Source organism: Marinobacterium halophilum, assembly GCF_003014615.1.
Lineage (GTDB): Bacteria > Pseudomonadota > Gammaproteobacteria > Pseudomonadales > Balneatricaceae > Marinobacterium > Marinobacterium halophilum.
In genome coordinates this window covers 1-42,116 of record NZ_PYGI01000028.1, presented here as the reverse complement: position 1 = coordinate 42,116, position 42,116 = coordinate 1, and the positions used below count along the sequence as shown (strand labels likewise).

Sequence of the window (42,116 nt, the reverse complement as noted above, 5' to 3'; positions counted from 1 at the left end):
GCTGAAATGGGGCGTTTTTCATAGCGGCCACCCTTAAAGCTTATGGCTAATACTTTAAGAATGGCAGATCTTCAACAGTTTACTCAGACATAGCCTTTTTTATGCCTGCATATCCACTAGTTCTTTGGTCGTATGCAATGCATGATACTCTTCGTTACGCGAAAATATCCCAATCAATTCCTTTAAAATCAAACAGTTAAGACAATAACTCCTATATAAGGGAAAGTACTGAAGTAGCATTACCAGTACGTGATCACGCGTTTACAATGAAAGCTGCCTTGTTTCTTGCGCGAGTACCCCTTACATGAACGCGCCTTTGTTCAATGATCCTATCCGTTCAGCCATGTCCTCTGCCCGAGATCCCGAGCGTGCAGCGCGTGAGCTGGCCACAGCACTTGATTGCCCCGATCTCGGTTTTGTCCTGTTTTTCTGCTCGGCCGAATATGACTTGCAGGCCCTGTCACAAAGCCTCACCACTGCTTTCCCCGATGTTCGCCTGGCAGGATGTACTACGGCTGGCGAATTGACGCCGCGTGGGTATGATCAGGGCACGGTGACCGCGATCGGCTTTGACCGCAATCTGTTTTCCATTGATGTGGGGCTGGTTGAAGCGCTGGACCATTTCAGCCTGACCGAAGCCCAGGCACTGGTTGACACATTGGTAGCCGGCTGTCGTGAGCAGCGTGTAGCACCAATCAAGGGTCATACCTTTGCATTGACCCTGCTGGATGGGCTGTCGAGCCAGGAGGAATTGGTGCTGTTAACGCTCGATTCCGCCCTGGGCACTATTCCTCACTTTGGCGGTTCCGCCGGTGATGACATCCACCTGACCGGTACCCATGTGTATTATGACGGTCAGTTCCGTACCCGTGCGGCCGTTGTCATCATGGTGAATACACCGCTCGACTTTGAGGTATTCACAACCCACCACATGCGCAGTCTGGAACAGAAATTGATTGTGACTCAGGCTGACCCGACAAGTCGCACGGTCTATGAGCTCAACGCCGAGCCTGCTGCCATCGAATACGCCCGCTTGCTGGGTCTGGATCCGAGCCAACTGGACTACCGCACCTTTGCCCTGAATCCGCTGGCAGTACGCATCGGTCAGGAATATTACGTGCGTTCCATCCAGAAAGTGAATCCGGATATGAGTCTGACCTTCTACTGTGCCGTCGAGAACGGCATTGTACTGACGGCGATGCAGCCGGGGGCCATGCTCAGTAACCTGGCGCAGCGATTCGAAACGATCGAGAAAACCATGGGTGAGCCGTTAATCACTATTGGTTGTGACTGTTTCCTGCGTCGTCTGGAGGCGGAATACACGGAGCGTACGACGGAAACATCAGATTTCCTGGTGGCGCATAACGTGATCGGTTTCAATACATACGGTGAGCAGTACGACGGCATGCATCTCAATCAGACCTTTACCGGGGTCGTCATCGGCAGGACAGCGCATGAGTTCTGAACTGAGCCGGGAACAGCTTCACGCGCGTATCGCCCAGCTGGAGCAGGAAAACAGCAAGCTGACACGGATGAAAGACGCGCTGATCGAGCGGGTTGAAGCCAGCAGCACCGTGCGTACCGCGCCTTATGCGGCGTTTGAGCACTCGGTCGTGCTCGCTGAGCAGGTACGTGAACGTACCGAAGCCCTGAATGCTGCACTGGCTGAACTCAAGCGCAGCAACTACGCGCTGAAACAAGCCAACCAGGAAGCGGCCACTGCGCATCAGCGTCTGATCGATGCCATTGAGAGCATCTCTGATGCTTTTGTGCTGTTTGATGAGCACCACCGTATTCTGCTGTTCAACAGTCGCTTTCTCGATTACTGGGAGGGAACCGGTACCGAGATTGCACGTGGTACGGCGATTCAGGACGTGCGCAGACTGGCCATCGAACGGGGAGTCATTGTTGAAGAGCATGTCGGCCAAGGTGATGAGGCGACTGTCTACCGTTTGGCCAATGGACGTTGGGTACAGGTTAGCGAGCGTCATACCGGTGAAGGCGGGTTGGTGATTCTGTATACCGACATTACCGATCTGAAAGCGAGTGAAGCGGCACAACGTGAACAGGCGCTGGCGCAGAAAAGCCGTCTGTTGCAAAGTACGGTCGATAACCTGTCGCAGGGTGTTGCGCTGGTCAATGCGGAAGGCTGTCTTGAGGTGTGGAATGATCGCTTCAATGAGCTGGCAGGTGTGCGCACGATTGAAGGGCTTTCGTTCAGTCAGTTGATGCGGCAGTCCGAGGTAGCGCTGTTGACACCGGATTTGCATGATTCGCAGGGACGTGCGCTACATGAACTTGAACAGCGCCTGCAGGATGGTCGTGTACTGGAAATCAGAACCCATCCGATGCCCGCCGGCGGTTTCGTCAACACCTATACCGATATCACCGAACGCTATCAATCCGCCGAAACCCTGCGTGAGAACGAGCATTGGCTACGTCTGATTACCGACCATGTACCGGCATTGATTGCCTATGTCGGTGAAGATGGCTGTTTCCAATTTACCAATCAGGTCTATGACGACTGGTATGGCTGGCCGCGCGGTACGATCATCGGGCAGAGTATCCGACAGATACATGGCGACCCGTTATATGCCCGTCTCGAACCTCATATTTTGCGTGCGATGGGAGGCGAGAATGCCACCTTCGAGATTGATGAGTTCAATGCGGCGGGTGAGAACCGCCATATGCTCAAGTCCTATGTGCCCAATCTTGATCAAGAGGGGCGTGCAGTCGGCTTCTTTGTACTGATTCGCGATATCACCGAACGTAAACGTACGGCTCTAGCGCTGCAACAGGCATACCAGAATCTTGAGCAGCGTGTGCGTGAACGCACCTCCGAATTGACCGAAGTGAACCAGCAGCTGCGTCAGGAAATCGATGAGCGCATGGCGATTGAGGCACGTCTGCTGGACGCCAAACAGGATGCCGAGCAGGCCAACCTCTCCAAAACCAAGTTCCTGGCGGCGGTCAGTCACGACCTGTTACAGCCATTGAATGCCGCACGCCTGTTTACCGGTGCCTTGCTGGAGCAAGCAATGCCGGAGCGGATCAGTTCCTTGATCGGCTCGGTGAGTAACTCGTTGCAGGATGTGGAAACACTGCTGGGAACGCTGGTTGATATCTCCAAGCTGGATGCGGGCGTCATCAAGCCTGATGTCGGAGCGTTCCGGCTGAACGAGCTGTTGAGAACCTTGGCTGCAGAATATACGCAAATGGCCGCTGCCGAGGGGCTGACGTTCCGGTTCAGTGGCAGTGATGCTGTAGTAATGAGCGATGCGACCTTGCTGGCGCGTATTCTGCGTAATTTTCTCACCAATGCTCTGCGTTATACCGATGCTGGCGGTGAAATACTGTTGGGTTGTCGTCGTCGTGCAGGCAAGCTGGTAATTGAAGTCTGGGATACCGGTTCAGGCATTCCGGCCGACAAATTGACTGAGATCTTTCAGGAGTTTCGTCGTATTCCCAATGCGCGTCATCAACATGATAAAGGCTTGGGACTGGGGCTGGCGATCGTCGACAAGATCAGCAGTATGCTGGATCATCCGATAAAGGTGCGTTCACAGGAAGGCGTGGGCTCGGTGTTCTCGGTGATGTTGCCATTAGGACATCTGAATCCACAGTCGTTTATGCCGCAGTTCAAGGACCCCGCCATCGATAGTCAGCTACAGGGCGCGCGTATCTGGATGGTGGATAATGACGCTTCCATCTGCGCGGGCATGGCCACGCTGCTGGGTGGCTGGGGCTGTGAAGTGGTGACCGCGTTGAGTCTGGAGGATCTGCAGGAGCAATTGTCACTGGGATGTGCGCCTCTGGATCTGCTGATTGCCGATTATCACCTGGATGATGGTGTGACGGGTGTGGATCTGGTCCGTGAGATTTTGCAGCAGCGGGCGGATACGCCACCGGTGATGATGATTACGGCAAATTACAGTAATGAACTGAAGCAGGAACTCAAGGAGCAGGGGTATCTGCTGATGAACAAACCGATACGGCCCTTGAAGTTGAAAGCAACGCTGGCGCATCTGTTACAGCGCCGGACCTGACCGGCACTGTACAGATGCGATGCGGGTGTTAGCGGCGCAGGTATTGGGCGAAATCGATATCACTCGCGGACAGAATGGCCTGGACACGGTTATGCACACCCAGCTTGCGCAGGATCGCAGAAACATGTGCCTTTACGGTGGTTTCGGCGATGTGCAGGTTATAAGCGATCTGCTTGTTTGATTCACCTTTAGCCATACGCTCCAGTACCAGCAGCTGGCGTCGGGTCAGCGAGGACAGCAATTCGGGTGCGATCTGTGCGTGATCGTTGTTACGGCGATTGCGTCGACTGCTGTCCTGCCCGGTCTGACGGATAATGTCAGAAGGCAAGTAAACGTTACCGTTGAGAATCTGCTGCAAGGCTTCAGTCATCTGCGCCCGGGGTGACGATTTGGAAATAAAACCTACCGCACCGCAGGTGATTGCCTGCAACACAATCTGTTTGTCATCTTCGGCGGATACGATGACTACAGGAATGGTGGGTGATTCGTTGCGTAATGAAATAAGGCCGTTCAGTCCATTCATGCCAGGCATGTTCAGATCAAGCAAGACCAGGTCAAGGTCATCATGTTCCTGTGCTAGGGTACGTGCGGTTTCAAGGTCCTCGGTTTCAATCGTTTGAGTCTCTGGAAAGCCGGTCTGGATCACATTGGTGATCGCTTCGCGGAACAGCGGATGGTCGTCAGCGATGAGAATCTTGTACACGTGGTAAATCCCCGTTTATCGTTATTATTCAGGCGCTAATAGACAATCCGTGTCAAATTGCGTTGTCTCATTTTTCAGTGTGATCGGCAAGGGAAAAAGGTTGCGGATGTGCTTTCACCAGCTCCAAATCGGCTTCCTGCCAACCGTCGCTACCCTCAGCGTACCAGTAGAGCCGGGTATATCCCCAGCTGTGCGCGCGCTTCACGGCATTCCACGACATCCAGCAGTCAGCCGTGCAGTAGATAATGATGGGCGTTGCAGAATTGCCCTCGGTGATACGTTCCAGCGTGCCCTTGAAATATGAAGTCCAGGCCGGTTCCAGTTCGCCAAGGCCCACATTTGGCAGCCAAACACTGTCGGGCAGATTGCGTCTGGGTTGCGTCTGTAAGAAGACGCCATCCTGCCAGCGAACAGGCTGTACGTCGAGCAGAACCGGTGCAGGGGTCTGTTGCATCAAAACCTGTACGGCAGCTGTGTCGAGGTGCTGTCCACCTTCAGCCTCATCAGGTGTCGGGCTGCGGTAACGTGCAATTCTGAACCCGTCCCATGAAAAATACAGGTCATCATCAGGTGGTCGTTCTGGCGAAGCCGCGTACGTATGTCCGGCAGTAAGTACAATAAGTACCGATACAATCCATCGCCGCAATAATGAATCCATAAATATTATCTCCGATGACGCTATTACACCTTGGTGCGGTTTTGGACTGAATCCTACGTTGGCGGCAAAAAACCGGTACTGAAGTAGTAAGTAAATACCCTTGCCGTGCGGTATGAGCGTCGGCGTTCGTGATCAGGGACATTGCTGGTTCGTATTCGACTGCCTATTATGTGCGACATTAGCGTTTAAATTGAGTATATGGAATGTTTCAGGAACGACGAATCTACCCACGTATCCCCTGTGATGTGGCAGCTGAACTCGAGACGACCGACGGGCGTCTGCTGGATGCTCAGCTGGTTAATATCAGTCGCAGCGGTTTTTATGTCGAGGGTAGTAAAGATCTGTCTGGCTTACAGCCGCCAGACGGTTTGGGTGCTACCGAAATATGGCTGCATTTCGGGCTTGGTACCAAGCCTCTGCATTGTCATTGTCGTATCGTCTACAAGCGCCGTCATTCCCATGACAGTATCGGCTTGGGATTGCATATCATCTCGACTGATGAGCTGGCGCTGGAAACCATCGACCGATTTGTCGGAGCTCACCTCAATTGATCAGGCCTGTTCATCTGATATTGGCGGCCGCCATCCTGTTGGGATTGTGGCTGACAGATCCTTTTTCGACGACGGATGCGCCTGTCGATACCCCGAGGGTCAGCCTTGCCATTGACCGAGAACAGCCCATGCAGCGCACGCTATCTGCCCCTGCGCAGGTTGCGTTCGAAGATTATCAGTTAACGTTGTTGGCCGAGTTTGCTCTGGATGCACGCGTGTTGGGGCGGGAAAATTATCGTTTTGGGCGAGAGGCTGATCTGTCGCCCTGGGATTTTGCCTTGGGCTGGGGTGAAATGTCTCGCCCTGAAGTGGCTGATCAGTTCGATATCCGTCAGTCAGGGCGCTGGTACTACTGGCAAACCAAGCAATTACCCATTCCCAAGCGCCAGGTTGAAATCAGTAGCGCCAATATGCACATGATCCCGGCAAACGATCAGGTGCGCGAGCAACTTGAGCGGGTGACTGAACATGACCAGCTTCGCCTGCGCGGTTTCCTGGTGGAAGCTCGTGGCGAAGATGGCTGGCGCTGGCGTAGCTCATTGAGCCGCGAAGACACCGGTAACGGTGCCTGTGAACTTATTCTGGTGACCGAAGTGCTGTAAGTGCCTGGCTGCGTAGCGGGGCCTTGCGTTGTTCGGCTCGGATATTGATCAGATTACCGGCCAACATCAATCCCGCGCCCAATGCCACCGGCAGATCAATCTGCTCATCGTAAAATAGATATCCCACCAATGCGATCAACGGCAAGCGCATGAAATCCATCGGTACAACAACGGTAGCATCCGCCAGCTTGAATGCCCGCGCCATACAATAATGCGCACTCATGGCGGTCACACCGACTACCAGAATCCAGGGCAGGGTGTGTAGCTCCGGTGTTTTCCAATCGATCAATGATGGAATCATGCCGAACGGTAACTGAATCAAGGTCATGTAGAACAGGATACACAGCGGCGTTTCCGTTGCGGCCAATGATTTTGTCTGTATATAAGACATGGCATATCCGACCGCCCCAAACAATATCGCCAATGTTGCCGGATGCAGAGTTTCCAGACCTGGACGCAGGATCAGCAATAGCCCGGCAATGCCGAAGAACAATGCCGTCAAGCGCGGCAAGGTTAAACGCTCGCCCAGTAGCATCCATGCCAGCAGGGCCGTCCAGACAGGAGTAGTAAACTCGATGGCGATTACTTCAGCCAACGGGATGAAAGCGAGTGCGTAGAACCAGCCATACTGTCCGCCAAAATGAGCGATGTTGCGCATCAGGTGTCCGCCGACACGGTTAGTCCTCAGCTGTCCCCAGCCGCTGTAAGCAACCAGCGTACCGATCAGAAAGACGCCAAGCAGACTGCGAAAGAACAGTATTTGATAGGTGGTAAAGTCAGCTGACAGCTCACGGCCCGATACTGCCATCGCCATGAATGAAAACAGGGCACCGACCATCCAAAAAGCGGCTATCAGTACGGGGTGTCTATCCTTGAACATTGAATACGCTCACAAAAACAATATGGCAATCTGTGGCATGAAATGATGCCATCGAGAAAGGCGTTGTGTGGATATGGGGTTAGGATTAAAGACGGCTGGAAGCGATCAGTTGCTCACGCATGAGCGGGTTATGTAACAGGTCTGCGAGTGTATGTTGGCCCAGGCTCTCAAAAAAAGCCTGCTGGGCTGTCGCCAGTATCGTCTGCAGGCTGCAATGACCGGTCAAGCGGCAGGCATTGCCCTGACAATCGATCCAGGGTGATGAACCCTCGGTTTGCGCGACCAGTGCGCCGATATTGACCTGTTCAGGCGCGAGCGCAAGCCGTATTCCCCCTTTCTTGCCACGGAACGTATCCAGGTGTCCACTTTTACCCAGTGCATGCACCACCTTGCGCAAGTGTTCCAGTGATATGCCATAGAAAGTGGCAATTTCATTAAGGGTGGCAAGGCGTTCGGTGTTGATGGCAACGTATAAAAGTACGCGCAGGGAATAGTCTGTAAAGCGGCTCATCTGCATGATGACATCTCGATTCCATATCAGAGAATGATAATACAAGATAACGGGCAGATAGATAATCCCCGGTGACATGACAACTCTAATGCAAAAAAAATTGGCTAAGCTTGCCTTTTACCCTCGAAAGAGATATCTATAGCAGTACTAATTCAACAATTAAGAAGGCGCCTTTCGTGGCGCCTTCTTGAGTTTCAGGACCACCATGATCCATTGCCCGTTCAGATTGAAACCGTATCAGGCCTGCTGTGTGGCAGGCATGTTCACCCGCCTCTGAATCTGAGCCTGCCGGCATCAGGTCCGGGCAGGTAAACGGGTATTCCCTACAATTAATCCTATTCTTTCCGTTGTCTCCGAGCAGGAGGCAACTTTGTTATGTTAATGGAGTACAAAATGGCTGATATGCCCGGTATCCAGGTATCTGAAAAAGATATCGATCAACTCGAAGCCATGCTTGAGCGCAAGGAATATCGTGACAATCCGTCTCTTGACGGTCTGCGTGCCGAGCTGGAGCGTGCCGAAGTGGTCGCCCTTGAGCAATTGCCGGATGACGTTGTGCGTATGAATTCAACCGTTACCTTCGAAGTGGAAGAGAGCGGTCAGCGGTTTCATCGCACGCTTTACTACCCCCACCAGATGGCGGGTAAGGAAAATGCAATCTCGATTGTAGCGCCGATTGGTTCGGCTTTGCTGGGACTTGAAGTGGGGCAAACCATCGACTGGCGTCTGCCGGACGGCAAACATAGTCACGTGAAAATCATCGAGGTTCAACATGCCTGAGGGCTGCTGAACCCCTGTTACTAAAAAGGCCGGTCATAATGACCGGCCTTTTCGTTGGAGCTGTGAGTCGATGCTCTATTTAGCCCTTGCGGTGGTCAAACACGCGCTTGGCTTTGCCTTCTGAGCGAGGGATAACGCCTGATTCGACAATTGTGATCTTGGTGCTGATGCCGATGTAGGACTTGATATGGTGCTGCAGTTCCTTGATCACGGCCGCTTCGTCGATACCGTTTGCGCCCGGTGCCAATTCAACCTTCACGTCTACCATGTCCAGGTTGCCGTTCTTGGTGACGATGATCTCGTAATGCGGTGCCAGTGCAGCCACTTTGAGAATCTGCTCCTCGATCTGAGTCGGGAACACGTTTACGCCACGGATGATCAGCATATCATCAGAACGACCGGTGATCTTGTCGATACGGCGCATCGGACGTGCAGTACCCGGCAGCAGGCGGGTCAGGTCACGGGTGCGGTAACGCACGATCGGCAGCGCTTCCTTGGTCAGTGAGGTGAAGACCAGTTCACCGTACTCACCGTCCGGCAGGACCTCACCGGTGTTCGGGTCGATGATTTCCGGGTAGAAATGATCTTCCCAGATGGTGGGGCCGTCTTTGGTTTCGATGCATTCCATCGCCACACCCGGACCCATGACTTCGGACAGGCCGTAGATGTCGACGGCATTGATACCGGCGCGCTGTTCGATATTCTTGCGCATTTCGTCGGTCCACGGCTCGGCACCGAAAATACCGGTACGCAATGGCAGTTCGCGCGGGTCGACGCCCTGACGTTCCATTTCATCAAGGATGTTCAGGAAGTAGGACGGCGTCACCATGATGATATCCGGCTGGAAATCCTGGATCAGCTGAACCTGTTTCTCGGTCTGACCACCCGACATGGGGATGACGGTACAACCAAGACGCTCGGCGCCGTAATGTGCGCCCAAACCGCCGGTAAACAGGCCATAGCCGTAGGCAATATGGACCTTGTCACCGCGATGGCCGCCCGCAGCACGGATGGAGCGTGCAACAACATCAGCCCAAGTGTCGATATCGTTCTGCGAGTAACCCACGACAGTCGGCTTGCCGGTTGTGCCGGAAGACGCGTGGATACGTACCACTTCATCCATCGGCACGGCAAACATGCCGTACGGGTAGGTGTCACGCAGATCCTGCTTGGTTGTGAACGGGAAGTGCTTCAAGTCCTCCAGGGACTTCAGCTCAAAGGGGTGAACCCCTTTTGCGTCACACTTCTGCTTGAAATGAGGAACGTTGTTATACGTGTGTGCGAGGCTCCAGCGCAGGCGACGCAGCTGCACTGCGCGCAACTCATCGATGCTGGCGGTTTCGATTTCTTCAAGGGATCCACGCATCATTGGCTGTTTATTGTTCATGCTTATTATTATCCCGTTGTTGTCTGTCGTAATTATGTTGATTGGCGTCCGACTGGGGATCAGACGCGCTCAATGATGGTGGCAATACCCTGACCTACACCGATGCACATCATGCATAGTGCGTAGCGGCCACCGGTGCGGTGCAGTTCGTACATGGCTGTGGTGATCAGGCGAGCGCCGCTCATGCCCAGTGGGTGGCCCAAAGAGATGGCGCCGCCGTTGGGGTTTACGTGGGCAGCGTCATCGGCCAGACCAAGGTCACGGGTCACGGCCAGAGCCTGAGCAGCGAACGCTTCGTTCAGCTCGATCACGTCCATGTCGTCAAGGGTCAGGCCAGCTTTGGCCAGTACCTTGCGAGCAGCCGGTGCCGGACCAAAGCCCATGATACGCGGCTCAACGCCTGCCGTTGCCATGGCGACGATACGTGCCTTGGGTGTCAGACCGTTAGCCTTGGCCGCTTCTGCAGAAGCGATCAGCAGGGCACAAGCGCCGTCGTTGACGCCTGAAGCATTACCTGCAGTCACTGAACCGCCTTCACGGAACGGAGCTTTCAGTTTGGCCAATGTTTCCAGGGTGGTGCTGGCCCGGGCATGTTCATCGGTATCGAAAATGATCGGGTCGGCTTTGCGCTGGGGAATGGTGACCGGAACGATCTCTTCAGCCAGTTTGCCGTTTTGCTGAGCCGCTGCGGTACGCTGCTGGCTGCGAACAGCGAAAGCATCCTGATCTTCACGGCTGATATTGAAATCAGCTGCTACGTTTTCAGCGGTTTCCGGCATGGAATCAACGCCGTACTGTGCTTTCATCAGCGGGTTGATGAAGCGCCAGCCGATAGTGGTATCAAACAGGCCGTTAGCGTTGCGGGTGAAAGCAGATTCAGCCTTGCCCATAACGAAAGGTGCGCGTGACATGGATTCGACGCCACCGGCGATCATCATTTCAGTATCGCCTGATTTGATGGAACGTGCTGCCAAACCGACTGCGTCCATACCCGAACCGCACAGGCGGTTGATGGTGGTACCCGGTACACAAACCGGCAAGCCCGCCAAAAGGGAAGACATGTGCGCGACGTTGCGGTTGTCTTCACCGGCCTGGTTGGCGCAGCCGTAGATGACGTCATCGATCTGAGTCCAGTCAACATCGGGGTTGCGCTCCATCAGCGCTCTCATCGGGATCGCACCGAGGTCATCGGCGCGTACGCTGGCCAGGGTGCCGGCATAGCGGCCGATCGGCGTGCGGATCGCATCACAGATAAAGGCATCTTTCATCGTGTTTCTCCTCGGGCGGTGGTTTCGTCTTCCGGCAGCAGTGTTCCCTTGATTTGATAGGATTTGCCGCGGAAGAAAGCCAGTTCTTCATTGTTCTGGTTGTAGACAGTGATGTCATACACGCCGGTACGTCCCTTGCGCTGACGCTCTTGGGCAACAGCGGTCAGGGTGTCATCCAGAAAGCCGGGAGCAACGAATTCGATGCTGCAGCCGCTGGCGACAGTGACCTTGTTATAGCTGTTACAGGCATGCGCAAACGCGGTATCCGACAGGGCAAAGATGAACCCGCCGTGGCACATGCCGTGGCCATTGAGCATATCCTTGCGGATTTTCATGCTCAGGCGGGCGTAGCCGGGCCGTGTCTCTTCGATCTGTATATTCAGACCTTTCGCCGCATGATCGTTTTCATGCATCGCTGCGCTGGACGCCTCGGCCAGCTGTTCGGGGGTCATTTCACTGACATTCATGACTGGCGGACTCCGGCAACTTTACGCAGCAGCAGCGGCGACGGACGGTAGCGGTCTTCGCCATAGCTGGCACCCAGGTTGCGCAGCACAGCCAGGATGCGGGTCAAACCTACGGCATTGGCCCAGCTCAGCGGTCCACGCGGGTAGTTGACGCCACCTTGCATGGCGATATCGACAGCGTCTTCGTTGCAGACCTGCTGATTAACGGCATCAAAGCCTTCGTTGGCCAGCATTGCCACGGTGCGCATCACCACCATGCCGGGAATGTCATCGATGACACTGACGGCCTTGCCTGCCGCCTGGAACAAGCCGACTGCCTGCTCAATGGATTTGGCGTCTGCCTTGTCGGCCGGAGCCAGAGCAATACGTGTCGAAGTGGCGTAATCGAGAGCCAGATCGAAGTGAATCAGGTTACGGTTACTGACTTCAGTGGCCCGTACAGTGGTGAACTGGCCGTTGGTCAACATCATGGTGGTATCGCCCACCTGAATACGGCCATCGCCATCGGTACGTGTGACTTCGATACCGGCCGTTTCAAACAGGGCTACCAGCGGTTCGGCAACGCCGAGATCACCTTCGACGGTGACATGAGTGGGCTTTTCAGCCGGTGCAGCGGTCTGCGGCAGCGGCATTTCCGCGCCTTCACTGTAATCGTAGAAACCCTTGCCACTCTTGCGACCGAAGTGGCCTGCACTGACCAGTTCCTGCTGAATCAGTGACGGCAGGAAGCGCTGGTCATTGTAATAGGCTGCATACACGGAGCAGGTGACGGCATAGTTGACGTCATGACCAATCAAGTCAGTCAGCTCGAATGGCCCCATACGGAAACCGCCGGCTTCACGGATGATCGCATCGATGGTCGCCGTATCGGCACCACCTTCCTGATACACACGCAGACCTTCAGCGTAAAAGGGACGAGCAACACGGTTGACGATAAAGCCTGGTGTTGATTTCGCATGTACCGGCTGCTTGCCCCAGCGCGTGGACAGGTCGTAGATCGCACTGGCGATCTCGGGCTGGGTATCCAGACCGCTGATCACTTCGACCAGCTTCATGATCGGAGCCGGGTTGAAGAAGTGCATGCCAATCAAGTTCTGCGGACGCTTCAGCGTGCTGCCGATGGCCGTAACAGAAATGGATGAGGTATTGGTAGCGAGTACGGTCTGCTCGGAGCAGATATCTTCCAGCTGACCAAATACGCTCTGTTTGACCTCCAGGCGCTCGACAATCGCTTCGATTACCAGAGCCGCCGGTGCCATTTCGTCCAGTGAACGGATAACCTGAATACGACCGATCAGGGTATCAACCTCTTCAGCGCTCATGCGTCCGCGGCTGACCAGTTTCTGCAGGCCTTTGGCCAAACCTTCGCGGCCACGCTCGGCGGCACCTTCGGCAACATCAAACAGCAGGACCGGGTGGCCGGCCTTGGCAGCAACCTGGGCAATGCCCGCACCCATGGTGCCTGCGCCGATAACACCGATAACGGATTCAGTGGTAAACATGCTCATGCTCACTTCCCCTTGAAGCTGGGCTGACGTTTCGCCATGAAGGATTTGACGCCTTCACGGTAATCTTCGGTGCGACCGGCCAGTGTCTGCAGGTCGCGTTCCAGGTCAAGCTGCTCGTCCAGGCTGTTATCCCAGCTGGACTGGATGGCGCGCTTGATCAGGGACAAGCCCTTGGTCGGTTGGGTAGCCAGATGCTTGGCCATGGCCAGTGCTTCATCCTTGAGTGCCTCGTCATCGACACATTTCCAGATCATACCCCAGGCCATGGCCTGTTCAGCGCTGATCTTGTCACCCAGCATGGACAGCGCCATGGCACGGGCAGGGCCGACCAGTCGCGGCAGTGTCCAGGTGCCGCCGGAATCCGGCACCAGGCCGATCTTGCAGAATGCCTGAATAAACGAAGCGGAGCGTGCGGCCAAAACGATGTCGCAGGCAAAAGCGATATTGGCACCGGCACCAGCGGCTACACCATTGACGGCGCAGATAACCGGCATTTCCAAGGCTTGCAAGCTGCGAATCAGCGGGTTGTAGTTCTGTTCGATAGAGTCGCCCAGATTCGGCATTTCGGCATCGGGATCGACATTGCGATCGTTCAGATCCTGGCCTGCGCTGAAACCACGACCATTGCCGGTGAGCAGTAGGCAGCGTACCTCTTCACTTTTCTTGACCTGCTTCAGCGCATCACGAACTTCAGCATGCATCTGGGTGTTGAAACTGTTCATCCGGTCAGGACGGTTAAGGGTCAATACTGCAACCCCGTCGGTAATCTCGAATTCGATCGTTTCGTAAGCCATGGTGTTATTTTCCTGTGAAGTTCGGTTTACGTTTTTCCATGAAAGCCGCAATGCCTTCATTGCGGTCTTCAGTCGCTGCGAGCAGGGTAAATGCCTTGCGCTCCAGACTCAGGCCGCTTTCGAGTGTAGTGTCATATGCTTTGAGCAGTACTTCTTTCGCCTGACGCACGGCAATCGGCGGCTTGGATGCGATCTTGCGGGCCAATTCAGAGGCACGATCAAATGTGCGCTCTGGAATGGTGACTTCGCTGATCAGACCGAATTCGCGGGCCTGAGTAGCGGAGATGAACTCGCCGGATAGTACCAGCTGCATCGCCATTGATTTGCCGACAGTGCGCAGCAGGCGCTGAGTGCCACCGGCACCCGGGATGATGCCGAGATTGATTTCCGGCTGCCCAAATTGGGCGTTGTCACCGGCGATGACGATATCGGCATGCATCACCAGCTCACAACCGCCACCCAGTGCGAAACCGTTTACAGCGGCGATCAGCGGCTTGGGAAACTGAGCAATGGTGCGCCAATGCAGAACACGGGGGTCATTCAATACGCCGACTGTATCCAGTGCCGCCATCTCTTTGATGTCGGCACCGGCAGCAAACACTTTCTCATTGCCGGTAATAACGACCGCACGAACATCATCGTTGCTGCTTGCGTGCTGAAGTACGGTGGCCAGTTCACTGAGCAGCTGGGTGCGCAGTGCGTTGTAGGCCTCGGGCCGGTTGAGCGTGATGGTCAATACACCATCCGAAACCGCGGAGACAAGGATGTCCTGATACTCGTGTTGCATAGCAATACCGTCATCTGTGTTTTGTTATTTTACCTGCATGCCCGGCCTCGGCCGGAAGGTGCAGGTACGCCATCTTGCGCACACGGTGAGCGGGGTGCGGCGCGGCTCAAATCCGTTATAGTAGAGGTATGGTTAATCTCTACTATTGAAGCAAGGTTAACCCAAAAGCAAAAAGAGATACAATATTTAGTAAACACATTGTTCTTTTAGTATCACAATCTTTGTTGTATCGTGTGGCTACAGCCATGAATACTGCCGTCAAGATTGTTGTAAGGCTTTTTATCATGCGGCCTACAGGCCGAATAGCCGCTTCATTTTTACCTGCAATCTTGATGTTGACCTAATAAACAGAACACGTCTGCGTCGTATCATGTCCGGCGCCAAGCACAATGGGAGATCCTGATGAGCGAGAATCTTTTTGCCAAGCACACAGCTACTTTGGAAGGCGCGCTTGCGGCCATTCACAGCCGTGATTACTTCAGCCCCTGGTCGGAGAACCCCAGTCCCCGTGCCTATGGCGAAACCGCTGCCGCTGATGGCGAAGCTGCATTTAATGCTCATCTGAACCAGCCCTTCGAGCTGGAGATGCCGGGCATCACTGGCCGTAGCGGTAGCGAAGTATCGCCGTACGGAATTGAATTGAATGTTCAGTACCCCGCTGTTGATATGGATGTGCTGCTGCCGGCAATGGAAGCGACACGTAAAGTATGGCGTGATCAGGGTGTTGAAGGTCGCACCGGTATCTGCCTGGAAATTCTGGATCGCCTGAATAAGCGTAGCTTTGAAATTGCGCATGCGGTGATGCATACCTCTGGTCAGGGTTTCATGATGGCGTTCCAGGCGGGTGGCCCGCACGCACAGGATCGCGGTCTTGAAGCGGTTGTCTATGGTTACGAAACCATGTCGGGTGTACCTGCTCAGGCAACCTGGACCAAGCCGCAGGGCAAACATGATCCGCTGGTGATGGAGAAGAAGTTCACCGTATGTGGTCGTGGCGTCGCGCTGGTAATCGGTTGCTCTACCTTCCCGACCTGGAATACATACCCTGGCCTGTTCGCCTCTCTGGTTACCGGCAACCCGGTTGTGGTCAAGGCGCATCCGGCTGCGGCACTGCCGGCTGCAATCAGTGTTAAGGTCGCACAGGAAGTTTTGAAAGAGCAGGGTCTGCCGCCGCACATCGTATCTCTGTATGTCGACGCTGATGCTGCCAAGCCGGAAACCATGGAGTTGGCTCAGCGCCCGGAGGTGAAGCTGATCGACTTCACCGGCAATACCGCGTTTGGCGACTGGTTGGAACAGAACTGCCCGCAGGCGCAGGTGTACACCGAGAAAGCCGGCGCCAACACGATCGTCATTGATTCAACCGATGACTTCAAAGGCATGGTGCGCAACCTGGCGTTCACGTTGAGCCTGTACTCCGGTCAGATGTGTACGACCACTCAGGACATTTTCGTACCGAAAGACGGTATCGATACCGATCTGGGTCACAAGAGTTTCGATGAAGTCGCTGAAGCCATTGCTGGTGGCGTGACCAAGTTCTTGTCTGATCCTGATCGTGCGGCAATGGTGCTGGGCGCAATTCAGTCGGAAGCGACTGCACAGCGCATCGAAGACAGCAAGAACCTGGGTACGGTTGTGCGTGATTCTGAGAAGCTGACCCATCCGCAGTTTGAGAATGCCCGTGTATACAGCCCGCTGATCATGACCATTGATGCCGAGAAAGAAGATGTTTGGGGTCAGGAGCTGTTCGGACCGATCAGCTTCATCGTGCGCAGCGATAGCCGTGAACACAGCATCGAACTGGCTCGTAATGTAGTGAAAAAGCACGGCGCTATCACGATGGGTTGCTATAGCAGCGATGACGCTCAGCTGGAAAAAATTGAAGAAGCCGCACTGGATGCTTGTGTGGCGCTGAGCATCAATCTGACGGGCGGTGTATTCGTTAACCAGAGTGCGGCATTCAGTGATTTCCATGGCACCGGCGGCAACCCTGCGGCGAATGCCAGTCTGTCTGACTATGCTTTTGTTGCGAACCGTTTCCGCTTCGTGCAGAGCCGTCGTCACCCGAAGTGATCGAGGAGCCGATAATGGAACTGGAAACCGTATTGGTTGAAGTGCGTGACGGCGTTGGTATCGTGACGCTGAATCGTCCCAAAGCGATGAACGCGCTGAATCTGCAGCTCACCTCCGAGCTGGGTCGGGCGATTGATACCCTGGAAGCGGATGAGGGCGTACGCTGTATTTTGCTCACAGGAGGTGAGCAGGTGTTTGCGGCCGGTGCTGACATCAAGGAGATGAAAGTACATGATTTCGCCTCCCTGTATGCGTTGAACTTCCCGTATGTGAAGCGTGACTGCTGGCGTGCCATTGATGAAGCGCGTACGCCGGTTGTGGCGGCTGTAGCAGGCTTTGCGCTGGGCGGGGGCTGTGAGATGGCAATGGCGTGCGATTTCATTATCGCAGCTGACACTGCCAAGTTCGGCCAGCCTGAAATCGGTATCGGCACTATGCCCGGTGCTGGTGGCACTCAGCGCCTGACCAAGGCTGTCGGCAAGGCCAAGGCGATGGAAATGTGTCTTACCGGCCGCATGATGGATGCCGAGGAGGCCGAGCGCAGCGGTTTGGTGTCGCGCATTGTGCCTGCGGAGGAACTGCTTGAATCGGCATTCAGGACGGCGCGCAAGATTGCTGCCAATTCCGCACCTGCAGTCACCATGATCAAGCAGGCCGTGAATATGGCAGTGGATGCTCATCTGGCAGACGGGTTGCGCCATGAGCGTCATGCTTTCCAGTCTACATTTGCTTTTGCAGATTGTGCTGAGGGGATGGATGCCTTCGCCGAAAAGCGCAAGCCGGTGTTCAAGCATCGCTAATCAAGGTGCGTGATCGACCATGTAAGCCGCTGCCGTTCGCGTCAGCGGCTTTTTTTATGTGGCATAGGCAGTCGAGTGGACGCTGGTATCGGCTATAGGTCAGAATACGACCCGCCTCCTGCAGTGAAATATTGTTAACAGAACAGGGTATCTACATGAAATTCGAAGGAAAGCGCGCCTGGATTACCGGAGCCAGTTCGGGAATTGGTCATGCCGCCGCGAAGGCGTTGGCAGCAGAAGGGGCTGAAGTCATTCTGTCGGCGCGTCGCGTTGATCGTCTTGAAGTGCTGGCAATAGAGCTGCGTGAGCAGGGTGCCAAAGTTCATCTGGAACCGGTCGATGTATCTGACCGTGCCGCAATGGAACAGCTGGGCGAGCGCCTGGTTGCGCTGGGCGGCGTGGATATCCTGATTAATAATGCCGGTACCATGCCGATCAGTCCGATTATCAATGGCCGCGTCGATGAATGGGATCAAATGATCGATGTGAACATCAAGGGCGTATTGTATGCCATACATGCCGTATATTCCGGCATGGCTGAGCGCAAACAGGGGCATATCATCAATGTCAGCTCTATTGCGGCACGCACCACCTACCCCAGCGCGGGAGTGTATGCAGGTACCAAGCATGCGGTGAGGGCGATTTCCGAAACCCTGCGCAAGGAGGCCATTCGTTTCGGTGTGCGTGTAACTGATATTCAGCCGGGGTCGGTGGATACCGAGCTGCCGAACAGCATTGGGCATGACAAGATTCGCGGTATCGTAAAGAGCAACATGTATGGTGATGAAGCGGCGATGCTCAAGCCTGAAGATATTGCCAATGCCATCATTTATGCGCTGGAACAGCCGTCACATGTTGATGTTGGCGAATTACTGATCTGGCCAACGCGTCAGGAAAGCTGATTAACGCGCACAAACCGCAAAGGAGCTAAGCTTGTACAAGCTACTGATATTCGATTGGGATGGCACCATCATTGATTCAACCCAGCGTATTGCGTCCTGTATCCGATCATCGGCGCATGACTTGGGTTTGCCGGTGCCCAGCTGGGAAGCATCCAAGGACATTATCGGCTTGGGCTTGCCGGAAGCGATCAAAGTGCTTTTTCCAACGGAAGGTGATGCGATCATTGAGCCGCTGAGTAAACGCTATAGTCACTATTATACGGTCGCCGATGAAACGCCAATAGCATTGTTTCCGGGTGTTCAGCATACGCTGGAAAGCCTCAAGGCCAAAGGCTATCGACTGGCAGTGGCAACCGGCAAGAGTCGAGCAGGTCTTGAGCATGTGCTGGCCGAAACCGGTCTTGGGTGGTTGTTCGAAACCAGCCGGTGTGCCGATGAAACCACATCCAAGCCCGATCCGCATATGCTGCATGAGTTATTGCATGAGACCGGTGTTGGTCCGGGACATGCTCTTATGATCGGTGATACCGAGTATGATTTGGAGATGGGGCGTCGTGCCGGCATGGATACGCTGGCTGTAAGTTATGGTGCACATCATCTGGACAGGCTGAGAGTTCTGAATCCGGTCAAGGAGATTCACCATTTTACGGAGCTGGAAGTCTGGCTGGACGATTTGTCTGCGTCAAATACCTGAAATGAGGGAAGAGTGTGAGCGATAACCACTGGGGAGAAACCGGGGAAAATGCCCGGTCAGAGTCTACCGCGGCCCCGGCCGGGGCAGGGGACAATAACCGACCCTCTTCGCAAAAAGAGTGGCGCTTGATCGAGAAGATGGTTAACAGCTTGCATGTAGAGCATCGGCGCTCCCGGCGCTGGGGTATCTTCTTCAAGCTGCTGACGTTCACGTATCTGTTTTCGCTAATGGCCCTTTTCTGGATCGGCAACAATCTCGATACGGAAAAAGTGATTCCGCATGCCCATACCGCAGTAGTGGAAATCAAGGGGCCGATCATGGATGACGGAGATGCCAGTGCCGACATGATTATCGGTGCGCTGCGCAATGCGTTCAAGGCAGAGCAAAGCCAGGCAGTTATTCTGCGCATCAATAGTCCGGGAGGCAGCCCGGTACAGTCCGGTTATGTTTATGACGAAATTAAACGGCTGCGTGCGCTATATCCTCAAAAGAAAGTTTACGCTGTCATAAGTGATATCGGAGCGTCGGGTGCTTATTATATCGCCGCAGCAGCGGACGAGATTTATGCTGATAAAGCCAGCCTTGTGGGCTCGATCGGTGTTATCTCCTCAAGCTTTGGCTTTGTTGACTTGATTGATAAGTTGGGTGTTGAGCGCCGGACATTAACGGCAGGTGAAAACAAGGCGTTTCTAGATCCGTTTAGTCCGCTTAGCGACAAAGATCGAGCCTTCTGGCAAACCGTGCTCAATACAACGCATCAGCAGTTTATTGATCAGGTTAAAAAAGGCCGAGGTGATCGACTTCAGGATAATGATAAACTGTTCACCGGCCTTGTCTGGACCGGTGAGCAGGCACTGGAGCTTGGGTTGATCGACGGCCTGGGCAGCAGCTCAATGGTCGCGCGGGATGTCGTGGGTGCGGAAAAACTGGTTGATTACACCGCTCACCCGCGTGCAATTGATCGCCTGATTGAGCGACTGGGTGTAAGTGTTGCCAAAGAGCTGTCGCTGCAACTGGGCCTGAGCGGCGAACATTCACTGCGCTGATCAGAAAGGTTCGACCCCTTCGGCTTCCAGCATCCGCACCAAGCGGATCAATGGCAAGCCAACCAGTGTATTGGGGTCGTCGCCTTCCAATCGCTCAAACAGGACAATACCTGCCTGTTCCGAGCGAAAGCTGCCAGCGCAGTTATAGGGCTGTTCGTGTTGCAGGTAGCGCTCAATCAGGGTGTCGCTGAGCGTGCGGAAATGAACGTGGTAAGGGACAACATCAACCTGCACCTTTCCTGTTGCTGCATTGAGCAGGCACAGGCCGGTGAGAAAGGTAAGTGTTCGTCCCGATGCTGCGCGAAGCTGCTCTACGGCACGCTCATGGGTGCCGGGCTTGCCGATGATGTTGCCATCCAGTACGGCGACCTGGTCAGAGCCGATTATCAAGGCATCCTTGAAACCTGTGCTGACGGCTCTGGCTTTTTCTTCCGCCAAGCGCGACACTAGCGCCGCTGCCGTCTCGCCCGGCAGTGGCGTTTCATCGATCTCCGGGTGTTTGGTGCGATAGGGCAAACCCAGTTTGTCCAAAATCTCCCGTCGCCAAGGGGAGCTTGAGGCGAGTACAAGGGTGGGTAGCATGATATTTCCTTTTGGATCACGGCATTTGAATGTTTCTGGTATCATATTAACCCTATTTTTAACCGCTTAAACCCCTATTTTCTTTGACAGCAAGGGGTTCTAACCATAGAATTGCGCGCTTATGTCGTACGGTCCATTACCGAAAAAAGTTGACCCTCGCAAAATGGCCGAGCGGGAAGTGAAGTTTAAAGGCTTAGCAAAGATTGCTGACATGCCTCGCTTTGCATCCTTCTTGGTTGATGACAGCGGCAGTATTGATGCCGAAGTCGAGTTTGCCAAGGATGAACAGGGCCTGCGGGTTCTGAGTGGCAGAATGAGTGGTAGCGTCAGTATGACCTGCCAACGCTGCTTGGAGCCGGTCAGTATTGCATTACAGGCAACACTGAATCTTGCGGTTGTATTGACCGAAGAGCAGGCAGAGAATTTAACCCGTTCCTATGATCCGCTGCTCATGGAAACGGACGAGATTGAACTGCTGCCGGTCATCGAAGATGAATTGATACTGAGTCTGCCGCTGGTTCCGTACCACAATGACTGTAGCATCAAGACATCGTACGGTGACGTGGAAACGGCCCGGACGCAGGACGAAAAACCCAACCCCTTCAGTGTATTGGCCCAGCTTAAAGAAAAGGCCAATAAGAGTTAAACAGGAGTTATATACCATGGCAGTACAGAAGAACAAAAAGTCTCGCTCACGGCGTGACATGCGTCGTTCACACGACGCGCTGGGCAATCCGACTCTGTCTGTTGACGCTACTACCGGTGAAACTCACCGTCGTCACCACGTCAGCGCTGACGGTTTCTACCGCGGTCGTCAGGTGATCGCCCAGGGCGAAGAGTAAGCTTGACAGCACCGTATTGCATCGCAGTTGATGCAATGGGCGGGGACTTCGGTCCCCGCATTACAGTGCCTGCGGCGCTGGACGCACTGAGGCGTCACCCCTCCTTGAATATCCTGCTGGTAGGTCATCAGCAACAAATCCTCCCCCTTTTAAAGCACTGCGATAGCGCCTTACGCGTGCGCATTGAACTGCTGCATGCCGAAACCGTTGTGGCCATGAATGAACGCCCGACCTTTGCCTTGCGTCGTCGTCAGGACTCATCCATGTATATGGCGCTGCAAAGCGTTGCTCAAGGACGTGCGCAAGCTTGCGTCAGCGCTGGTAATACCGGTGCGCTAATGGTGCTGGGTCGTGGCATTCTGCAAATGCTGCCGGGTATCGACCGTCCCGCCATTACCTCAACAGTACCGACTGCAGCCGGGCATTGTCATATGCTTGACCTGGGTGCCAATGTGGATTGTTCTGCGGAACATTTGCTGCAGTTCGCCATTATGGGCTCGGTCATGCTGCGCGCCGTAGAGCGGATAGAATCACCCACAGTCGCGTTACTTAACATAGGCGCGGAAGAGATCAAGGGTAATGAACAGGTTAAGCTGGCATCGCGCTTGCTCACTGAGCGGACAGGGCTGAATTATATCGGCTTTATCGAGGGTGATGGCGTGTTTTCCGGTGAGGCCGACCTGGTGGTATGTGATGGTTTTGTCGGCAATATCGCCTTAAAAAGCAGTGAGGGTCTTGCACGACTCATCAGCTGCAAGGTACGCCAGAGTTTCTCTCGCAATCTGTATCGCCGCTTATTGGCTCTGCTTGCGCGTCCGCTGATTCGAGAGCTGCAGCAACAACTTGATCCGGGTTTACATAACGGTGCCAGCTTGCTTGGGTTGCAAGGTATTGTGGTCAAAAGTCATGGCGGGGCAAATCATGATTGCTTCGGATATGCCATTGATAAGGCGGTTGCTGAAGCCGAAATGAATATACCTGAGCGCATCAGTAAACAACTGGAACATTATCTATACCCGCCCATCGCGCCAGAATAAGCCAAGGCGTTCTAATTACCCCTGAATGTTGTACACTAATGGCCTTTAAAAGCTGCGTATTGCTTCGTCAAAACGCAGGATTTATGTCACTTGTACAGAATGGGGAAGCCATGTCGCAAACGCTCGCTTTCGTTTTTCCCGGCCAGGGTTCGCAGCAGCTGGGAATGCTCTCAGAGCTGGCCGCAGCACATCCGGTCATTCAGCAAACATTTGCAGAAGCGTCAGAAGCTTTAGGCTTTGACCTCTGGAAAATGACCCAGGATGGCCCGGAAGAAGCCCTTAACAGTACCGAAAACACTCAGCCGGCACTGCTGACAGCCGGTGTGGCGCTATGGCGTCTATGGCTGGAGCAGGGCGGCACACAGCCCGCTGTCATGGCAGGGCACAGCCTGGGTGAATACACTGCGCTGGTCTGTGCGGGTGCCTTGTCACTTGCAGATGGTGTGCGCCTGGTCAAGCTCCGTGGTGAGTACATGCAGCAAGCCGTGCCTGCTGGTACGGGTGCCATGGCTGCCATTTTAGGCTTGGGTGATGATGCTATTGCTGAAGCATGCGCCACGGCAGCGCAGGGAGGCGTTGTTTCTCCTGTGAACTACAATTGTCCGGGCCAGGTCGTGATTGCCGGCGAGAAAGAGGCGGTAGAGCGTGGCATTGAGGCGTGCAAGGCCGCCGGTGCCAAACGTGCTATCCCGTTGCCGGTTAGCGTACCTTCGCACTGTGCGCTGATGCAGCCTGCAGCAGAGCAGTTGGCTCAGGCCCTGAGTGCCATTGATTTGCGGCAGCCGTCTATTCCGGTCGTGCAGAATGTAGCGGCCGAGGTTCCGCAGGATGTCGAAACCCTGCAGAAGAATCTTGTCGCTCAGCTGTATAGCCCTGTGCTGTGGACCGCATCGGTACAGGCAATGGTTGCCGAGGGTGTTGATACGTTGATCGAATGTGGCCCGGGCAAGGTATTGACCGGGCTCAACAAGAAGATCGATCGAGCATTGATCGGTGTATCCATCAGCGATCCAGCAGGTCTGGAAAAAGCGCTTGGTTGAAATTCAACGGATGTTAGGAACACAAACATGAGTATTGAAGGCAAAGTAGCACTGGTGACCGGGGCTACCCGTGGCATCGGCAAGGCAATAGCTACCAATTTGGCCGCGCAGGGTGCCATTGTGATCGGAACAGCCACCAGCGAAAAGGGTGCTGAAACGATTGCCGCCTACCTGGCTGAAGCCGGTAACAAAGGCACCGGCATGGTTCTGGATGTAGCGGATGCAGCTTCAATTGAGGCCGTACTCAAGGCAATTCAGGCCGATTTCGGCACCATTGCCATTCTGGTCAACAACGCTGGCATTACCCGTGACAACATCCTTATGCGGATGAAGGATGATGAGTGGGATTCCGTGCTGAATACCAACCTCAGCTCCGTTTATCGCTTGGTTAAGGGCTGCTTGCGCGGCATGACCAAAGCCCGCTGGGGACGTATCATCAGCGTGAGCTCTGTAGTGGCATCCATGGGCAATGCGGGGCAGACCAACTACGCGGCCGCCAAGTCCGGTATGGAAGGCTTTACCCGTGCGCTTGCCCGTGAAGTCGGCTCTCGCAACATTGCGGTCAACTGTGTTGCGCCCGGTTTTATCGATACTGACATGACCTCTGGGCTGGCTGATGAGCACAAACAAAGCCTGCAGTCACAGATCCCGATGAGCCGTCTTGGACAGCCTGAAGAGGTGGCTGCCGTGGTCGGATTCCTGGCGGGTGATGGCGGTGCATATGTCACCGGTGATACGATCCATGTGAATGGCGGCATGTACATGTCTTGATTAGAAACAGGCGCGGATGCATAAAAATTTGTTTTTTCCGCGGATTTGTTGATAATTGGCCGGCAGCTGACGGGATATGAAATTTACACCGTCACGTGTGTTGCCAGAGCGTAATGGGTTTTCTAAAATTCCATGTCGCATCCTGCGATGTGATGGTATTGAGAAAAAATAGGAAGAGATATGAGTAACATTGAAGAGCGCGTAAAGAAAATCATCGCTGAACAGCTGGGCGTCAAAGAAGAAGAAGTTGTTAATGCTGCTTCTTTCGTTGAAGATCTGGGCGCTGACTCACTGGACACTGTAGAGCTGGTTATGGCGCTGGAAGAGGAATTCGAAACCGAGATTCCTGATGAAGAAGCTGAAAAAATCACTACCGTTCAGCTGGCGATCGATTACATCAACGCTCATCAGTAATCAATCCCGACAGAATTAGTCGAAAAGCCGCATCTATATGCGAATATAGTGCGGCTTTTCTTTTGTTAGGCCGTAAAGGCTGGAGGAGTAGGATGTCTCGCAGAAAAGTCGTTGTGACCGGTATCGGTTTGCTGACGCCAGTGGGCAATACCGTGAAGGACACCTGGGGCAATATCCTGGCCGGTAAAAGCGGTGCAGCGCCAATTGAGTTTTTTGACGCTTCTCAGTTTGCAACTCGCTTCTCTGCACCGGTAAAGGATTTGGATCTGGATCCTTACATGAGTGCCAAGGATGCACGCAAGATGGATCTGTTCATTCAGTATGGAATGGTCGCTGCTGCCCAGGCCATCGACGATTCCGGTATTGAAGCTACTGAAGCCAATTCACACCGTATCGGTTGTGCAATTGGTTCAGGCATCGGTGGACTGCCGATGATTGAAAAAACCCACGATATTTTGAATGCCAGTGGTGCGCGCCGCGTATCGCCGTTTTTCGTTCCGGGCAGTATCATCAATATGATTTCGGGCAATGTGGCGATCAAATACGGTTTCCGTGGCCCAAACATTGCGATCACCACGGCATGTACTACCGGTACGCACAATATCGGACATGCCATGCGCATGATCCAGTATGGTGACGCAGATGTCATGGTCGCGGGCGGTGCTGAAATGGCAACGACCCCTCTGGGCGTAGCAGGCTTCTCGGCAGCCCGAGCGCTATCGACACGCAATGATGCTCCGGAAGCGGCCAGTCGCCCCTGGGATCGAGACCGTGACGGCTTTGTACTCGGTGATGGTGCCGGCGTACTGATTCTGGAAGAGTACGAGCACGCCAAAGCACGTGGCGCAAACATCTATTGTGAACTGTCAGGTTTTGGCATGTCGGATGATGCCTTCCATATGACTGCGCCGCCGGAAAACGGTGCCGGTGCAGGACTGTCGATGCAGAATGCGATCAACGATGCGGCTCTGCCGGCTGACCGTATTCAGTACGTCAACGCACATGGCACATCAACTCCTGCAGGTGACATTGCCGAGTCCAATGCTGCCAAGCGCGTGCTTGGCAGTGCTGTCGAGCAGTTGCGCATGAGCTCAACCAAGTCAATGACCGGACACCTGCTGGGTGCCGCCGGTGCTGTTGAGGCCGCATTCTGCGTGTTGGCCTTGCGTGATCAGGTAGCGCCACCGACGATCAACCTGGACAACCCGTCCGAAGGCTGTGACCTGAACTACGTTGCACATACTGCTCAGGAATGCAGAATTGAGGCCGCCATGTCCAACTCCTTCGGCTTCGGTGGTACCAACGGTACCCTGATTTTCAATCGCATCTAAGGGGCGAGGAGGGCTGAGGCCCTCCGGATACCGATGCAGCCGTATGTGTTGATCAATGGCCAGCCAGCAGACCAGATCGGCATTGCCGATCGTGGTCTGGCGTATGGCCACGGCCTGTTTGAAACCCTTCCCATTATCGATGGGATGCCCATTTTCTATGCTGAGCACCTGCAGCGCCTGCTGCTGGGGTGTAAGCGCCTTGGAATCCCCTCTGATCGTCTGTCGTACCAGCTGGAGCGCGATCTCCAGCAGCTAGAACCGATTACCGGCCCCGCTGTGCTCAAAATCATCCTGACATGTGGCTCAGGTGGGCGCGGATATCTGACACCTGACCCGGCTGCGCCACAGCGTATTTTGATCCTGTCTCCCATGCCGGAATATCCAGGTTCACCTGAGCGGGGTGTTCGCGTGCGCTGGTGTCAGACGCAACTGGCCTGCCAGCCATTGCTGAGCGGCATTAAACACTTGAATCGTCTGGAACAGGTATTGGCGCGCAATGAGTGGCGGGACCCCGATATCCGTGAAGGCTTAGTGTGCGATACACGAGGGTTTGTTGTCGAAGGCACAATGAGCAACCTGTGCTTCATTCGCGGCAACCGGTTCTGCACTCCGAATCTGGATCAGGCGGGTGTAGAGGGGATTATACGCAATCAGTTACTGCAATTGGCGCCGATGCTTGGATTACAGATCGAGACGGGGAGCTACACCCCTGTGGATATTGAAGCGGCTGATGAATTGCTGGTATGCAACAGCTTGATCGGCATCTGGCCGATTACCCGGCTGGAGTCGCGGGACTATGCGTTGGGCGAATATACACGCCGATTGCAATTGGCTTTGAAACAACGGATGGTGCAATGCTGAAGAAACTAATGTTGGCTGTTTTCCTGCTGATACTATTGGTTGGCGTACTTGCCTGGAGTGGTTATAACCAGCTGCAACGAAAACTGGAGCAGCCGTTGCCGATCACTGAGGCACAAACGCTGATCGTTGAGCCCGGCACCTGGTACCGCCAGTTCGCCACTCAGCTCGAAACGGCCGGGTTTGTCGATAACTACCTCTGGTTGCGACTGGAGGCGTATCTGAATCCTGCAGTGACCCGAATAAAGGCTGGTGAATACCGCCTTGAACCCGGGATGACATTGACTCAGCTGCTGAACAAGGTCGTTGAGGGGGATACGCTTGATTACACCTTCACTTTGATTGAAGGCACGACGTTCAAGCAGCTGAAGCAGGCCTTGATGAGTAATGATCAGCTTAAGCACACACTGGATAATCTGAGTGATGCCGATTTGCTTGACCGGCTGGGCAGTGATGCCGATTCGCTCGAGGGCCTGTTCCTGGCAGAAACCTACCACTTCAAGCGCGGCATGACAGATCTGCAGTTGCTGACGCGGGCACATGAGGATCTTCAGCGAGTGCTGGAAGCGGCATGGCAAGATCGCGCCAAGAATCTGCCCTATGACACGCCTTACGAGGCCCTGATCCTGGCGTCGATTATCGAGAAAGAGACGGCTGTACCGGCGGAGCGCAACCAGATTGCTGGTGTATTCGCCCGTCGTCTGGAGCGTGGCATGCGACTGCAGACTGACCCTACCGTTATCTATGGTATGGGGGACCGCTATCAAGGCAATATTACCCGCGCCGACCTGCGCCGACCAACGCCCTGGAATACTTACGTCATAACAGGGTTGCCGCCGACACCGATCGCGCTGGTGGGCCGCGAAGCTATTGAGGCAGCCGTCAATCCTGCCGCCGGTAAAACACTTTACTTTGTCGCCAAGGGAGATGGTTCGCACCATTTTTCCAGCTCGCTACAGGAGCACAACCGTGCCGTACGCCGCTATCAGCTGCAACGACGTGCAGATTATCGCTCTTCACCGGAGAACTGAGACATGATCCGAGGATGCTTCATCACCGTTGAGGGCACGGAAGGGGTCGGCAAAACGACCAATCTCGACTTTATCCAGCAATCTCTGTTAAGTCAGGGTGTCGAAGTTGTGCGGACCCGTGAGCCGGGAGGGACTCCTCTGGCTGAAGATATACGGGCATTGCTGCTGACGCCCAGGGATGAGCCGGTGGCGGAGTTGACCGAGTTACTGCTGATGTTTGCCGCTCGCGCCCAGCACCTGCAGCAGGTTATTTTACCTGCGCTACAGGCGGGGCAATGGGTGCTCTGTGATCGTTTTACCGATGCGACCTATGCCTATCAGGGCGGCGGGCGGGGTATGGATACCCGGCAGATTGCGGTACTGGAACAGTTGGCGCAGGCGGAGCTGCGCCCCGATCTCACGTTATTGCTGGACCTTCCGGTCGAAACGGGCCTGGAGCGTGCGCGTGCGCGCAGCACACCGGATCGGTTTGAAGCTGAGAAAGTGAGCTTCTTCACGGCAGTGCGCGAGCACTACCTTGCCCGAGCCGCGGCCGAGCCCGAGCGTTTTGCCGTGATTGATGCTGCACCTGAGTTGGAACAGGTTCAAATTCAGATCACTCAGGCACTAGCCCGCTTGGGAGTGCAGTATGGTAGCTGACTTGCTGCACCCCTGGTTCACCCCTCAATGGGAGCGGCTGCTGACACAGCACCGATCCAATCGCTTGCCGCATGCGCTGCTATTATCCGGGGCGCAGGGCGTTGGTAAACATGACTTTGCGCAGGCATTAGCCAATCTGCTTCTCTGTCATCAGCCGACTGCAAGCGGCCCTTGTGGGCATTGCCATAGCTGCGACTTGCGTATTGCCGGGCATCATCCTGACCTGGTGTCGATTACTCCCGAAGCGATTGGCAAGCCGATCAAGGTCGACCAGGTACGCGTACTGATTGACCACTTACACAGTACCGCACAGCAGGGGGGCTACCGCGTTGTCATCATGGAGCCTGCCGAAGCACTCAATATCTCTTCGGCAAATGCCTTGTTGAAAATTCTGGAAGAGCCTGGTGACAACACCCTGTTGCTGCTTGTGTGTCACCAGCCTGGTCAGCTTATGCCGACCATCCGTAGCCGCTGTCAGCGTATCGATTTTGTCACGCCCACTCCAGAACAGGCGCAGGCCTGGCTGAGTGAGAACCTGGGACTGGATACCGAAAAAGCGCAGCAATTGCTGCGCCTTTGCCATGGTGCGCCACTGAAAGCGCGCCGTTTGTATGAAAGTGACCTGCTTGAGCAGCGCAAGAAGTTGATGACCGGGTTGGCCGATCTGTTGCGTGACCGTGTGGCTGTTACTGATCTGGCGCTACAATTCGGCAAGTTTGACCTGCTACAATGCCTTGATTGGTTAAACAGCCTGCTCAGCGATATTATTCGCATGCAGTTGGCCAATCTGCCAGAACCAGTGGTCAATCCGGATATGAAAAGCATGCTGCAAGCCGTTGCAAAGCGGGCCGATAGTGCCAAAATCTTTGCCTTGGCGGATCGGATTCAGGAAGAGAGGGTCAGCTTGATGCTGCGCCATAATCCGAACCGGCAACTGCTGCTGGAGCGCTTGCTGCTGCTATGGTCCGATCTGGCACGCAAAACATAGGAGTGTTGAGTTCATGTCCATCATACCGCGTATCAGCCACGGTATTTTATCGCTGTCAATCGACAACAAGGAAAGTCTGTACAAGGCTTATATGCCGTTCGTGACCAATGGCGGCCTGTTCATTCCCACGACCCGCACCTACCAGCTGGGGGAAGAGGTATTTATGCTGCTTATGCTGATGGATGAGCCGGATAAAGTGCCTGTTACCGGCAAAGTCGTTTGGGTTACGCCAAAAGCAGCGCAGAGTGGACGCACGCCAGGTATCGGCATTCAGCTGTCCGGCGATGATTCCGCCCTGGTCCGTAAGATCGAAACCTACCTTGCGGGGATGGATGGATCCGGTCGCCGCACCAATACTTTGTAAAGTCAGTAGAGATCAGATGTTAATAGACTCGCATTGCCACCTTGATATGCTGGACCTGAGCCGGCATGACAACACTCTGGATAACGTCATTGCTGCTGCGCAGGCGAAGCAGGTCGAGAAGATGCTGTGTGTGTGCGTTGACCTCAACGCATTTGACAGCATGTATCAGACAGCCAGCCGTTTTGATAACGTTTGGTTTTCTGCGGGTACACATCCGCTGCACGTTGAAGAAAGTCCATTTGACCGCGAACGACTGGCGCAATTGGCGGCCGATCCCCGTGTGGTCGCGCTGGGTGAAACCGGTCTGGATTACTACTACTCCACCGATGCGCTTGAGCAGCAACAGGCCAGTTTTGCCGGTCATCTTGAACTGGCGGGTGCCCTGGATCTGCCGGTGATTGTGCATACCCGTGATGCGCGTGAAGATACCATTCGCCTGATCCGTGAGCATGGCAATACCGAGTCGGCAGGTGTATTGCATTGCTTCACCGAATCTCTGGATATGGCCAAGGCAGCACTGGATTTGGGTTATATGATCTCCTTTTCCGGCATTATCAGCTTCCGTAATGCAGCTGAGTTGCGAGAGGTAGTAAAAGCTGTACCGCTTGAGCGCCTGCTGGTGGAAACCGATTCGCCTTATCTGGCCCCGGTGCCGTATCGCGGCAAGCAGAATCAACCAGCCTATGTCGCCGAAGTTGCTGCCTGCGTTGCCGAGCTCAAGGGAATCTCGGTAGAAGCGGTTGCCGAACAGACCACGGCCAATTTCCATCAGTTGTTCAAACGCACGCGCGCCAGTTGATCTGCCATGTATTACACGCCTCCGGTTGATTATATTGAACCTGTCTTTCGGCCTCCCAGCGAGGCCGATTCACTGATTCTGCAGGTCACCAATGGGTGCAGCTGGAACCGCTGCACCTTCTGTGACATGTATACCGATGAGCACAAACGATTTCGACCCAAGCCTGAAGCTGATGTATTGGCTGAAATAGAACGCTGCGGCCGCATGCTACCAGGGGTGCGTCGGGTCTTCCTCGCCGATGGCGATGCAATGGCGCTGTCGGTACGGCGGCTGAGTGCTATTCTGCGGGCCATTCGCACGCACTTGCCACATGTACGACGGGTATCGGCTTACTGCTTGCCATCCAATCTTGCACGCAAGAGCGTAGCCGAGCTCAGCCAGCTTCGCGAACTGGGCCTCAATCTGATCTACATGGGTGCAGAAAGTGGCTGTGATCAGGTTCTGGCGGCTTTTGACAAGGGCGAAACCTTCGATTCGACGGCTGAGGCGCTGATCAAGGCCGGTGAAGCAGGTATCAAACGTTCCGTTATGCTGATCAATGGTGCCGGAGGTCGAGTGTATAGCGAAGCTCATGCACGTGCGTCCGCCCGTTTGGTCAATGCGGTACAGCCTGAATATCTGGCAACGCTGGTACTGTTCTTCAAGCGTGATGCGGAGGCGCGGGTAAGGGCAGGGTTTGGCGGGCAGTTCCACCCATTGGATACTCAGGGGCTGTTTCAGGAAATGCGCCAACTGATCGCGGCGACGGAACTGGAACAGACCATTTTCCGCAGTGACCATGTCTCGAACAGTCTGGTATTGAAAGGCGTACTAGGTCGAGATAAAGACAATCTTCTCGCTCAAATCGATGCTGCCATCGATTATGCGGCGGCGCATGAGATTCCACGGTGCCACGGAAGTGGGTTCTAACGAGCTCCATCCGACCGTTGACAGGCCGGATGGGAGATCACGCGACAACTATCAGTAACCGGTTACCAGTTCTTCTTCTGTCAGTGGGGTAATGCTGAGCAACATTTTGGTCAGATCCAGCAGGATGATCAGAATGTTGTTGTAGTAGCATACGCCTTGCACGAATCGCTTGGTCGCATCGTCACCTGATACGCTCGGCGCTCGGTCAACGTCATTGTGTGGCAGGTTAATCACTTCATCAACGCTGTCGACAACCAGGCCAAGCACTTCCTGCTCGTTGAACTCAACTACGATAACGCGAGTATTGTCATCATAGGGAACCAGTGGCAAGCCAAACATCTGCCGCGTATCGATGACCGTAACCACATTGCCGCGCAGGTTGATGATGCCAAGAATGGAGCTGTCTGCACCAGGTACCGGAGTGATTTCGCTGAAGCGCAACACTTCCTTGACCTGCATGACATCAATGCCGTAAAGCTCATTGTCGACGCGGAAGGTAGCCCATTGGTGATAGACAACTTCCTCTTGTTGGGCGCGTCGGGAATGTTCCGACTCGGCTTGTTGCCCATCCTGTAATGTCTTCAAGTACTCAGCCGCTGCATTCAAGCTCATCGCGTTCTGTCCTGTGTCATCCAAGTTGCCAACCACCCCAGTCCAGCTTCGGTTGTGGCTTTGGGATTGTATTCAAGGCTAATATGGCCTGAGTAGCCGATTTGCTCAAGTGCCCTGAACAGATTGGTATAATTTATTTCGCCTGTTCCCGGTTCATGGCGACCTGGGACATCAGCGATCTGTATGTGTCCGATTTTGTCTGCATTTTGCTGCAAAGTCGAGATCAGATTCCCTTCCATGATCTGCATATGATAAACATCATACTGCAAGGCCGTGCTTGGCAGTTGCAATTGATCGATCAAATCGATGACCTGGGCACTCTGATGCAGACAAAAGCCCGGAATATCTTGGGTATTAATCGCCTCGATCATCAGCTGGATACCGGCACTGTGGCAACGATCGGCAGCCAGTGTGAGGTTGTGTGCCAGAGTGTGTTTGCTCTGCTCGACAGAGATACCCTGCGGGCGTACGCCGGCAAGGCAGTTCAGCCTGGGCACGCCTAATTGTTGTGCCCACTCAATGGCCTGATTAACCGCTACGGAAAATTCGGCTTCACGGCCTGGCAAGCATGCCAAACCACGCTCACCAGCCTCCCAATCACCGGCTGGAATGTTGATCAGTACCAGCTCCAACTGATGAGCTTTCAGTTCGCGCTGAATGCACTCACGCTCAAGGCTGTAAGGGAACTGGATCTCAACCGCATCAAATCCGGCTGCTCGAGCTGCGGAAAAGCGTTCAAGTAATGGTCGTTCAGTAAACAGAAGGCTCAGGTTGGCGGCAAACTTCAGCGTACTCATTACAGGCAATTATCCGGCTTGGGCAGGCCAGCAAGGCGAGCTATAACCTTTGCCGGACTTCCTGGAAACAGTTGCATCAGGTAGATACTGCGGCCCTTGTCTTTCCCAAGTTTGGCCGCAACGGCCTTGACCAAAGGGCGCATGGCAGGGGATAGCTGAAACTGCTGATAGAATTCACGCAGCAGGTGGATAATTTCCCAATGCGCATCCGTGAGTTCCAGCGATTCTTCTTGCGCCAGCAGGCGTGCCACTTCAGGCGTCCATTGTTCAAGGTTGTACAGGTAACCTTCTTCATCCAGAGCAATCGTCTGGTCATCAATCAATAATTGCATCATTTAAAACCAGCTGACAACAGGTTCATGCTTGATGGTCAGTTCGACAAAACCGGCATCGTCAACCTCGTTGAAACCATCGGCGATGATGCCTCGCGCCATGCGATCAGGGGCTAATGCCACCACGCGGGCGGGCAGCTTGGCCAGCAGTGGGCGATGGTGCGGCAGCAGCCAGTAGGTGGCTTCTTCGATCAATAGAAGCGTGTCCTGCTCGCTCAAAGCTTCACTACAGCTCATGAAGGCCGTACGGTTGCTTGGAGGAGTATTCAAAATATGCAGTGTCATACGCTCAATACAATCTCATGACGGTTAATCAGGGCCTGCAGCTCGGAACTGTCAAGAACGGTCGGTCGTGGTTCGAGCTGAACGGCTTCAAGACCATGCAGGGCCAAGCTCTGCATGCTGGTATATACCTGTTCGATATCGTATAGCGGAAGCGCACCCAGCATCGCATTGATATTCTTCTCGCCGATCAATGCGCTGTTCTGGTTCTGTAGCAGCTGCAAGACAGCATCATCAAGCAGCAGGAGCGAAACAGGCATGTCGAATACTGTGCCGCTGAGTGCAATATCCAGAGCGTCTCTTGCGGCTGATGAGCCATAGGGCGCTGTACGGCAGATAACCAGTATCGATTTTCGATTCATCGCTGGCCTCCAAACGTAATAACACGATCAGACTTCAGACTGGCTTCAACCAACTGTCCCAACCCGGACAGTTCAAAACCCTCAGCCAGATTATAGCCGTCCTTTTCGTAGCGTTTTGCTTCATCGGCATTGAGGATGCCGCGACGTACGGCTGCAGCAATACACACCACCATATCCAGTTGATGCTCCTCCGCCAGCTGTTGCCATTGCTGAGGAATGTGTTGCTCATCACGCGGTGGTGATGCCAATGCGTTGGCGTTGTATACGCCGTCGCGGTAAAAAAAGACGCGGTGAATCTGGTGTCCACCCGCAATCACGGCACGGGCAAACCTTAATGCGGTTGCAGCCGTCGGTGATTGGTAGGGGGCTGTATGTACGACGAGGGTAAAAATCATTGCGTGGCCTGAAATGCAAATAGCCCCGCAATCCTTACCGGTTTGCAGGGCTATGAATATATGCCTGAATCAGTCGTCGCTGAGTACGCCAACCAGGGTCAACAGGTGTACCAACAGGTTATAGATACTCAGGTAGAGGCCCACAGTCGCCATAATGTAGTTGGTGTAGCGACCGTTGACGATGTTGCTGGTGTCATACAGGATGAAACCGGACATCAGCAGCACAACAGCGCCGGAAAAGGCCAGCTGCATGCCAGAGATATCGACACCGAACAGCGGCAGCACGAACAGTGCGATCATGGCAACAATCAAGATCATGGAGCCTGCAGCCAGGAACCCACCCATGAAGCTGAAATCCTTACGGGATGTCAGCACATATGCAGACAGGCCCAGGAAGGTAACTGCAGTCATGCCCATGGCGGTCATCACAATCTGGCCACCGTTCGGCAATGCCAGGTAGTGATTCAGGATTGGGCCCAAGCCAAAACCGAGCAGGCCAGTGAAGGCAAACGTCAGCGGCAGGGCGGCTGCACTGTTCTGTTTGCGATTAATGACGAACAGCAGTACAAAGCTGAGCAGTACACTACCCAGATACACCATGAAAGGAGGGTTGATCGCCATGGATATCCCCGCCGTCACAGCGCTGAACACCAGCGTCATCGCCAGCAGCATATAGGTGTTGCGGATGACCTTGTTGGTCTCCAGAACCGCATCAGATGAGCGGCCATCGATTGTACGAATGTTATCCATCATAAACCTCGTGTGTGATTTCCTTCTGAATGCAATGATGAGGGTTTGTACCGTTTTTTCAATACTTTTGATCGTTTGACTTCAAAAAGATTCCCAGTAGAATTCCATGCCGTGTGGAGGGATGGCTGAGTGGTCGAAAGCACCGGTCTTGAAAACCGACGAGTCGAGAGGCTCCCAGGGTTCGAATCCCTGTCCCTCCGCCACACTACTCTGTGACCTCTCTCCCGCTTGTGAGTTCCTCGTGTCTGAATCTACGCTGCCTGAATCTACGCCGCTCGATATTCTGTATGAAGATGATTACCTGTTTGCAGTGAATAAACCGGCAGGGTTGCTGGTTCATCCCAGCTGGATTGCACCTGCCAGAACACCCAATCTGGTGTCACTGCTCAAGGAACGGTATCCGGGCGAGACGATTCACACTGTTCACCGCCTGGATAGGGCTACTTCTGGGGTCATCCTGTTCGCGCGTAACAAAACAGTGACCCAGCAGCTGCAAGCGCAGTTTGTTGAGCGCCGAATACAGAAAACCTACCTGTGTGTTGTACGCGGATGGCCAGACGAAGCGGGTGTAATCGATTATGCGCTCAAACCGATCCATGACAAGCATGCAGAGCCTCATGCCAATCCTGACAAAGAGCCTAAAGAGGCAGTCTCAGCGTTTCGGCGCATCGCGACCGTCAGCTTACCGATCCCGATCAGTCGTTACCCCGAAGCACGCTATTCACTGGTAGAAGTGAAGCCTTCGACAGGACGCAAACATCAGATACGTCGCCATATGCGGCATATCATGCACCCACTTGTTGGCGATACCACGCACGGGGAGGGGCGTCACAACCGGTTATTCCGTGATCACTTCGATAGTCATCGTCTGTTATTGATGGCGGTAGGTCTTGAATTTGTACATCCGGTAACTGATACCGTCATCAGGATCGAGGCGGGCGTAGGGGAGGATGTTGAGCAGCTGTTTGGTCAGCTAGGCTGGCACGAGGGGTATCCGGTTACCGCCAGCGTCACGCAGCGATAACCGGTGGATGATCAGGACAGCCAGTTGTCCGGATCATTTTCATCAACAAAGACCTGAGGCCATTCGCTGCGGCGATTCAGCATGTCGCGCGCAATGGCCTTGGCGCCTTCCAGATCATGGCTGGCCGCCCAGCCACACTGCAGTTCATTGCAGGCCGGCACGGCCGTGGCAACGAGGACATCTTCCAGGGTGCGTGCGAAGACATCCAGGATTTCACTGTAGTCATCGTGGTTAAGCACGGACAGGTAAAAGCCTGTCTGACAGCCCATCGGGCTGAAATCCAGCACGCAGTCCAGGTGGTTGCGGATCAGTTCCGCAATCATATGCTCCAGTGAATGCAGGGATGGCATCGGCATGTGTGCCTGATTCGGCTGGCAGAAGCGCACGTCATATTTGTGGACTTTATCCTGCTTGCCTTCCGTCACGCCTACCAGTCGCACGTAAGGTGCAACAACCTTGGTATGGTTAAAATTGAAGGACTCGACGTTCATGTTGTTCTCCATAGTTCTCATGTTCAGCTATAAGACCTTTAAAACCAGAGTCTTACTGGCTTGCACTTGCATACTTAAGCGTTAGGGGAGGTTTCTTGGTGCGCCAATCTCGCGTCCATAACTGCCACCATTACTGCCACTCCTACTGTGACCAAGATGGAGTTCAACTTTCATGGCACAGCTTAGCGATCATTATATTAAAGCTCTTAAAGCTCAGGATAAACCATACATCATTACCGAGGAATCAGCCGAGCGATGCGGAGGTCGGTTTCAGGTCAAGGTTTACACCAGTGGTCGTAAGCAGTTCCTGATCCAGTATTTCCACAGCAAGCGCCGCAGGCAAATGGGTATCGGTAATTATGGGGCGATGACCTTAGCAGATGCGGGGCAGGAGTTCATCCGGTTATCAGCTCAAGTCCAGCAGGGTATCTGCCCCAAGGCGGAGCGGGAGCGGTGTGAGATGGATGAAGCGATCCAGCAGGAAGAAGAGCACAGGCAGCGAGCAGGGCTGCGAACCTTTTTGGAGCTGTGGGATGACTTCTATTCCAGCATCAAACTGCAGACCAAGATAAAGTCATTGAATCAGCTGCGTTGGATGTTCGACAGCGATATCAAGCCGTACGTTGATTTGAGCCTGCTGGCGCGTGATTTCACGCAGGATCATGCCCGTGCGCTGCTAAAGCGAGTCATAGACCGAGGTGCGCGCTTCAAGGCGAATAATCTGCACGGCCGCCTTAAAAGCTGTCTACGCTATGCCATAGATCAGGACAATGCACCGGAGCGGTTCGGCGAACCTGTACGCTACGGCATCACCTCAAATATCATGCGTGATATTCCGTTGCCAGTACCGAAAGGCTCACAGCCCAAGCATCGGACCTTAACTGAGGAGGAGGTGACAATACTATGGAACCTGCCGCGTACCAAAATGCGCAACCGCATGCACCATTTGTATTTCAAGCTGCAGCTTGCCTTGGCCGGCCAGCGAGTCATTGAGCTATATCACGCCGAGCATTCCGAGTGGGATCTGAACAACAGGCTGTTTGAGATTCCGCTAGATCGAATCAAGATTCAGCGGCGTGGAGCCCACGTTGTACCACTGTCTGACCTAGCGATTGAGCTGTATGAGGAAGGTCGGTTACTGGGCGGCGATGGCCGTTTCCTTTGGCCGCACAGGGATCATGATGATAAACCGGCGTCGATCAATGGCTTGATCCAGTGTTGTCATACTTATACTCAAGAGTATGACGATATTGAGCCGTTCACACCCAGGGATTTACGTCGAACCTGCAAAACGCTGATGAGTAAGTGCGGCATTGATCGTTTATATCGTGACATGCTTCAGCAACATGATGAAATCGATACCGCTGCTCAAAAGAACTACGACAAATATGACTACCTTAAAGAAAAACGCCGTGCCATGGATCAATGGACGGCGTACCTGCAGGCACTTGTGAGGCGGGGCTAGGCCGCCTCGTTCTTCTGATTGGCCTGTTTCTTTTTCCAGGAGTTTTGTCCAAGCTGCATCCATTCCTGAACTTCGGAAAGGCGCCAGCGCACACATCGAGTGCTGATGCGCACCTGTTCTGGAAACAGCCCTTTTTTGACCAGCTTGTAAATTGTGCTTTCGCTGATGCTGATCAGCTGTTCAAGCTCGTTAATTTTCAACATTTTTTCAGTCATATCTAACATCCTCTTTAAGTTGGCAACTTCTACGTCAAGATCTGAGGTGCTCATGGATCAAACCGCATGATCTCTTTGCGTAGTGACGCAGAGCCAAAAACATAGCGGTCTTTGCTATAGGGATATATTTATCAGATATTCGGGGAGGGTAGATGCGAATATTTTCCAATAAGTCGCGATAATTCAATTATCTACAAATTTTTCCTATTTAAAGTTGGAGCCTTTCAACTATAAAATCCATTTCATGGCTGTACTACCTCACATAAAGGATGTATTAAAGGCTGATGCATTAATTCAATGGCGAGTTAATGCATTAGGTGTTTACTGATCAGCCAGCCCGAAGGTAACCCAGCTGCAGGCCAATACTCAGGCCCAACTGGTTTTTTGGTGTCCCAGCCGGCAGTGGTAATTACGCGCTAGAACAACTGTAACTATCGATATCAACAGTGATCAGGTTGCTGCTATCTGGGCGTGTATCAGGCGAACAGCTGCGGCTGGAGATTACCTCACCGCTTATGCTCCTGGCAGCGAGCTTACAGAACGAACACCACTATTAGCTGACCACCATGCTTTGTGTATATTGGAGTTCAAAATTGAGTCACTGGAGTGGCTGATGCTCAGTCGCCTAGGGCACCGCCGCGTAAGACTGGAACATGGTAAGCTGGTCTGACTAACCCCTTGATTTGACGATCACTACAACAAGTGATGTTCTATACACACCTATGGCTTTTCGGTTTCGTAGTACCATCGATCTGGCTCCGGGCATCCGGCTCAACCTCGGTAAGCGTGTAGTCAGCCTTTCCGCTGGTGTTCGAGGCGTATCTGTTACCTTGGGCAAAAATGACCTCTGAGGCAATGTTGGCGACCCAGGTACAGGTATCTCCTATCGCACCCGGCTGTCCGGTTCGTCTAGCCAAGAGCGGAGGGCATAGCGTGAGCAGCATGCCAATACCATCGTGCCTCTTCGCAATCAGCTCCAGGGCTGACGTCTGTCAGATGAAATAGAACTGGTGAGTCTGGTGGATCAGGATGGCCAGTCAGTGCATCTAGGTGCGCAATGATATGGTCAGATTATGCTGACCGAATGACCAACTGGCTCCAGTGTCAGCATCACTGCTAACAAGAATGACTCTTTGGCGAAGAACACTGCCGCTTCGCGCAAAAAATCACGCTCCTTTTTAACCCGGGCTAGCTCCCGCTTCAGACGAGGCAATTTCTCATCTCTGGGGGAGCCAGATCCCTGAAAGGCCTTGTCGGTTGCCTCATCGGCTTCACGCCGCTAGCGAGACAACACGTTTGGGTTCACTCCGATCTCCAAGGCCATCTGACGACAGCTGACACCCGGTTGACGGGTCAAAGCAACAGCCTCTCGCTTGAACTCGGCGCTGGATTTTCTGCGTTGGGTCATAAACACTCCTTTGGCACATTTTGCCTCTTTTCAGAAGTGTCCGCAGTAACGGGGTAGAACCCCCACTGCAACAGAAAATTTTCAGCAGTCTGTTAGGTGTGTATAAAAAATTAGAGCTCAGCTGCACACTAAGCCTACTTCTCTGATGCATTCATATGTTGGTTGGCGTGACTGGTTTGAGTTGGGCAGCCCCCTAGAACGCGTCAAACTGCCCCTAAAATTAATCAAACTCCTATCATAGTGGTTTCGGTCATCTAGATGCCTTTGAGGTTAAAATCATCTATTTTCCGGATTACATGGCATCTTCATTTTGAACCAGCTCAAACCGGTTTTGCATGGGTCTTCACGTAATGAGCAATGAGACTCTGTTTGTATCTCGGTTGGAGTGAATCATCTGAGCGGCCAAATTCTTCGGGCCTGCTCCTCGGGAGCCATATCTATAACCGGTCAGATTCCGACTTCGTTTCTAAAGCTACTGGGAAGGATATTCCTGGTGGCTAAAATCATTACTCCCAGATCTGGGATTCCCAGCCTATATCTATCTATAGGCTGGGAAGTTTGGATTTCCTCTCGTTTTCGCGCAAAGCCAAGAATCCGGAAGTTTGGGTTTGCTATCTATCGGCTGGGAAGTTTGAATTTCCTCTCTGGCTTTTGTCGGTGTAAAGTCGAATTGCGCACCGGTGGGACGATGACGGGTGCATGCAAAGAAGTAGAGAATTTCGTCGTTATTCTGGTTATTCAGATCCTGGCTAACCTATTCATCGATCATGTCCTTGTTGGGATTACCGGAGTCCGGGTGATTGGTTTCAATCACGGCCAGCGGAATACCGTTCACAAAGCAGACCAGATCGGGCTGGTGGTGATGTGTGCCCTAGGCAGATAGCACTTTCATCTCCTCGGTGATATAGAACGTGTTGGCATCAAGCTCATGCCAAATAATGATCGGGATTGTAGGCTGGCACTTGTTGCCACCGATTAACTCCGATGTTTCGCTACAAGCAGGGAATACTAATCATTAGGTTAACTGAACTGCACTTTTCGCTTGTTTTACCTCGGCTCGGCACCACCGATGACGTTTTTAACAACTTGCTGAAGCTTGCACGAGTGCAGCTATATAAAAGCCCTACGGAAGTCCTGCGGAGTTTTTAACTGGAAGCACCTATCAAAAATGGCATTTTTGCTTTGACCCTAGTTACTTCTTTTCGTCGAAAATTAATACAGAAGCTCTACAGAAGCTCTACAGAGTAACTGGGTTGCGTATTCCACTACTCTTGAAGGTGACAGAGTTTATGTAGGATCACGTAGTCGACACAACGAGTTGCCGCTTTCACCAAGTTTGGGTTGAGCAGTAATTTCCCCTTTGGTGAACTGCTACCCCACTGGGTTCTCATCTCTAGCAAGTGCCAGTTCGCGCTATCTGAACCCACGGTAGCGCTTCAACCCCGAGGTCAAATCGACGCCGGAACATTTCTTGTGCCCGCTCTCGGCACCAAGCACAAAAAGCCCCTTGAATCCGCTCCATCGTCAAATCGGCGCCTGTGACTTTAAGCCTGTGCATGCTTGTTTTTACCGAACCGATCCGTGGGTACACCCGGCACTTCACGGTCTTCAACCTGCTGTTCCTGCTCGCTAAGAATCTTGAACCAGACCCTATATGTTTACACCGGCTACATAGCAGTCGATCAGATCACGAATCTGACCTTCGTAGATGGAGTGTTAGATGTTTGCCTGAGCATCTTGCCGCACGATTTTACGCAAGTCTGATATCCTCTTCGGAGAATGACTTGCCCTGAAAGAAGTTCTGGGTTGAGAGAGCGGGGCGGTCTTCTGTAGTGGTCAACTAATACCGGACAATAAGTTAAGTTTTTCCTCTGCCACAGCGGGTGGCAATCCTTGGTTGTACTGATGTGGCCGTTGCCGG

At 53.7% G+C, this 42,116-nt stretch carries 49 protein-coding genes, 1 tRNA gene and 1 pseudogene; 29 read left to right on the top strand and 22 right to left on the bottom strand.

Annotation, left to right across the window (positions count from 1 at the left end; genetic code table 11):
• Nucleotides 1-304: 304 nt before the first annotated feature.
• Entirely contained in the window at nt 305-1,465 is a 1,161-nt protein-coding gene (nosP, locus tag CLV44_RS16370) for a nitric oxide-sensing protein NosP (RefSeq protein ID WP_106593194.1), read from the top strand.
• Complete coding sequence (locus tag CLV44_RS16365; protein ID WP_106593193.1) at nt 1,455-4,046, top strand: NahK/ErcS family hybrid sensor histidine kinase/response regulator; 2,592 nt, start codon at nt 1,455-1,457, stop codon at nt 4,044-4,046. The genes nosP and CLV44_RS16365 overlap by 11 nt, the downstream gene beginning before the upstream one ends.
• Nucleotides 4,047-4,074: 28 nt before the next feature.
• Here CLV44_RS16365 and CLV44_RS16360 read toward each other — a convergent pair whose 3' ends face one another.
• On the bottom strand, nt 4,075-4,749 hold the full coding sequence (locus CLV44_RS16360; protein ID WP_106593192.1) for a response regulator: 675 nt from the start codon (nt 4,747-4,749) through the stop codon (nt 4,075-4,077).
• A gap of 67 nt (nt 4,750-4,816) precedes the next feature.
• Complete coding sequence (locus tag CLV44_RS16355; protein ID WP_106593191.1) at nt 4,817-5,407, bottom strand: rhodanese-like domain-containing protein; 591 nt, start codon at nt 5,405-5,407, stop codon at nt 4,817-4,819.
• Nucleotides 5,408-5,610: 203 nt separating this feature from the next.
• On the opposite strand from CLV44_RS16355, the gene CLV44_RS16350 reads away from it, so the two are divergent.
• Both CLV44_RS16350 and CLV44_RS16345 read left to right on the top strand, forming a co-directional pair.
• A complete protein-coding gene (locus CLV44_RS16350) occupies nt 5,611-5,958 on the top strand; it encodes a PilZ domain-containing protein (RefSeq protein ID WP_106593190.1) in 348 nt (115 codons plus the stop codon).
• Nucleotides 5,955-6,560, top strand: a complete 606-nt coding sequence (locus tag CLV44_RS16345) for a hypothetical protein (RefSeq protein WP_106593189.1) — start codon at nt 5,955-5,957, stop codon at nt 6,558-6,560. The genes CLV44_RS16350 and CLV44_RS16345 overlap by 4 nt, the downstream gene beginning before the upstream one ends.
• On the opposite strand, the gene CLV44_RS16340 is transcribed toward CLV44_RS16345, so the two are convergent.
• Both CLV44_RS16340 and CLV44_RS16335 read right to left on the bottom strand, forming a co-directional pair.
• Nucleotides 6,535-7,440, bottom strand: coding sequence for a DMT family transporter (locus CLV44_RS16340; RefSeq protein WP_106593188.1), 906 nt, complete (start codon nt 7,438-7,440; stop codon nt 6,535-6,537). The two genes, CLV44_RS16345 and CLV44_RS16340, sit on opposite strands and share 26 nt — an antisense overlap.
• Before the next feature lie 85 nt (nt 7,441-7,525).
• The gene (locus tag CLV44_RS16335; RefSeq protein WP_245912722.1) at nt 7,526-7,951 is read right to left on the bottom strand and encodes an RrF2 family transcriptional regulator; all 426 of its coding nucleotides are present in this window, start codon (nt 7,949-7,951) and stop codon (nt 7,526-7,528) included.
• Nucleotides 7,952-8,344: 393 nt separating this feature from the next.
• Here CLV44_RS16335 and rnk point away from each other — a divergent pair, with 393 nt between their 5' ends.
• Nucleotides 8,345-8,731, top strand: a complete 387-nt coding sequence (rnk, locus tag CLV44_RS16330) for a nucleoside diphosphate kinase regulator (RefSeq protein WP_170069372.1) — start codon at nt 8,345-8,347, stop codon at nt 8,729-8,731.
• Between the two features lie 79 nt (nt 8,732-8,810).
• On the opposite strand, the gene paaK is transcribed toward rnk, so the two are convergent.
• From paaK to paaF, 6 genes are read right to left on the bottom strand one after another with little or no spacing between them, the layout of a single operon-like run.
• Nucleotides 8,811-10,118 (bottom strand): phenylacetate--CoA ligase PaaK, encoded by a 1,308-nt coding sequence (gene paaK / locus CLV44_RS16325; RefSeq protein ID WP_106593185.1) that lies wholly within the window; start codon nt 10,116-10,118, stop codon nt 8,811-8,813.
• Nucleotides 10,119-10,177: 59 nt separating this feature from the next.
• Entirely contained in the window at nt 10,178-11,386 is a 1,209-nt protein-coding gene (pcaF, locus tag CLV44_RS16320; RefSeq protein ID WP_106593184.1) for a 3-oxoadipyl-CoA thiolase, read from the bottom strand.
• The gene (paaI, locus tag CLV44_RS16315; protein ID WP_106593183.1) at nt 11,383-11,853 is read right to left on the bottom strand and encodes a hydroxyphenylacetyl-CoA thioesterase PaaI; all 471 of its coding nucleotides are present in this window, start codon (nt 11,851-11,853) and stop codon (nt 11,383-11,385) included. The genes pcaF and paaI overlap by 4 nt, the downstream gene beginning before the upstream one ends.
• A complete protein-coding gene (gene paaH, locus CLV44_RS16310) occupies nt 11,850-13,361 on the bottom strand; it encodes a 3-hydroxyacyl-CoA dehydrogenase PaaH (RefSeq protein ID WP_106593182.1) in 1,512 nt (503 codons plus the stop codon). The genes paaI and paaH overlap by 4 nt, the downstream gene beginning before the upstream one ends.
• Nucleotides 13,362-13,363: 2 nt before the next feature.
• Nucleotides 13,364-14,155 carry a 2-(1,2-epoxy-1,2-dihydrophenyl)acetyl-CoA isomerase PaaG gene (gene paaG / locus CLV44_RS16305; RefSeq protein WP_106593181.1) on the bottom strand — a complete coding sequence of 264 codons (792 nt, stop codon included), beginning with the start codon at nt 14,153-14,155 and terminating at the stop codon, nt 13,364-13,366.
• Nucleotides 14,156-14,159: 4 nt separating this feature from the next.
• Complete coding sequence (gene paaF, locus CLV44_RS16300; RefSeq protein ID WP_106593180.1) at nt 14,160-14,942, bottom strand: 2,3-dehydroadipyl-CoA hydratase PaaF; 783 nt, start codon at nt 14,940-14,942, stop codon at nt 14,160-14,162.
• Nucleotides 14,943-15,344: 402 nt separating this feature from the next.
• Between paaF and paaN the strand changes: the two genes are divergently transcribed.
• The 5 genes from paaN (at nt 15,345) to sppA (ending at nt 20,457) form a co-directional block, all read left to right on the top strand.
• On the top strand, nt 15,345-17,015 hold the full coding sequence (gene paaN, locus CLV44_RS16295) for a phenylacetic acid degradation protein PaaN (RefSeq protein ID WP_106593179.1): 1,671 nt from the start codon (nt 15,345-15,347) through the stop codon (nt 17,013-17,015).
• A 14-nt stretch (nt 17,016-17,029) separates the two neighbouring features.
• Entirely contained in the window at nt 17,030-17,815 is a 786-nt protein-coding gene (locus CLV44_RS16290) for an enoyl-CoA hydratase-related protein (protein ID WP_106593178.1), read from the top strand.
• A 155-nt stretch (nt 17,816-17,970) separates the two neighbouring features.
• Nucleotides 17,971-18,717 (top strand): SDR family oxidoreductase, encoded by a 747-nt coding sequence (locus CLV44_RS16285; RefSeq protein ID WP_106593177.1) that lies wholly within the window; start codon nt 17,971-17,973, stop codon nt 18,715-18,717.
• Nucleotides 18,718-18,748: 31 nt separating this feature from the next.
• Entirely contained in the window at nt 18,749-19,411 is a 663-nt protein-coding gene (locus CLV44_RS16280; RefSeq protein WP_106593176.1) for an HAD-IA family hydrolase, read from the top strand.
• 14 nt (nt 19,412-19,425) lie between these two features.
• Complete coding sequence (gene sppA, locus CLV44_RS16275) at nt 19,426-20,457, top strand: signal peptide peptidase SppA (RefSeq protein WP_425436464.1); 1,032 nt, start codon at nt 19,426-19,428, stop codon at nt 20,455-20,457.
• Here sppA and CLV44_RS16270 read toward each other — a convergent pair whose 3' ends face one another.
• Nucleotides 20,458-21,039 carry a Maf family protein gene (locus CLV44_RS16270; protein ID WP_106593175.1) on the bottom strand — a complete coding sequence of 194 codons (582 nt, stop codon included), beginning with the start codon at nt 21,037-21,039 and terminating at the stop codon, nt 20,458-20,460. It abuts the gene before it with no gap.
• 211 nt (nt 21,040-21,250) lie between these two features.
• Between CLV44_RS16270 and CLV44_RS16265 the strand changes: the two genes are divergently transcribed.
• From CLV44_RS16265 to CLV44_RS16200, 14 genes are all read left to right on the top strand, one after another.
• Nucleotides 21,251-21,685, top strand: a complete 435-nt coding sequence (locus CLV44_RS16265; protein ID WP_245912721.1) for a YceD family protein — start codon at nt 21,251-21,253, stop codon at nt 21,683-21,685.
• A gap of 16 nt (nt 21,686-21,701) precedes the next feature.
• Entirely contained in the window at nt 21,702-21,881 is a 180-nt protein-coding gene (gene rpmF, locus CLV44_RS16260) for a 50S ribosomal protein L32 (RefSeq protein ID WP_106593173.1), read from the top strand.
• A gap of 2 nt (nt 21,882-21,883) precedes the next feature.
• On the top strand, nt 21,884-22,918 hold the full coding sequence (gene plsX, locus CLV44_RS16255; protein ID WP_106593172.1) for a phosphate acyltransferase PlsX: 1,035 nt from the start codon (nt 21,884-21,886) through the stop codon (nt 22,916-22,918).
• A 110-nt stretch (nt 22,919-23,028) separates the two neighbouring features.
• Complete coding sequence (fabD, locus tag CLV44_RS16250; protein WP_106593198.1) at nt 23,029-23,958, top strand: ACP S-malonyltransferase; 930 nt, start codon at nt 23,029-23,031, stop codon at nt 23,956-23,958.
• 27 nt (nt 23,959-23,985) lie between these two features.
• Nucleotides 23,986-24,729 carry a 3-oxoacyl-ACP reductase FabG gene (gene fabG, locus CLV44_RS16245; RefSeq protein ID WP_106593171.1) on the top strand — a complete coding sequence of 248 codons (744 nt, stop codon included), beginning with the start codon at nt 23,986-23,988 and terminating at the stop codon, nt 24,727-24,729.
• A gap of 180 nt (nt 24,730-24,909) precedes the next feature.
• A complete protein-coding gene (acpP, locus tag CLV44_RS16240) occupies nt 24,910-25,143 on the top strand; it encodes an acyl carrier protein (protein WP_106593170.1) in 234 nt (77 codons plus the stop codon).
• Between the two features lie 92 nt (nt 25,144-25,235).
• Complete coding sequence (gene fabF, locus CLV44_RS16235; RefSeq protein ID WP_106593169.1) at nt 25,236-26,474, top strand: beta-ketoacyl-ACP synthase II; 1,239 nt, start codon at nt 25,236-25,238, stop codon at nt 26,472-26,474.
• Between the two features lie 33 nt (nt 26,475-26,507).
• On the top strand, nt 26,508-27,335 hold the full coding sequence (gene pabC / locus CLV44_RS16230) for an aminodeoxychorismate lyase (RefSeq protein WP_106593168.1): 828 nt from the start codon (nt 26,508-26,510) through the stop codon (nt 27,333-27,335).
• Nucleotides 27,329-28,363, top strand: a complete 1,035-nt coding sequence (mltG, locus tag CLV44_RS16225) for an endolytic transglycosylase MltG (RefSeq protein WP_106593167.1) — start codon at nt 27,329-27,331, stop codon at nt 28,361-28,363. Before pabC ends, mltG begins: the two co-directional genes overlap by 7 nt.
• Nucleotides 28,364-28,366: 3 nt before the next feature.
• The gene (gene tmk, locus CLV44_RS16220; protein ID WP_106593166.1) at nt 28,367-29,002 is read left to right on the top strand and encodes a dTMP kinase; all 636 of its coding nucleotides are present in this window, start codon (nt 28,367-28,369) and stop codon (nt 29,000-29,002) included.
• Nucleotides 28,992-29,990: a DNA polymerase III subunit delta' gene (locus CLV44_RS16215; RefSeq protein WP_106593165.1), complete on the top strand. Its 999-nt coding sequence runs from the start codon at nt 28,992-28,994 to the stop codon at nt 29,988-29,990. The genes tmk and CLV44_RS16215 overlap by 11 nt, the downstream gene beginning before the upstream one ends.
• A gap of 13 nt (nt 29,991-30,003) precedes the next feature.
• Nucleotides 30,004-30,354, top strand: a complete 351-nt coding sequence (locus tag CLV44_RS16210; RefSeq protein WP_106593164.1) for a PilZ domain-containing protein — start codon at nt 30,004-30,006, stop codon at nt 30,352-30,354.
• 16 nt (nt 30,355-30,370) lie between these two features.
• Nucleotides 30,371-31,153 carry a TatD family hydrolase gene (locus tag CLV44_RS16205; RefSeq protein WP_106593163.1) on the top strand — a complete coding sequence of 261 codons (783 nt, stop codon included), beginning with the start codon at nt 30,371-30,373 and terminating at the stop codon, nt 31,151-31,153.
• Nucleotides 31,154-31,159: 6 nt separating this feature from the next.
• On the top strand, nt 31,160-32,062 hold the full coding sequence (locus CLV44_RS16200) for a radical SAM protein (RefSeq protein ID WP_106593162.1): 903 nt from the start codon (nt 31,160-31,162) through the stop codon (nt 32,060-32,062).
• A 51-nt stretch (nt 32,063-32,113) separates the two neighbouring features.
• Here the strand turns inward: CLV44_RS16200 and CLV44_RS16195 are convergent, their stop codons facing one another.
• The 7 genes from CLV44_RS16195 to CLV44_RS16165 all read right to left on the bottom strand — a co-directional run bounded on the left by CLV44_RS16195 (nt 32,114) and on the right by CLV44_RS16165 (nt 35,592).
• Nucleotides 32,114-32,674, bottom strand: a complete 561-nt coding sequence (locus CLV44_RS16195) for a chemotaxis protein CheW (RefSeq protein WP_106593161.1) — start codon at nt 32,672-32,674, stop codon at nt 32,114-32,116.
• Nucleotides 32,671-33,471 carry a hydroxypyruvate isomerase gene (gene hyi, locus CLV44_RS16190; RefSeq protein ID WP_106593160.1) on the bottom strand — a complete coding sequence of 267 codons (801 nt, stop codon included), beginning with the start codon at nt 33,469-33,471 and terminating at the stop codon, nt 32,671-32,673. The genes CLV44_RS16195 and hyi overlap by 4 nt, the downstream gene beginning before the upstream one ends.
• Nucleotides 33,471-33,806: a TusE/DsrC/DsvC family sulfur relay protein gene (locus CLV44_RS16185; RefSeq protein ID WP_170069371.1), complete on the bottom strand. Its 336-nt coding sequence runs from the start codon at nt 33,804-33,806 to the stop codon at nt 33,471-33,473. The genes hyi and CLV44_RS16185 overlap by 1 nt, the downstream gene beginning before the upstream one ends.
• On the bottom strand, nt 33,807-34,088 hold the full coding sequence (gene tusB, locus CLV44_RS16180; protein ID WP_106593159.1) for a sulfurtransferase complex subunit TusB: 282 nt from the start codon (nt 34,086-34,088) through the stop codon (nt 33,807-33,809).
• A complete protein-coding gene (tusC, locus tag CLV44_RS16175) occupies nt 34,085-34,447 on the bottom strand; it encodes a sulfurtransferase complex subunit TusC (protein WP_106593158.1) in 363 nt (120 codons plus the stop codon). Before tusC ends, tusB begins: the two co-directional genes overlap by 4 nt.
• Complete coding sequence (gene tusD, locus CLV44_RS16170; protein ID WP_106593157.1) at nt 34,444-34,842, bottom strand: sulfurtransferase complex subunit TusD; 399 nt, start codon at nt 34,840-34,842, stop codon at nt 34,444-34,446. The genes tusC and tusD overlap by 4 nt, the downstream gene beginning before the upstream one ends.
• A gap of 69 nt (nt 34,843-34,911) precedes the next feature.
• The gene (locus CLV44_RS16165; RefSeq protein ID WP_106593196.1) at nt 34,912-35,592 is read right to left on the bottom strand and encodes a Bax inhibitor-1/YccA family protein; all 681 of its coding nucleotides are present in this window, start codon (nt 35,590-35,592) and stop codon (nt 34,912-34,914) included.
• A gap of 115 nt (nt 35,593-35,707) precedes the next feature.
• Between CLV44_RS16165 and CLV44_RS16160 the strand changes: the two genes are divergently transcribed.
• Both CLV44_RS16160 and CLV44_RS16155 read left to right on the top strand, forming a co-directional pair.
• A tRNA-Ser gene (locus tag CLV44_RS16160) sits at nt 35,708-35,795 on the top strand.
• Nucleotides 35,796-35,833: 38 nt separating this feature from the next.
• Nucleotides 35,834-36,616 (top strand): pseudouridine synthase, encoded by a 783-nt coding sequence (locus CLV44_RS16155; protein WP_245912719.1) that lies wholly within the window; start codon nt 35,834-35,836, stop codon nt 36,614-36,616.
• Between the two features lie 11 nt (nt 36,617-36,627).
• Here CLV44_RS16155 and CLV44_RS16150 read toward each other — a convergent pair whose 3' ends face one another.
• Entirely contained in the window at nt 36,628-37,107 is a 480-nt protein-coding gene (locus CLV44_RS16150) for an S-ribosylhomocysteine lyase (RefSeq protein ID WP_245912718.1), read from the bottom strand.
• Nucleotides 37,108-37,279: 172 nt separating this feature from the next.
• Between CLV44_RS16150 and CLV44_RS16145 the strand changes: the two genes are divergently transcribed.
• Entirely contained in the window at nt 37,280-38,572 is a 1,293-nt protein-coding gene (locus tag CLV44_RS16145) for a tyrosine-type recombinase/integrase (RefSeq protein WP_106593155.1), read from the top strand.
• Here CLV44_RS16145 and CLV44_RS16140 read toward each other — a convergent pair.
• Nucleotides 38,569-38,787 (bottom strand): helix-turn-helix transcriptional regulator, encoded by a 219-nt coding sequence (locus tag CLV44_RS16140; protein WP_211298171.1) that lies wholly within the window; start codon nt 38,785-38,787, stop codon nt 38,569-38,571. The genes CLV44_RS16145 and CLV44_RS16140 overlap by 4 nt on opposite strands.
• Before the next feature lie 722 nt (nt 38,788-39,509).
• On the opposite strand from CLV44_RS16140, the gene CLV44_RS17745 reads away from it, so the two are divergent.
• Nucleotides 39,510-39,638: a DUF4236 domain-containing protein gene (locus tag CLV44_RS17745; RefSeq protein WP_106593153.1), complete on the top strand. Its 129-nt coding sequence runs from the start codon at nt 39,510-39,512 to the stop codon at nt 39,636-39,638.
• A gap of 270 nt (nt 39,639-39,908) precedes the next feature.
• On the opposite strand, the pseudogene CLV44_RS16130 reads toward CLV44_RS17745, so the two are convergent.
• Nucleotides 39,909-40,195, bottom strand: a pseudogene (locus tag CLV44_RS16130) (transposase); the annotation flags it as partial.
• Nucleotides 40,196-40,688: 493 nt separating this feature from the next.
• On the opposite strand from CLV44_RS16130, the gene CLV44_RS17580 reads away from it, so the two are divergent.
• Entirely contained in the window at nt 40,689-41,078 is a 390-nt protein-coding gene (locus CLV44_RS17580) for a hypothetical protein (protein ID WP_245912717.1), read from the top strand.
• Between the two features lie 382 nt (nt 41,079-41,460).
• On the opposite strand, the gene CLV44_RS17740 is transcribed toward CLV44_RS17580, so the two are convergent.
• Nucleotides 41,461-41,622: a M48 metallopeptidase family protein gene (locus CLV44_RS17740; protein WP_211298170.1), complete on the bottom strand. Its 162-nt coding sequence runs from the start codon at nt 41,620-41,622 to the stop codon at nt 41,461-41,463.
• Nucleotides 41,623-42,116 lie beyond the last annotated feature (494 nt).

What these genes read in the sequence shown, in the direction of transcription:
- nosP (WP_106593194.1), top strand. Translation starts at nt 305, where the DNA reads ATGAACGCGCCTTTGTTCAATGATCCTATCCGTTCAGCCATGTCCTCT.
- CLV44_RS16365 (WP_106593193.1), top strand. Translation starts at nt 1,455, where the DNA reads ATGAGTTCTGAACTGAGCCGGGAACAGCTTCACGCGCGTATCGCCCAG.
- CLV44_RS16355 (WP_106593191.1), bottom strand. Translation starts at nt 5,407, where the DNA reads ATGGATTCATTATTGCGGCGATGGATTGTATCGGTACTTATTGTACTT.
- CLV44_RS16350 (WP_106593190.1), top strand. Translation starts at nt 5,611, where the DNA reads ATGTTTCAGGAACGACGAATCTACCCACGTATCCCCTGTGATGTGGCA.
- CLV44_RS16340 (WP_106593188.1), bottom strand. Translation starts at nt 7,440, where the DNA reads ATGTTCAAGGATAGACACCCCGTACTGATAGCCGCTTTTTGGATGGTC.
- CLV44_RS16335 (WP_245912722.1), bottom strand. Translation starts at nt 7,951, where the DNA reads ATGAGCCGCTTTACAGACTATTCCCTGCGCGTACTTTTATACGTTGCC.
- rnk (WP_170069372.1), top strand. Translation starts at nt 8,345, where the DNA reads ATGGCTGATATGCCCGGTATCCAGGTATCTGAAAAAGATATCGATCAA.
- paaK (WP_106593185.1), bottom strand. Translation starts at nt 10,118, where the DNA reads ATGAACAATAAACAGCCAATGATGCGTGGATCCCTTGAAGAAATCGAA.
- pcaF (WP_106593184.1), bottom strand. Translation starts at nt 11,386, where the DNA reads ATGAAAGATGCCTTTATCTGTGATGCGATCCGCACGCCGATCGGCCGC.
- paaI (WP_106593183.1), bottom strand. Translation starts at nt 11,853, where the DNA reads ATGAATGTCAGTGAAATGACCCCCGAACAGCTGGCCGAGGCGTCCAGC.
- paaH (WP_106593182.1), bottom strand. Translation starts at nt 13,361, where the DNA reads ATGAGCATGTTTACCACTGAATCCGTTATCGGTGTTATCGGCGCAGGC.
- paaG (WP_106593181.1), bottom strand. Translation starts at nt 14,155, where the DNA reads ATGGCTTACGAAACGATCGAATTCGAGATTACCGACGGGGTTGCAGTA.
- paaF (WP_106593180.1), bottom strand. Translation starts at nt 14,942, where the DNA reads ATGCAACACGAGTATCAGGACATCCTTGTCTCCGCGGTTTCGGATGGT.
- paaN (WP_106593179.1), top strand. Translation starts at nt 15,345, where the DNA reads ATGAGCGAGAATCTTTTTGCCAAGCACACAGCTACTTTGGAAGGCGCG.
- CLV44_RS16290 (WP_106593178.1), top strand. Translation starts at nt 17,030, where the DNA reads ATGGAACTGGAAACCGTATTGGTTGAAGTGCGTGACGGCGTTGGTATC.
- CLV44_RS16285 (WP_106593177.1), top strand. Translation starts at nt 17,971, where the DNA reads ATGAAATTCGAAGGAAAGCGCGCCTGGATTACCGGAGCCAGTTCGGGA.
- CLV44_RS16270 (WP_106593175.1), bottom strand. Translation starts at nt 21,039, where the DNA reads ATGCTACCCACCCTTGTACTCGCCTCAAGCTCCCCTTGGCGACGGGAG.
- CLV44_RS16265 (WP_245912721.1), top strand. Translation starts at nt 21,251, where the DNA reads ATGCCTCGCTTTGCATCCTTCTTGGTTGATGACAGCGGCAGTATTGAT.
- rpmF (WP_106593173.1), top strand. Translation starts at nt 21,702, where the DNA reads ATGGCAGTACAGAAGAACAAAAAGTCTCGCTCACGGCGTGACATGCGT.
- fabD (WP_106593198.1), top strand. Translation starts at nt 23,029, where the DNA reads ATGTCGCAAACGCTCGCTTTCGTTTTTCCCGGCCAGGGTTCGCAGCAG.
- fabG (WP_106593171.1), top strand. Translation starts at nt 23,986, where the DNA reads ATGAGTATTGAAGGCAAAGTAGCACTGGTGACCGGGGCTACCCGTGGC.
- acpP (WP_106593170.1), top strand. Translation starts at nt 24,910, where the DNA reads ATGAGTAACATTGAAGAGCGCGTAAAGAAAATCATCGCTGAACAGCTG.
- fabF (WP_106593169.1), top strand. Translation starts at nt 25,236, where the DNA reads ATGTCTCGCAGAAAAGTCGTTGTGACCGGTATCGGTTTGCTGACGCCA.
- pabC (WP_106593168.1), top strand. Translation starts at nt 26,508, where the DNA reads ATGCAGCCGTATGTGTTGATCAATGGCCAGCCAGCAGACCAGATCGGC.
- mltG (WP_106593167.1), top strand. Translation starts at nt 27,329, where the DNA reads ATGCTGAAGAAACTAATGTTGGCTGTTTTCCTGCTGATACTATTGGTT.
- tmk (WP_106593166.1), top strand. Translation starts at nt 28,367, where the DNA reads ATGATCCGAGGATGCTTCATCACCGTTGAGGGCACGGAAGGGGTCGGC.
- CLV44_RS16215 (WP_106593165.1), top strand. Translation starts at nt 28,992, where the DNA reads ATGGTAGCTGACTTGCTGCACCCCTGGTTCACCCCTCAATGGGAGCGG.
- CLV44_RS16210 (WP_106593164.1), top strand. Translation starts at nt 30,004, where the DNA reads ATGTCCATCATACCGCGTATCAGCCACGGTATTTTATCGCTGTCAATC.
- CLV44_RS16205 (WP_106593163.1), top strand. Translation starts at nt 30,371, where the DNA reads ATGTTAATAGACTCGCATTGCCACCTTGATATGCTGGACCTGAGCCGG.
- CLV44_RS16200 (WP_106593162.1), top strand. Translation starts at nt 31,160, where the DNA reads ATGTATTACACGCCTCCGGTTGATTATATTGAACCTGTCTTTCGGCCT.
- CLV44_RS16195 (WP_106593161.1), bottom strand. Translation starts at nt 32,674, where the DNA reads ATGAGCTTGAATGCAGCGGCTGAGTACTTGAAGACATTACAGGATGGG.
- hyi (WP_106593160.1), bottom strand. Translation starts at nt 33,471, where the DNA reads ATGAGTACGCTGAAGTTTGCCGCCAACCTGAGCCTTCTGTTTACTGAA.
- CLV44_RS16185 (WP_170069371.1), bottom strand. Translation starts at nt 33,806, where the DNA reads ATGATGCAATTATTGATTGATGACCAGACGATTGCTCTGGATGAAGAA.
- tusB (WP_106593159.1), bottom strand. Translation starts at nt 34,088, where the DNA reads ATGACACTGCATATTTTGAATACTCCTCCAAGCAACCGTACGGCCTTC.
- tusC (WP_106593158.1), bottom strand. Translation starts at nt 34,447, where the DNA reads ATGAATCGAAAATCGATACTGGTTATCTGCCGTACAGCGCCCTATGGC.
- tusD (WP_106593157.1), bottom strand. Translation starts at nt 34,842, where the DNA reads ATGATTTTTACCCTCGTCGTACATACAGCCCCCTACCAATCACCGACG.
- CLV44_RS16165 (WP_106593196.1), bottom strand. Translation starts at nt 35,592, where the DNA reads ATGGATAACATTCGTACAATCGATGGCCGCTCATCTGATGCGGTTCTG.
- CLV44_RS16150 (WP_245912718.1), bottom strand. Translation starts at nt 37,107, where the DNA reads ATGAACGTCGAGTCCTTCAATTTTAACCATACCAAGGTTGTTGCACCT.
- CLV44_RS16145 (WP_106593155.1), top strand. Translation starts at nt 37,280, where the DNA reads ATGGCACAGCTTAGCGATCATTATATTAAAGCTCTTAAAGCTCAGGAT.
- CLV44_RS16140 (WP_211298171.1), bottom strand. Translation starts at nt 38,787, where the DNA reads ATGACTGAAAAAATGTTGAAAATTAACGAGCTTGAACAGCTGATCAGC.
- CLV44_RS17745 (WP_106593153.1), top strand. Translation starts at nt 39,510, where the DNA reads ATGGCTTTTCGGTTTCGTAGTACCATCGATCTGGCTCCGGGCATCCGG.